General features: G+C 67.8%; 55 protein-coding genes and 2 tRNA genes (2 of these 57 cut by a window edge). 38 read left to right on the top strand and 19 right to left on the bottom strand.

Going from position 1 to position 57,305, the window contains the following annotated elements; genetic code table 11:
• Positions 1 to 326 carry the 3' portion of a ribose-5-phosphate isomerase gene (locus OG921_RS06410; protein ID WP_266111508.1) on the top strand. 148 nt of this gene lie to the left of the window's left edge, so the window shows 326 of its 474 coding nt (coding positions 149–474); the start codon falls outside the window, past its left edge; its stop codon occupies positions 324 to 326.
• Between the two features lie 6 nt (positions 327 to 332).
• Complete coding sequence (locus tag OG921_RS06405) at positions 333 to 1,130, top strand: Fpg/Nei family DNA glycosylase (RefSeq protein ID WP_266111507.1); 798 nt, start codon at positions 333 to 335, stop codon at positions 1,128 to 1,130.
• A gap of 19 nt (positions 1,131 to 1,149) precedes the next feature.
• On the opposite strand, the gene OG921_RS06400 is transcribed toward OG921_RS06405, so the two are convergent.
• Positions 1,150 to 1,953 carry a DUF1542 domain-containing protein gene (locus tag OG921_RS06400; protein WP_266111506.1) on the bottom strand — a complete coding sequence of 268 codons (804 nt, stop codon included), beginning with the start codon at positions 1,951 to 1,953 and terminating at the stop codon, positions 1,150 to 1,152.
• A gap of 116 nt (positions 1,954 to 2,069) precedes the next feature.
• Positions 2,070 to 2,143: transfer RNA gene (locus OG921_RS06395), tRNA-Gly, on the bottom strand.
• Between the two features lie 126 nt (positions 2,144 to 2,269).
• Between OG921_RS06395 and OG921_RS06390 the strand changes: the two genes are divergently transcribed.
• The 5 genes from OG921_RS06390 (at position 2,270) to clpX (ending at position 7,023) form a co-directional block, all read left to right on the top strand.
• A tRNA-Pro gene (locus tag OG921_RS06390) sits at positions 2,270 to 2,346 on the top strand.
• Positions 2,347 to 2,435: 89 nt separating this feature from the next.
• On the top strand, positions 2,436 to 3,884 hold the full coding sequence (tig, locus tag OG921_RS06385; protein ID WP_266111505.1) for a trigger factor: 1,449 nt from the start codon (positions 2,436 to 2,438) through the stop codon (positions 3,882 to 3,884).
• Between the two features lie 219 nt (positions 3,885 to 4,103).
• Positions 4,104 to 4,691: an ATP-dependent Clp protease proteolytic subunit gene (locus OG921_RS06380; RefSeq protein WP_266111648.1), complete on the top strand. Its 588-nt coding sequence runs from the start codon at positions 4,104 to 4,106 to the stop codon at positions 4,689 to 4,691.
• A 61-nt stretch (positions 4,692 to 4,752) separates the two neighbouring features.
• Positions 4,753 to 5,421 (top strand): ATP-dependent Clp protease proteolytic subunit, encoded by a 669-nt coding sequence (locus tag OG921_RS06375; RefSeq protein WP_266111504.1) that lies wholly within the window; start codon positions 4,753 to 4,755, stop codon positions 5,419 to 5,421.
• Positions 5,422 to 5,742: 321 nt separating this feature from the next.
• Positions 5,743 to 7,023: an ATP-dependent Clp protease ATP-binding subunit ClpX gene (gene clpX / locus OG921_RS06370; RefSeq protein ID WP_266111503.1), complete on the top strand. Its 1,281-nt coding sequence runs from the start codon at positions 5,743 to 5,745 to the stop codon at positions 7,021 to 7,023.
• Positions 7,024 to 7,148: 125 nt separating this feature from the next.
• Here the strand turns inward: clpX and fdhD are convergent, their stop codons facing one another.
• The gene (gene fdhD, locus OG921_RS06365; protein WP_266111502.1) at positions 7,149 to 7,970 is read right to left on the bottom strand and encodes a formate dehydrogenase accessory sulfurtransferase FdhD; all 822 of its coding nucleotides are present in this window, start codon (positions 7,968 to 7,970) and stop codon (positions 7,149 to 7,151) included.
• Positions 7,971 to 8,049: 79 nt separating this feature from the next.
• On the opposite strand from fdhD, the gene OG921_RS06360 reads away from it, so the two are divergent.
• A complete protein-coding gene (locus OG921_RS06360; protein WP_266111501.1) occupies positions 8,050 to 8,658 on the top strand; it encodes a GNAT family N-acetyltransferase in 609 nt (202 codons plus the stop codon).
• A gap of 9 nt (positions 8,659 to 8,667) precedes the next feature.
• Here OG921_RS06360 and OG921_RS06355 read toward each other — a convergent pair whose 3' ends face one another.
• Positions 8,668 to 9,684 (bottom strand): aldo/keto reductase, encoded by a 1,017-nt coding sequence (locus OG921_RS06355; RefSeq protein WP_266111500.1) that lies wholly within the window; start codon positions 9,682 to 9,684, stop codon positions 8,668 to 8,670.
• A gap of 301 nt (positions 9,685 to 9,985) precedes the next feature.
• On the opposite strand from OG921_RS06355, the gene OG921_RS06350 reads away from it, so the two are divergent.
• From OG921_RS06350 to OG921_RS06330, 5 genes are all read left to right on the top strand, one after another.
• On the top strand, positions 9,986 to 12,679 hold the full coding sequence (locus OG921_RS06350; protein ID WP_266111499.1) for a valine--tRNA ligase: 2,694 nt from the start codon (positions 9,986 to 9,988) through the stop codon (positions 12,677 to 12,679).
• Entirely contained in the window at positions 12,676 to 14,121 is a 1,446-nt protein-coding gene (locus OG921_RS06345; RefSeq protein WP_266111498.1) for a folylpolyglutamate synthase/dihydrofolate synthase family protein, read from the top strand. The genes OG921_RS06350 and OG921_RS06345 overlap by 4 nt, the downstream gene beginning before the upstream one ends.
• A 50-nt stretch (positions 14,122 to 14,171) precedes the next feature.
• Positions 14,172 to 14,522, top strand: coding sequence for a DUF4233 domain-containing protein (locus tag OG921_RS06340; RefSeq protein WP_266111647.1), 351 nt, complete (start codon positions 14,172 to 14,174; stop codon positions 14,520 to 14,522).
• A 47-nt stretch (positions 14,523 to 14,569) separates the two neighbouring features.
• Positions 14,570 to 14,986, top strand: a complete 417-nt coding sequence (gene ndk / locus OG921_RS06335; protein WP_266111497.1) for a nucleoside-diphosphate kinase — start codon at positions 14,570 to 14,572, stop codon at positions 14,984 to 14,986.
• Positions 14,987 to 15,403: 417 nt separating this feature from the next.
• Positions 15,404 to 18,577: a translation initiation factor IF-2 N-terminal domain-containing protein gene (locus OG921_RS06330; RefSeq protein ID WP_266111496.1), complete on the top strand. Its 3,174-nt coding sequence runs from the start codon at positions 15,404 to 15,406 to the stop codon at positions 18,575 to 18,577.
• A gap of 152 nt (positions 18,578 to 18,729) precedes the next feature.
• Here OG921_RS06330 and OG921_RS06325 read toward each other — a convergent pair whose 3' ends face one another.
• The gene (locus OG921_RS06325; RefSeq protein ID WP_266111495.1) at positions 18,730 to 19,131 is read right to left on the bottom strand and encodes a hypothetical protein; all 402 of its coding nucleotides are present in this window, start codon (positions 19,129 to 19,131) and stop codon (positions 18,730 to 18,732) included.
• A gap of 273 nt (positions 19,132 to 19,404) precedes the next feature.
• Here OG921_RS06325 and rplU point away from each other — a divergent pair, with 273 nt between their 5' ends.
• The 4 genes from rplU (at position 19,405) to proB (ending at position 22,791) form a co-directional block, all read left to right on the top strand.
• Entirely contained in the window at positions 19,405 to 19,716 is a 312-nt protein-coding gene (gene rplU / locus OG921_RS06320) for a 50S ribosomal protein L21 (RefSeq protein ID WP_266111494.1), read from the top strand.
• A 34-nt stretch (positions 19,717 to 19,750) separates the two neighbouring features.
• Positions 19,751 to 20,011: a 50S ribosomal protein L27 gene (gene rpmA / locus OG921_RS06315; protein WP_266111493.1), complete on the top strand. Its 261-nt coding sequence runs from the start codon at positions 19,751 to 19,753 to the stop codon at positions 20,009 to 20,011.
• A 189-nt stretch (positions 20,012 to 20,200) separates the two neighbouring features.
• Positions 20,201 to 21,664 (top strand): GTPase ObgE, encoded by a 1,464-nt coding sequence (gene obgE, locus OG921_RS06310; protein ID WP_266111492.1) that lies wholly within the window; start codon positions 20,201 to 20,203, stop codon positions 21,662 to 21,664.
• Entirely contained in the window at positions 21,661 to 22,791 is a 1,131-nt protein-coding gene (gene proB / locus OG921_RS06305; protein WP_266111491.1) for a glutamate 5-kinase, read from the top strand. Before obgE ends, proB begins: the two co-directional genes overlap by 4 nt.
• Here the strand turns inward: proB and OG921_RS06300 are convergent.
• The 5 genes from OG921_RS06300 to ectA all read right to left on the bottom strand — a co-directional run bounded on the left by OG921_RS06300 (position 22,788) and on the right by ectA (position 27,058).
• On the bottom strand, positions 22,788 to 23,588 hold the full coding sequence (locus OG921_RS06300) for an NAD-dependent protein deacetylase (RefSeq protein WP_266111646.1): 801 nt from the start codon (positions 23,586 to 23,588) through the stop codon (positions 22,788 to 22,790). The genes proB and OG921_RS06300 overlap by 4 nt on opposite strands.
• Before the next feature lie 134 nt (positions 23,589 to 23,722).
• Positions 23,723 to 24,673 (bottom strand): D-isomer specific 2-hydroxyacid dehydrogenase family protein, encoded by a 951-nt coding sequence (locus OG921_RS06295; RefSeq protein WP_266111645.1) that lies wholly within the window; start codon positions 24,671 to 24,673, stop codon positions 23,723 to 23,725.
• Positions 24,674 to 24,781: 108 nt separating this feature from the next.
• Positions 24,782 to 25,180: an ectoine synthase gene (locus tag OG921_RS06290; RefSeq protein ID WP_266111490.1), complete on the bottom strand. Its 399-nt coding sequence runs from the start codon at positions 25,178 to 25,180 to the stop codon at positions 24,782 to 24,784.
• A gap of 64 nt (positions 25,181 to 25,244) precedes the next feature.
• Positions 25,245 to 26,504, bottom strand: coding sequence for a diaminobutyrate--2-oxoglutarate transaminase (ectB, locus tag OG921_RS06285; RefSeq protein WP_266111489.1), 1,260 nt, complete (start codon positions 26,502 to 26,504; stop codon positions 25,245 to 25,247).
• Entirely contained in the window at positions 26,501 to 27,058 is a 558-nt protein-coding gene (ectA, locus tag OG921_RS06280) for a diaminobutyrate acetyltransferase (RefSeq protein WP_266111488.1), read from the bottom strand. The genes ectB and ectA overlap by 4 nt, the downstream gene beginning before the upstream one ends.
• Before the next feature lie 262 nt (positions 27,059 to 27,320).
• Between ectA and OG921_RS06275 the strand changes: the two genes are divergently transcribed.
• Positions 27,321 to 27,827 carry a ubiquinol-cytochrome c reductase iron-sulfur subunit gene (locus OG921_RS06275; protein WP_266111487.1) on the top strand — a complete coding sequence of 169 codons (507 nt, stop codon included), beginning with the start codon at positions 27,321 to 27,323 and terminating at the stop codon, positions 27,825 to 27,827.
• 15 nt (positions 27,828 to 27,842) lie between these two features.
• On the opposite strand, the gene OG921_RS06270 is transcribed toward OG921_RS06275, so the two are convergent.
• The gene (locus OG921_RS06270; protein WP_266111486.1) at positions 27,843 to 29,954 is read right to left on the bottom strand and encodes an ATP-dependent DNA helicase RecQ; all 2,112 of its coding nucleotides are present in this window, start codon (positions 29,952 to 29,954) and stop codon (positions 27,843 to 27,845) included.
• A gap of 86 nt (positions 29,955 to 30,040) precedes the next feature.
• On the opposite strand from OG921_RS06270, the gene OG921_RS06265 reads away from it, so the two are divergent.
• Complete coding sequence (locus OG921_RS06265; protein ID WP_266111485.1) at positions 30,041 to 30,487, top strand: nitroreductase family deazaflavin-dependent oxidoreductase; 447 nt, start codon at positions 30,041 to 30,043, stop codon at positions 30,485 to 30,487.
• On the opposite strand, the gene OG921_RS06260 is transcribed toward OG921_RS06265, so the two are convergent.
• Positions 30,413 to 31,357, bottom strand: a complete 945-nt coding sequence (locus OG921_RS06260) for a ribokinase (RefSeq protein WP_266111484.1) — start codon at positions 31,355 to 31,357, stop codon at positions 30,413 to 30,415. The genes OG921_RS06265 and OG921_RS06260 overlap by 75 nt on opposite strands.
• 102 nt (positions 31,358 to 31,459) lie before the next feature.
• On the opposite strand from OG921_RS06260, the gene OG921_RS06255 reads away from it, so the two are divergent.
• The 12 genes from OG921_RS06255 to holA all read left to right on the top strand — a co-directional run bounded on the left by OG921_RS06255 (position 31,460) and on the right by holA (position 43,948).
• On the top strand, positions 31,460 to 32,329 hold the full coding sequence (locus OG921_RS06255; RefSeq protein ID WP_266111483.1) for a hypothetical protein: 870 nt from the start codon (positions 31,460 to 31,462) through the stop codon (positions 32,327 to 32,329).
• Between the two features lie 54 nt (positions 32,330 to 32,383).
• Entirely contained in the window at positions 32,384 to 33,640 is a 1,257-nt protein-coding gene (locus OG921_RS06250) for a glutamate-5-semialdehyde dehydrogenase (protein ID WP_266111644.1), read from the top strand.
• A gap of 94 nt (positions 33,641 to 33,734) precedes the next feature.
• Positions 33,735 to 34,610 carry a MoxR family ATPase gene (locus tag OG921_RS06245; protein WP_266111482.1) on the top strand — a complete coding sequence of 292 codons (876 nt, stop codon included), beginning with the start codon at positions 33,735 to 33,737 and terminating at the stop codon, positions 34,608 to 34,610.
• Between the two features lie 2 nt (positions 34,611 to 34,612).
• Positions 34,613 to 36,004: a VWA domain-containing protein gene (locus tag OG921_RS06240; RefSeq protein WP_266111481.1), complete on the top strand. Its 1,392-nt coding sequence runs from the start codon at positions 34,613 to 34,615 to the stop codon at positions 36,002 to 36,004.
• Positions 36,005 to 36,039: 35 nt separating this feature from the next.
• Entirely contained in the window at positions 36,040 to 36,762 is a 723-nt protein-coding gene (nadD, locus tag OG921_RS06235) for a nicotinate-nucleotide adenylyltransferase (protein WP_266111480.1), read from the top strand.
• Between the two features lie 4 nt (positions 36,763 to 36,766).
• On the top strand, positions 36,767 to 37,156 hold the full coding sequence (gene rsfS / locus OG921_RS06230) for a ribosome silencing factor (RefSeq protein ID WP_266111479.1): 390 nt from the start codon (positions 36,767 to 36,769) through the stop codon (positions 37,154 to 37,156).
• Complete coding sequence (locus OG921_RS06225; RefSeq protein ID WP_266111478.1) at positions 37,149 to 37,787, top strand: histidine phosphatase family protein; 639 nt, start codon at positions 37,149 to 37,151, stop codon at positions 37,785 to 37,787. The genes rsfS and OG921_RS06225 overlap by 8 nt, the downstream gene beginning before the upstream one ends.
• On the top strand, positions 37,777 to 38,511 hold the full coding sequence (gene octT, locus OG921_RS06220) for a diglucosylglycerate octanoyltransferase (RefSeq protein ID WP_266111477.1): 735 nt from the start codon (positions 37,777 to 37,779) through the stop codon (positions 38,509 to 38,511). The genes OG921_RS06225 and octT overlap by 11 nt, the downstream gene beginning before the upstream one ends.
• Positions 38,511 to 39,371, top strand: a complete 861-nt coding sequence (locus OG921_RS06215) for a DegV family protein (protein WP_266111476.1) — start codon at positions 38,511 to 38,513, stop codon at positions 39,369 to 39,371. The genes octT and OG921_RS06215 overlap by 1 nt, the downstream gene beginning before the upstream one ends.
• Positions 39,372 to 39,466: 95 nt before the next feature.
• Positions 39,467 to 40,456: a ComEA family DNA-binding protein gene (locus OG921_RS06210; protein WP_266111475.1), complete on the top strand. Its 990-nt coding sequence runs from the start codon at positions 39,467 to 39,469 to the stop codon at positions 40,454 to 40,456.
• Between the two features lie 125 nt (positions 40,457 to 40,581).
• Positions 40,582 to 42,900 (top strand): ComEC/Rec2 family competence protein, encoded by a 2,319-nt coding sequence (locus OG921_RS06205; RefSeq protein ID WP_266111474.1) that lies wholly within the window; start codon positions 40,582 to 40,584, stop codon positions 42,898 to 42,900.
• Positions 42,901 to 42,970: 70 nt separating this feature from the next.
• The gene (gene holA / locus OG921_RS06200) at positions 42,971 to 43,948 is read left to right on the top strand and encodes a DNA polymerase III subunit delta (protein ID WP_266111473.1); all 978 of its coding nucleotides are present in this window, start codon (positions 42,971 to 42,973) and stop codon (positions 43,946 to 43,948) included.
• 7 nt (positions 43,949 to 43,955) lie between these two features.
• Here the strand turns inward: holA and OG921_RS06195 are convergent, their stop codons facing one another.
• From OG921_RS06195 to rpsT, 4 genes are all read right to left on the bottom strand, one after another.
• Positions 43,956 to 44,453 (bottom strand): DUF6764 family protein, encoded by a 498-nt coding sequence (locus OG921_RS06195; protein WP_266111472.1) that lies wholly within the window; start codon positions 44,451 to 44,453, stop codon positions 43,956 to 43,958.
• Positions 44,454 to 44,529: 76 nt separating this feature from the next.
• Entirely contained in the window at positions 44,530 to 46,068 is a 1,539-nt protein-coding gene (locus OG921_RS06190; protein ID WP_266111471.1) for an SDR family oxidoreductase, read from the bottom strand.
• A 165-nt stretch (positions 46,069 to 46,233) separates the two neighbouring features.
• Positions 46,234 to 47,109, bottom strand: coding sequence for a MerR family transcriptional regulator (locus tag OG921_RS06185; protein ID WP_266111470.1), 876 nt, complete (start codon positions 47,107 to 47,109; stop codon positions 46,234 to 46,236).
• A gap of 113 nt (positions 47,110 to 47,222) precedes the next feature.
• Positions 47,223 to 47,483, bottom strand: coding sequence for a 30S ribosomal protein S20 (gene rpsT / locus OG921_RS06180; protein ID WP_266111469.1), 261 nt, complete (start codon positions 47,481 to 47,483; stop codon positions 47,223 to 47,225).
• A gap of 339 nt (positions 47,484 to 47,822) precedes the next feature.
• Between rpsT and OG921_RS06175 the strand changes: the two genes are divergently transcribed.
• The 4 genes from OG921_RS06175 (at position 47,823) to OG921_RS06160 (ending at position 52,073) form a co-directional block, all read left to right on the top strand.
• A complete protein-coding gene (locus OG921_RS06175) occupies positions 47,823 to 49,376 on the top strand; it encodes a circularly permuted type 2 ATP-grasp protein (protein ID WP_266111643.1) in 1,554 nt (517 codons plus the stop codon).
• Entirely contained in the window at positions 49,376 to 50,362 is a 987-nt protein-coding gene (locus tag OG921_RS06170) for an alpha-E domain-containing protein (RefSeq protein WP_266111468.1), read from the top strand. Before OG921_RS06175 ends, OG921_RS06170 begins: the two co-directional genes overlap by 1 nt.
• An 8-nt stretch (positions 50,363 to 50,370) precedes the next feature.
• Entirely contained in the window at positions 50,371 to 51,204 is an 834-nt protein-coding gene (locus tag OG921_RS06165) for a transglutaminase family protein (protein WP_266111642.1), read from the top strand.
• A 98-nt stretch (positions 51,205 to 51,302) separates the two neighbouring features.
• Positions 51,303 to 52,073 carry an aquaporin gene (locus OG921_RS06160; RefSeq protein ID WP_266111467.1) on the top strand — a complete coding sequence of 257 codons (771 nt, stop codon included), beginning with the start codon at positions 51,303 to 51,305 and terminating at the stop codon, positions 52,071 to 52,073.
• On the opposite strand, the gene OG921_RS06155 is transcribed toward OG921_RS06160, so the two are convergent.
• The 3 genes from OG921_RS06155 to OG921_RS06145 are packed head-to-tail and all read right to left on the bottom strand — an operon-like array spanning position 52,070 to position 55,442.
• Positions 52,070 to 52,630, bottom strand: coding sequence for a type II toxin-antitoxin system PemK/MazF family toxin (locus tag OG921_RS06155; RefSeq protein WP_266111466.1), 561 nt, complete (start codon positions 52,628 to 52,630; stop codon positions 52,070 to 52,072). The two genes, OG921_RS06160 and OG921_RS06155, sit on opposite strands and share 4 nt — an antisense overlap.
• 53 nt (positions 52,631 to 52,683) lie before the next feature.
• On the bottom strand, positions 52,684 to 54,090 hold the full coding sequence (locus tag OG921_RS06150; RefSeq protein ID WP_266111465.1) for an acyl-CoA reductase: 1,407 nt from the start codon (positions 54,088 to 54,090) through the stop codon (positions 52,684 to 52,686).
• 2 nt (positions 54,091 to 54,092) lie between these two features.
• Positions 54,093 to 55,442 carry a hypothetical protein gene (locus OG921_RS06145; RefSeq protein ID WP_266111464.1) on the bottom strand — a complete coding sequence of 450 codons (1,350 nt, stop codon included), beginning with the start codon at positions 55,440 to 55,442 and terminating at the stop codon, positions 54,093 to 54,095.
• A gap of 101 nt (positions 55,443 to 55,543) precedes the next feature.
• Between OG921_RS06145 and OG921_RS06140 the strand changes: the two genes are divergently transcribed.
• The 3 genes from OG921_RS06140 to lepA all read left to right on the top strand — a co-directional run.
• Positions 55,544 to 56,191, top strand: a complete 648-nt coding sequence (locus OG921_RS06140; RefSeq protein WP_266111463.1) for a TetR/AcrR family transcriptional regulator — start codon at positions 55,544 to 55,546, stop codon at positions 56,189 to 56,191.
• Positions 56,192 to 56,207: 16 nt separating this feature from the next.
• On the top strand, positions 56,208 to 57,080 hold the full coding sequence (locus tag OG921_RS06135; protein ID WP_266111462.1) for an SDR family NAD(P)-dependent oxidoreductase: 873 nt from the start codon (positions 56,208 to 56,210) through the stop codon (positions 57,078 to 57,080).
• Between the two features lie 82 nt (positions 57,081 to 57,162).
• A protein-coding gene (gene lepA / locus OG921_RS06130) for a translation elongation factor 4 (protein WP_266111461.1) crosses the window boundary here: on the top strand, positions 57,163 to 57,305 show its start. 1,714 nt of this gene lie beyond the right edge of the window; the window shows 143 of its 1,857 coding nt (coding positions 1–143); it begins with the start codon at positions 57,163 to 57,165; the stop codon falls past the right edge of the window.

Genomic DNA, 57,305 nt, shown 5'->3' with positions numbered 1-57,305 from the left:
CCGCGCGCCGCGTGGTCGCCGATGAAGGCAGCCTCGGCATCGTGCTCGGCGGCAGCGGCAACGGTGAGCAGATCGCGGCCAACAAGGTCCCCGGTGCGCGGTGCGCGCTGGCCTGGAACGTCGAGATCGCCACGCTCGCCCGCCAGCACAACAATGCCCAGCTGATCGGCATCGGCGGGCGGATGCACTCGGTGGAGGAGGCGCTCGCCATCGTCGACGCCTTCCTCGAGACACCGTGGTCGGGGGAGGAGCGTCATCAGCGGCGCATCGACATCCTCTCCGAATACGAGCGCACAGGCACGCCGCCCGCGCTGCCGGCCGACTGACCGGCGGTGCCGGAGGGGCACACCCTGCACCGATTGGCCCGGCTGCATCAGCAGCGTTTCGCCGGCGCCCCGGTGCGGGTGTCGAGCCCGCAGGGCAAGTTCGCGGCGGGCGCGCTGATGGTCGACGGTCGCGTGCTGGTGAAGGCCGAGGCCTGGGGCAAACACCTACTGCACCATTACGACTCGGGGCAGACGGTGCACGTGCATCTCGGTTTGTACGGCGCGTTCACCGATTCGGAGCTGCCGATGGGGCCACCGGTCGGGCAGGTCAGGATGCGCATGGTCGGTCCGGATTTCGGCACCGACCTGCGCGGACCGACCGCCTGCGAGGTGCTCGGTCCGGACGAGGTGGCAGGGATCGAGGCACGGCTCGGGCCCGACCCGTTGCGTCGTCGAGCAGATCCCGAGCTCGCCTATCGGCGCATCGCGGCGTCGCGTCGTTCGGTTGCGGCGCTGCTGATGGATCAACGGGTGCTGGCCGGGGTCGGCAACGTGTATCGCGCGGAACTCCTTTTTCGCCACAGGGTTTCGCCGACGCGGCCGGGTGTGGCCGTCACGCCGGAGCAGTGGCTGGAGATGTGGACCGATTTGGTTGCGTTGATGCGCGTGGGACTACGACGAGGCAAGATCGTCACGGTTGCCCGCGAGCACGATCACGGTGAACCTTCGTATGCCCCGAACCGGCCGCGAACCTACGTCTACCGACGCGCCGGTGCGCCATGCCGTATCTGCGGCACAACGATCCTGCACAGTGTCCTGGAGGGGCGAAACCTGTTCTGGTGTCCGGTTTGTCAGCCGGATTAGCCAGGCGCGTTGAGCGGAGCTAGAAGCCGCCGAAATCGCCACCGCCGAAATCGCCACCGCCCCAATCGCCGCCACCGCCGCCGAAATCGCCGCCACCGGCGTCCCCACCGCCGAAATCGCCGCCACCGGCATCGCCGCCACCGCCGTCACCACCGGAGTTCAGGCCGTCCTGGTAGCCGTCGCCGTAGCCGTTCTCGAAAGCGGCGGCGTCGTAGCCGACCCCCGCCATGCCGGAGAACATCGCACTGAACAACAGCGCGGAACCGATACCCCACGCGCCGGCGACCAAGGCCGGCTTCCACCATGGCTCGGAATACCAGCCCGCCGGAATCGGCCGGCCCGCGACGCGGCCGCCGGGATAGTAGTTCGGCGTCTGCGCGGAGGGCTGTGGGGACGCGGCGATGGTGCGGCCCTCGAAATCGACCTCACGTTGCTCGGTGACCGCGCCCGCGGTGTTCTGTCCGTCGAGCTCGGCGATCGCCGGCCCCGCGTCCATCCCCATCGCGGTGCGGGCGGCGCGGATGTAATACAGACCTTCGAGCGCGGTCTGCTTCGCCAGCCGAGCCTGAGCGGGGGTGCGAGCCTGGTCGATCTGTGAACCGGCCGCGATATGACGCTCCGACGCGTCCGCGAGCGCCTGCTTCGAGGGCTCGTCGGTGCCGGTGAGGTTGTAGACCTGCCCGCCGAGTCGTTCGATCGCTTGCCGGGCGTCTGCCTTGGCGTCCTCCAGTGATGCAGCGCTGCGCTGTTGCTTCGACTTCTTCGCGTTCACGACCACGACGGCGACTACCGCAATGATGAGGACGATGAGCAGGATCTCCACCAGAGTTCCTTCGGACTGGGCAAAAGGGACATTCCCAGAGTACCGGCGGTGCGGTCGGGGCGATCGGGGCCAGGAGCGGCAAAACGCCCGCAACGGCGTGCGGACGTGCGAAGTTGTGGAGCCGATGACGGGAATCGAACCCGCGTGGCCAGTTTGGAAGACTGGGGCTCTACCATTGAGCTACATCGGCAGGCACACGACATCGATGGGATCGCCACGATGTCGTCTGCGTTGTGAGACTGTACCCAACCTCGCTTTGGAATTGGTAATCGGGTGACCGTAGGATTGCGTGCTGGTTCAGCACAGGTGTCGGGAACGGGGTGTGGCGCAGCTTGGTAGCGCATCCGCTTTGGGAGCGGAGGGTCGCAGGTTCAAATCCTGTCACCCCGACCAGCAGGATCCATCCGGCCGGGCGGTCGTTGCCGCGAGCCTGACCGATTCACAGCAATGGAACGACTGACGTTAGACAAAGGAGCATGTCCGTGAAGAGCACCGTCGAGCAGTTGAGCCCGACGCGCGTCCGGATCAACGTTGAGGTGCCCTTCGAGGAACTCAAGGGCGATTTCGACCGCGCATACAAGTCGCTGGCCCAGCAGATTCGCATCCCCGGCTTCCGCCCGGGCAAGGCGCCCGCCAAGCTGCTGGAGGCGCGAGTGGGCCGCGGCGCGATCCTCGAGCAGGTCGTCAACGACGCGCTGCCGGCCCGCTACAGCGAGGCCGTCTCCACCTCCGAGGTGAAGGTGCTCGGCCAGCCCGACATCGAGATCACCAAGCTCGAGGACGGCGATGAACTCACCTTCACCGCCGAGGTGGACGTGCGCCCCGAGATCACGCTGCCGGACTACTCCGAGATCGCCGTGACGGTCGACCCGATCGAGATCGCCGACGAGGACGTCGCCGAGCAGTTGCTCTCGCTGCGGCAGCGTTTCGGCACCCTCACCGGCGTCGAGCGCGCCGTGCAGGACGGCGACTTCGTCTCCATCGACCTGTCGGCGACCGTCGATGGTGCCGACGTGCCGGAGGCGCAGACCACCGGCCTGTCCCACGAGGTCGGCTCCGGCCAACTCATCGAGGGCCTCGACGAGGCGATCATCGGGCTGAGCGCCGGCGAATCCAAGGACTTCACTTCGAACCTCGTCGCGGGTGATCACGCTGGCAAGGAGGCGGTGATCACCGTGACCGTCGGTTCGGTCAAGGAGCGCGAGCTGCCCGAGGCCGACGACGAGTTCGCTCAGCTGGCCAGCGAGTTCGACACCATCGACGAGCTCGAGGCAGATCTGCGCGAGCGCGTGGCCCGGGTCAAGAAGGTCGAGCAGGCCGGTGTCATTCGCGACAAGGTGCTCGACGCGCTGCTCGAGTCGGTCGACGTACCGCTACCCGAGGCCGTCGTCAAGGCCGAGGTCGACTCCGTCGTGCACGACGCCGTGCACGAACTCGACCACGACGAGGACAAGTTCAACGCGCTGCTCGAGGAGCAGGGGTCCAGCCGCGAGGAGTTCGACAAGGACACCACCGAGTCCGCCGAGCGTTCGGTGAAGACTCAGCTGCTGCTCGACGCGATCGCCGAGGCCGAAGGCACCCAGGTCGGTCAGGAAGAGCTGACCGAACGGATCCTGTTCCAGGCGCAGCGCTACGGCATGTCGCCCGATCAGTTCATCCAGCAGATCCAGCAGGCCAACCAGCTCGGTGCCGTGTTCTCCGACGTGCGCCGCGGCAAGGCCCTCGCGGGTGTGGTCGAGCAGGCGACGGTCACCGACACCGCGGGCAACACGGTGGACACTTCGGAGCTGTTCGGCTCGAGTTCTGCAGACGATGACGACTCCGTCGTCGTGGGCGAGGACGACTCGCTCGTGGTGGACGCGGACGACGCCGTTGCGGAGGACGCGGCGGCCGAGACCGATGCGCCGGTCGAGGCAATCGACGAGAAGTAGTGGGCGGGCTTTTTCCGCTGTAAGCGAAGTAGGGCGGCACCGGGACTCCGGTGCCGCCCTCCTTCGTTAGTGTTTGTGTCGGAAGCGGACGAGTTCTCGATCGCACCGAGCTACGCTCGCCGATCGCATCGAGCAAGAATGAAGGCAGGTACCGTGACAATCGACAAGAAGGCGACCGAGCGTGTGGCGCCCCGGTCCTTCGGCCGTGACGCCAGCGCAATGACCTCCGCGACCGCGGGTCTGAACCTGAGCGACTCGGTGTTCGAACGGTTGCTTCGCGAGCGCATCATCTTCCTCGGCACGCAGGTGGACGACGACATCGCCAACAAGCTGTGCGCGCAGATTCTGCTGCTGACGGCAGAGGATCCGGTGCGCGACATCTCGCTCTACATCAATTCCCCTGGCGGTTCGGTCAGTGCCGGGCTCGCGATCTACGACACGATGCAATTCGCCGAGTGCGACGTCGCCACCTATGGCATGGGTCTGGCCGCGTCGATGGGGCAGTTCCTGCTGACGGCAGGCGCCAAGGGCAAGCGCTACGCCCTGCCGCACACGCGCGTGATGATGCATCAGCCCTCCGCCGGCATCGGCGGTAGCGCGGCCGACATCGCGATCATGGCCGAGCAGTTCACCTACACCAAGAAGGAACTCAACGAGCTGCAGGCCCTGCATACCGGCAAGTCGGTGGAGCAGGTCACCGCGGACGCGGATCGCGATCGCTGGTTCACCGCGCAGCAGGCGCTCGAGTACGGCTTCGTCGACCACGTGATCGCGCGTGCTCAGCAGGCCGGCGGCACGAGTAACTGACGCTGAGGCCGCCGCCTCGAGCGCGTCCGGCACCGCCACCCACAACTTCCTGGAGACGAAGATGGCCAACCTGTTCGACCCGAGCCGCATGCCGACGTCGGCACCGATCGCGACACCGCAGTCGCGTTATATCCTGCCGTCGTTCATCGAGCATTCGAGCTACGGCGTCAAAGAATCGAACCCCTACAACAAGCTGTTCGAGGAACGGATCATCTTCCTCGGTGTGCAGGTCGACGACGCGTCGGCGAACGACGTCATGGCGCAGTTGCTGGTGCTCGAGTCACTCGACCCCGACCGCGATATCACCATGTACATCAACTCGCCCGGTGGCTCGTTCACATCGCTGATGGCGATCTACGACACCATGCAGTACGTCCGCGCCGACGTCGCCACCGTGTGCCTCGGTCAGGCGGCCTCTGCGGCGGCGGTGCTGCTGGCGGCCGGCACACCGGGCAAGCGCGCCTGCCTGCCCAACGCCCGCGTCCTCATCCATCAGCCGTCCGTCGAAGGTGGCATCCAAGGTCAGGTTTCCGACCTCGAGATCCAGGCGGCCGAGATCGAGCGGATGCGCCGGCTGATGGAGACCACGCTGGCTCACCACACCGGCAAGGACGCGTCCGTCATTCGCAAGGACACCGATCGCGACAAGATCCTCACCGCCGAAGAGGCCAAGGAGTACGGGATCATCGACACGGTGTTCGAGTACCGGAAGCTCAGCGCACAGAAGTGATCGCGCCGGCCGGGCACCGAACGCTTCGGGTGCCCGGCCGCGCCGGTAGGGAATCGACCGACGTGCTGCCCAGCGACACGCCGAATCAGTCGATTTGCTGCGGACCCGGGTGAAGACCGGCGAGGCTGGGCCAGGTTCACGCAGTGCGGATAGCGGTTCGGCGAGTTGTGCGACGCGGGTAAGCGAATCGCCAGCGAGAAGTCGACCGCAATCACGGAGTGCGGGTACCGTCACAACAGAGCCAGCGTCGTGGTCGGCAGTATCGACCCGTGACTGTCGACGCAGGGTTCGCACCCGACAGACGAAAGTAGGGACTCGAGGATGGCACGCATTGGGGATGGCGGCGATCTGCTGAAGTGCTCTTTCTGCGGCAAGAGTCAGAAGCAGGTGAAGAAGCTCATCGCTGGTCCCGGCGTGTACATCTGCGACGAGTGCATCGACCTCTGCAACGAGATCATCGAGGAAGAGCTTGCAGAGTCGAGCGAGGTCAAACTCGACGATCTGCCGAAGCCGACCGAGATCCGCGACTTCCTGGAGAACTACGTCATCGGTCAGGACACTGCGAAGCGCACGCTCGCGGTGGCGGTCTACAACCACTACAAGCGGATCCAGGCCGGTGACAAGGGCCGCGACTCCCGCGGCGAAACGGTCGAGTTGGCGAAGTCCAACATCCTGATGCTCGGCCCGACCGGTTGCGGTAAGACCTATCTGGCGCAGACGCTGGCGAAGATGCTGAACGTGCCGTTCGCGATCGCGGACGCCACCGCGCTCACCGAGGCCGGCTACGTCGGCGAGGACGTCGAGAACATCCTGCTGAAGCTGATCCAGGCTGCAGATTACGACGTCAAGCGTGCCGAGACCGGCATCATCTACATCGACGAGGTCGACAAGATCGCCCGCAAGAGCGAGAACCCGTCGATCACCCGCGACGTCTCCGGTGAGGGCGTGCAGCAGGCGCTGCTGAAGATCCTGGAGGGCACTCAGGCCAGCGTGCCGCCGCAGGGCGGACGCAAGCACCCGCACCAGGAGTTCATCCAGATCGATACGACCAACGTGCTGTTCATCGTGGCGGGCGCGTTCGCTGGCCTGGAGAAGATCGTCTCCGAGCGAATCGGTAAGCGCGGCATTGGGTTCGGCGCCGAGGTGCACTCCAAGGCGGAGATCGACACGCGCGACCACTTCGCGGAGGTCATGCCGGAGGATCTGATCAAGTTCGGGCTCATCCCCGAGTTCATCGGCCGGTTGCCGGTCGTCGCTTCGGTGACGAACCTGGACAAGGAATCGCTGGTCAAGATCCTGTCGGAGCCGAAGAACGCGTTGGTCAAGCAGTACACCCGGCTGTTCGAGATGGACGGGGTCGAGCTCGAGTTCACCAACGACGCACTCGAGGCGATCGCCGATCAGGCGATCCTGCGCGGCACCGGCGCTCGCGGCCTGCGCGCGATCATGGAAGAAGTGCTGCTGCCGGTGATGTACGACATCCCCAGCCGCGACGATGTGGCGAAGGTCGTCGTCACCGAGGAGACCGTCGTCGACAACGTGCTGCCGACCATCGTGCCGCGTAAGCGCGGCCGCGAGGAACGTCGCGACAAGACCGCGTAAGCGCCGCACACCCCAGCCTGCTGCCGATCCGCAGGCTCCCATTGAACGGGATGAACGGAACCGTTCAGTCGATCAGATCGACTGAACGGTTCCGTTCAGTCGATAAGGGGAGTGGGTGCCGGCGACTACTCGATCCGCTCGGCGCAGGAGTAGATGTTCATCGACTCACCGCGCAGGAAGCCGACCAAGGTCGTTCCCGCCTCCTCGGCCAGGTCCACGGCCAGTGAGCTCGGCGCCGAGACCGCCCCGAGGACCGGGATGCCGGCCATCACCGATTTCTGCACCAGCTCGAACGAAGCGCGCCCGCTGACGATCAATACCAACTCGGTCGCCGGGATGCGGTTGTTGTCGACCGCCCAGCCGATCACCTTGTCGACGGCGTTGTGCCGTCCTACATCCTCGCGCAGCACCACCAATTCCCCGTCCGCAGTGAACAAGCCCGCGGCGTGCAGCCCGCCGGTCGCGGCAAACACTCGCTGATGTTCGCGCAGCGTCTCCGGCATGTCCGCGAGTACCCGAGTAGCGACCCGCAGCTCCGTGCCCGCCACGTCGAACCGTGACTTGGTGCGCACCTGATCGAGCGACGTCTTGCCGCAGACACCGCATGCGCTGGTGGTGAGGAAGCTGCGCGGATCTGCAGGCACCACCGAACCGGTGGCGTCGCGCAGGGTCACGTCGAGCACGTTGTAGGTATTCGCACCGTCCTCGTCCGCGCCGTCGCAGTAGCGGATGGTGTCGACGTCGGCGCGGTCGGCGATGATCGCTTCGGCGTGCAGAAAGCCGAGCACGAGCTCCACGTCGTTGCCAGGGGTACGCATCGTGATGGTCAGGTCGCTGCCGTCGATCCTGATCTGCATCGGCTCTTCCACGGCAAGTGTGTCCGGTCGTCGCACGGTGCCGGTCGCCGACCTGCGCACCACCGGACGTCGTGTCGTTACCCGACCCATCAGCCGAACACCCGATCTCGCTGCATGTCTCCATCTTGCTCCCCACCACGGACTGCCGCGCGCGGCTAGGGTCTGCGGTGTGGACGCCGACATTCGCTCCGGACGCCGGGGTGATCTTCGCGAGCTATCGCAGACGCTTGGCCGTGCCTTCCACGACGACCCGGTGATGAGTTGGATGTTGCCGGACCCGGGAACCCGCGCGGTCGGGTTGCCCCGCATGTTCGCCACCCTCGCCCGGCATCACCACCTGCACGAGGACGGCGGGGTGGAGGTGGCGCGATCCCGTGACCGCATCGTCGGTGTGACGTTGTGGGACCCGCCGGGACGATGGCGACCTTCCCGGTTCCGCGAGTTGCGGATGATGCCCGGCATGATCCGGGCCTTCGGTTCGCGCGCGTCGGCGGGTTCGGCGGTCGCCGACTACATGCGCAAACGCCATCCCGCCGAACCGCACTGGTATCTGGCGGCGATCGGGACCGACCCGTCCGCGCGCGGTGCCGGCCACGGTCGAGCTCTGCTCGATTCGCGCCTGGACAAGTGCGACGCCGAACAATGGCCGGCGTATCTGGAATCCAGCAAGGAAATCAACGTGCCGTACTACGAGAGGTTCGGTTTCGTTGTGCGGGAAGAGATCAGGATTCCCGACGGCGGCCCCGCGTTGTGGGCGATGTGGCGGGATCCGCGCTGATCGCGAAGATTACTCCCGGCCGGCCGATACCCAACTGGCGTCGGCCGAGCGGGCACCGGAAACCTGCGCGGCGATTGCGTCGAGCGCGGTGACGACGGTCTCGTCGAGGTGCACCGAGAGTGCCCCGAGGTTCTCGTCGATGCGTTCGGGCCGCCGCGTGCCTGGGATCGGCACGACCGGCAACCCCAACCGCTCGCCCTTGTCGATCAGCCACGCGAGGCACAACTGAGCCGGTGTCGCATCCGAGGTCCTGGCGAGCGCGGCAATGGTCTCGGTGAGGATCAGGTTTTCCTGCAGCGCGTCGTCGGCGAATCGGGGGAAGTGCCCGCGGATATCGCCGGATCCGATCGACGCCGCAGACACGGTGCCGGTCAGGAAGCCGCGGCCCAGCGGGGCGTAGGGGACGAAGCCGACACCGAGCTCGGCTGCTGCCGGCACCACGTGACGTTCCACGTCCCGGCTGAACAGGCTCCACTCGGACTGGACCGCGGCGATCGGGTGCACCGCGTTGGCCCGGCGCAGCTCGTCGGCCGTCACCTCGGAGAGCCCGAGATGGCGCACCTTGCCCGCCCGCACCAGCTCGGACATCGCCGACACGGTCTCCTCGATCGGCACGGCGGGATCGATACGGTGCAGGTAGTACAGGTCGATGACGTCGATGCCGAGCCGCGACAAGCTTTCGTCCGCGCACTGTGCGACGTAGGCCGCATCTCCCCGGCTGGCTCGGTCGCCGGTCGCGGGGTTGCCGGCGATACCGAACTTCGTGGCTACCGTCACCTCGGCGCGGCGATCGGCGAGCAGTCGGGCAATCAACTTCTCGTTCGCGCCGAGGCCGTAGACGTTGGCCGTATCGAGGAAGGTCACGCCCGCATCGACCGCGTGGGTCAGCGTGGCAAGCGCGGCGTCGGGCTCGATCCCGCCATACACGGGGGTGAGAGCCATGCCGCCGAAGCCGAGCGCACTCGTGGTCAGGCCGTCGCCGAGCGGGCGACGTGCCGTGGGGCTGCTCGGGTTTGCTGCCGACATCTCGCTCCTTCGCGTGCAGACCAGTTGTCGTCCGGGCAGGCCGCTTCGGCGCGAACTTCACATTCACTACGCCGGAACTGTGCGCCCGGAGCAACTCTAGAACCAGCCGCGGCCAGCGGAAAGCCATCGAATCAGTTCACGTCCGAGTGCAGATTTTCCCCGGTTGGGACGCTATTGTGGTCGCGAAGGACGGGGTGTTCGGTGTCCCTCATCTATCGAACATCCCGTCTTTCGTTGTGTGCGCGCCCATCGGCTCGAGCGCAGTGCAGTGCACCGCTTCGCGCCAACTAGAATTCTCCGGGTGACCAGCCCAGCACCTGACGAATCCCGTAATCGTGTGGACGCCCTTCCCAAAAGCTGGAACCCCAGCGAGGTAGAGGGACCGATGTACGAGGGCTGGGTGCGCGCCGGGTTTTTCGGTGCCGATCCGACGAGTGACAAGCCGCCGTTCTCGATGGTCCTGCCGCCACCGAACGTCACCGGCAGCCTGCACATGGGCCACGCGCTCGAACACGTGATCATGGATGCGCTCGCCCGTCGCAAGCGGATGCAGGGCTTCGATGTGTTGTGGCTGCCGGGTACCGACCATGCGGCGATCGCCACCGAGAAGATCGTCGAGACCCAACTGGCCGCCGACGGCATCACGAAGGACGACCTCGGTCGCGAGGGATTCCTGGCCAAGGTGTGGGATTGGAAGGACCGGTCCGGCGGCACCATCGGCAGCCAGATGCGTGCGATCGGCGACAGCGTCGACTGGGGACGGGACCGATTCACCATGGACGAGGGTCTCGCGCGCGCCGTGCAGACCGCGTTCAAACGGATGTACGACGACGGCTTGATCTACCGCGCCGAGCGGTTGGTGAACTGGTCGCCCGAGTTGCGCACGGCAATCTCCGATATCGAGGTGAAGTACGACGAGGTCGAGGGCGAACTCGTCTCGTTACGCTATGGCTCGCTCGATGACGACGAACCGCATGTCGTTGTCGCGACCACTCGCGTCGAAACGATGCTCGGCGACACAGCGGTCGCGGTCCATCCCGACGATGAGCGCTACCGGCACCTGATCGGCACCACGATCTACCACCCGATCACCGAGCGGCAGATTCCCGTGATCGCCGACGACTACGTCGATCCCGAGTTCGGTTCGGGCGCAGTCAAGATCACCCCGGCCCATGATCCGAACGACTTCGAGATGGGCCTTCGGCACAGCCTGCCGATGCCGAACATCATGGACGAGCAGGCCCGGATCATCGACACCGGAACCGAATTCGACGGGATGGACCGCTTCGAGGCGCGGGTCAAGGTGCGCGAGCGGCTCGCCGAGGAAGGCCGCGTCGTCGCGGAGAAGCGGCCCTATCTGCACAGCGTCGGTCATTCCGAGCGTTCCGGCGAGGCGATCGAGCCGCGGCTGAGCCTGCAGTGGTGGGTGAAGGTCGAGACGCTCGCGAAGGCGGCAGGCGACGCGGTTCGCAACGGCGACACGGTGGTTCACCCCGCGAGTCTGGAACCGCGCTGGTTCGGTTGGGTCGACAACATGCACGACTGGTGCATCTCGCGCCAGCTGTGGTGGGGCCATCGCATCCCGATCTGGTACGGACCCGACGGAGAGGTGCGCTGCCTCGGCCCCGACGAAACTGCGCCCGAGGGCTGGGTGCAGGACCCCGACGTGCTCGACACGTGGTTCTCCTCGGGGCTCTGGCCGTTCGCCACGATGGGCTGGCCGGACGCTTCGCGCGACCTCGACCGCTACTACCCGACGAGCGTCCTGGTCACGGGATACGACATCCTGTTCTTCTGGGTCGCGCGGATGATGATGTTCGGCACCTACGTTTCCGGCGACGCGGTCCTCGGCGGTGGCGAGGGCGGCGCCGGGACGGTGCCGTTCCGGGACCTGTTCCTGCACGGTCTGATTCGTGACCAGTTCGGCAAGAAGATGTCGAAGTCGCGCGGCAACGGGATCGACCCGCTCGACTGGGTGCAGGCCTACGGCGCGGACGCGCTGCGGTTCACGCTGGCGCGCGGTGCCCAGCCCGGCAGTGACCTGTCGATCGGGGAGTCGCATGCCGCGGCGTCGCGCAACTTCGTGACGAAGCTCTTCAATGCCACGAAGTTCGCGCTGATGAACGGTGCTACCGCCGATCCGGCATCCACACCGAGCCTCGACCGCGCTTCGCTCACCGCCGCCGACCGGTGGATCCTCGACCGGCTCGAACAGGTCCAACTCGAGGTCGATGCCGCATTCGACCGCTACGAATTCGGCAAGGCCTGCGAGGCGCTGTACCACTTCACCTGGGATGAAGTGTGCGACTGGTACCTCGAACTGGCGAAGGTGCAATTCAACTCCGGCGATGAGACGCTCGCCGAACGCACCCGTACCGTGCTCGGCAGCGTGCTCGAGGCCCTGCTGCGGCTGCTGCATCCGGTGATGCCGTTCGTGACCGAGTCGCTCTGGCAGGCGCTCACCGGCGGCGAGTCGGTGGTCATCGCAAACTGGCCGGAGTCCTCCGGCGTGGACACCGATACCACTGCAGCGCAGCGAATTACGGATACCCAGCGGCTTATCACCGAGATTCGCCGGTTCCGCAGCGACCAGGGGCTCAAGGACAAGCAGAAGGTCGCCGCCAGACTGGTCGGCCTGGACGAAGCGGGACTGGCAGCACAGCGCCCGGCGATCGCCAGCCTGGCCCAATTGACCGCTCCCGATGCGGATTTCCGCGCCACGGCCGCCCTGGAGGTGCGCCTGACCGCCGAGACGGTGACGGTGGAGCTCGACACCTCGGGCGCGGTCGACCTGGAGGCCGAGCGTCGTCGGCTGGAGAAGGACCTCGCCGCGGCCGAGAAGGAATTGGCCGGCACCACAGCGAAGTTGGGTAACGAGGCCTTCCTGGCCAAGGCGCCCGAGGCCGTTGTCGACAAGATCCGCGCGCGCAAGGAATTCGCCGCCGACGAGGTCGCCCGATTGCGGGCCAGGCTAGCGACGATGGGGGCCGAGTGACGTCGGGCGACGCTGCCGACCGGGAGCCGGAGCGTCTCGACGCCGCTCCGTCTCCGGTCGATCTGGCGGAACTGGCGTTGGTCGAGGCTGAACTCGACAAGCGTTGGCCCGAAACGAAAATCGAGCCGTCTACGGCCCGGATCGCCGCGCTGATGGACCTTTTGGGCTCGCCGCAGCACAGCTATCCCGCGATCCACGTCGCAGGCACGAACGGCAAGACGTCCGTCGTCCGGATGATCGACTCGCTGCTGCGCAGCCTGCATCGGCGCACCGGCCGGACCACGAGTCCGCATCTGCAGATCGCGACCGAACGGATCGGAATCGACGGTGAACCGATCAGTCCGCGCCGCTACGTGGACACCTACCGCGAGATCCTGCCGTACGTCGAGATGATCGACGCGCAGTCCGCAGCGGCCGGCGGCCCGGCGATGAGCAAGTTCGAGGTGCTCACGGCGATGGCGTTCGCGTCCTTCGCCGAAGCGCCTGTCGACGTGGCGGTGGTGGAGGTCGGCCTCGGTGGTCGTTGGGACGCAACGAATGTGATCGACGCGCAAGTCGCGGTGATCACACCGATCGGTCTGGACCACATGGATTATCTCGGCTCCGATCTCGCCACGATCGCGGGCGAGAAGGCCGGCATCATCAAACGCGCTCCCGAGCAACTGATTCCGCTCGACACCGTGGCGGTGATCGCGGAGCAACAGCCCGAAGCGATGGACGCAGTGCTGCGCGGCGCCGTCGAGGCGGACGCCGCAGTCGCGCGGGCGGGCTCGGAGTTCGCGTTGCTCGGCAGGCGAATCGCGGTCGGCGGACAGCAAATCGAACTGCGCGGGCTCGGCGGCGTCTATGACGAGATCTTCCTGCCGCTGCACGGTGAGCATCAGGCGCACAACGCCGCGCTCGCGCTCGCTGCCGTCGAGGCGTTCTTCGGCGCCGGTGCCGACCGGCAACTCGACATCGACGCGGTGCGCGCCGGGTTCGCCGAGGTGAGCAGCCCGGGTCGGCTCGAACGGGTGCGCAGCGCCCCGACGATCTTCCTCGACGCGGCGCACAACCCGGCCGGGGCCAAGGCGCTCGCCGCGGCGCTGGCCGACGAGTTCGATTTCCGCAAGTTGGTCGGTGTGCTCGCGGTGATGGGGGACAAGGACGTGTCCGGAATCCTCGCCGCGCTCGAACCTGTGCTCGACGAGGTGGTGGTCACCACCAACGGGTCGCCTCGGTCGATGGATCCCGATGAACTCGCCGATCTCGCGGTGCAGCGGTTCGGTGACGAGCGTGTGGTGACGGCTGCGACGCTCGCCGACGCGCTGGAAATCGCCGTCGGGATGGCCGAGGACGTCGCCGACCCGGGGGAATCGGTGTCCGGGGCCGGAGTTGTGGTCACCGGCTCCGTGGTCACGGCAGGTGCTGCGCGCACCCTGTTCGGAAAGGACCCCGCGTGAGCACTCCGGAGGGCGGCTTCAACCCACCGACGAACGACCCGTGGAAGGGCATGCGCGGGGTGATGGCGGGCACGCTGGTGCTGGAGGCGATCGTCGTCCTGCTCGCGCTTCCGGTCGTCGGCACCGTCGGTGACGGGCTGACGCCGGTGTCGGTGGGGTATCTCGTCGGCCTCGCGGTGCTGATGATCGTCGCGTCCGGGCTGCAGCGTCGCCCCTTTGCGATTGGGCTCAACCTGGTTTTGCAGGTCGCGCTGATCGCCGGGTTCTTCATTCATCCATCGATCGGCGCAATGGGCATCATCTTCGCGTTCGTCTGGGGATACATCTTGTATTTGCGCTGGGATATCGGACAGCGGATGGAAAAAGGACTGTTACCCGGTCAGCGCGACGCTCGCGGCTAAGCTACCCGCGAGTAACAATTGCTGGTCCCCCTGCTATCCTCGTCGCCGTGACTGAGCGGACTCTCGTACTGATCAAGCCCGATGGCGTGGCACGTGGATTCATCGGCGAAATTCTCGGCCGAATCGAGCGCAAGGGGCTGAAGATCGTCGCCCTCGAGCTCAAGAACGTCTCGGACGACCTCGCCGGCGCGCACTACGCCGAGCACGCGGAGAAGCCGTTCTTCGGATCGCTCAAGGAATTCATCACCTCCGGCCCGGTCGTCGCGGCCATCCTGGAAGGACCGCGAGCGATCGCTGCGTTCCGTCAGCTCGCCGGCGGCACCGATCCGGTGGAGAAGGCGGTGCCCGGCAGCATCCGCGGCGACTTCGCGCTCGAGACCCAGGAGAACCTGGTTCACGGATCCGACTCGCCCGAGTCGGCCGCGCGCGAGATCGCGCTCTGGTTCCCCGCGCTCGGCGCCTGACGACCCCCTACTCGAGCCCGCGTCCTGGCACTGCCACGGCGCGGGCTCGGGCGATTGTGCGGGTTCGGCCGGGGGTGTGGGATACTGACGATGGTTGTATTCGCAATTTGTGCTTTTCCGCGAGTTCGACCGGATGACGCCTCGGCACGATGCCGATCATCGCTGCTGTTGGTTGCGGATACCCCGCTCGACCAACGCACGCTGGATGATCAGCGCTCGAACCGTGGAGCACAGCCATCCAGCCAGGCACCGCGTGCCGGCGAGCCAGACGAGTGAAAGTGTTACCCGGCGATCCGACCACGCGGAGCGAGACCACTTGATCCCGCGCTCTACCGCGTGGGAGCCGGACATTGCCCGCCGCGTGGCCGCGTGACACCCAACCGGGTGGTACGCGCCCGGAGGGCCTAGGAGAAATACGTGGCCGATCGAGAGCCGCCGGAGACCTTCGAACAGCCGAGCGAATCGGCCGAGCGCACCGCCCCATCGCCCTCCCCAACCGAAGAACGGCCTCCGTTGCCGGAACGCATCAGGGTGCATGCCCTCGCGAAGCTGCTGGGTGTGACCAGCAAGCGGGTGCTCGCCCACCTCACCGAAATCGGCTCCGAAGCGCGCAGTGCGCAGTCGAGCCTCAACCGAGACGTGGCCGAATCGGTCCGTGACTCGTTCACCGAGTCGACGGCAACCGAGTCTGCTCCGGCGCCCGACGGGCCGGTCGCAGCCACCGCGGCGTCGGCCGAGCCCGAGCAGGCCGCCGAACCTGGATCGAACGCCGGGCCACAGCTGTTCAGCCGCACCCTCACGGTCGAAACCGACACGACGGTGGCGGGCGTTCCCGCTCCGGCGTACGACGTGCAGGCACCGCTGTTCCTGCCGCCCGCCCCGCCCGAGCCGGTGCGGCGGACCCGTAAGGCTTCGGCGAAGGCCGAAGTGCCCTCCTCGACGAAGGCCGACGAGGCCGAACGCGCCGACGAGGACAAAGCCCCGGCCGACGAGACCGCAGCGGACCAGACCGACATCTCCGCGTCGGACAGCGACGACGACGACGGCGAGTCGGGTCAGCAGCGCCGCCGCCGCCGTGGCCGCCGTGGCCGCGGTCGTGGCCGCGGCGAGCAGTCGGGCGCCGATGGCGAAGCCGGCGACGACACCGAGGCGACGCCGTCCGACGAGAAATCCGAGGACGGCGGGGGTAAGCCGGACACCGGCGAGCAGGACACCGGTAGGCAAGCCGCCAAGGCCAAGCAGGACACCAAGGCGAAGGCCGACCGCGACGCCGCCAAATCGGGTCAGGACGCAGCGGAATCCGGCGACGGCGAGGCGGCCGAATCCGAGCAGGGCGAGGACGACTCCGCCGGTGACAGTTCGAGTCGCCGCCGTCGGCGTCGACGTCGTCGTAAGGTCGGTGGCGAGGGCACCTCGGAGACGAACGAGTCCGAGGACGACCCGCCGAACACCGTGGTGCACGAGCGCGAGCCACGCAGCAAGGGCAAAAAGGACGAGGTCCAGGGCATCAGCGGCTCGACCCGCCTGGAAGCCAAGCGACAGCGGCGACGCGACGGCCGCGACGCCGGACGTCGTCGCCCGCCGATCCTGAGCGAGTCGGAATTCCTGGCCCGCCGCGAATCCGTCGACCGCGTGATGGTGGTGCGGGAGAAGACCTTCGACTCCGAGGGTGGACCGGCGGCGCCGGTCATCCAGGTGGGCGTGCTCGAGGACGACATCCTCGTCGAGCATTTCGTCACCACCACGAGTTCCGCGTCGATGGTGGGCAACGTCTACCGCGGCCGCGTCCAGAACGTGTTGCCGAGCATGGAGGCAGCGTTCGTCGACATCGGCCGCGGCCGCAACGGCGTGCTCTACGCGGGCGAGGTGAACTGGGAGGCTGCCGGACTCGGCGGCAAGGAACGCAAGATCGAACAGGCGCTCAAGCCCGGTGACCAGGTACTCGTCCAGGTGAGCAAGGACCCGGTCGGGCACAAGGGCGCCCGGCTGACCACCCAGATCAGCCTGGCCGGCCGATTCCTGGTCTACGTTCCCGGCGGCAGTTCGACCGGGATCAGTCGCAAGCTGCCGGACACCGAGCGCAAGCGGCTCAAGGAAATCCTGCGCGACATCGTTCCCTCCGACGCCGGGGTGATCATCCGCACCGCTTCCGAGGGCGTCAGCGCCGATGAACTCGCGCGCGACGTCGAGCGGTTGCAGTCGCAGTGGCAGCGCATCGAAGAACTGGCCGCAGGCGCGGCCAAGGGCAATCCGCAGGCGCTCTACGAGGAGCCGGATCTGCTGGTGAAGGTCGTGCGTGACCTTTTCAACGAGGACTTCTCGAAGCTGGTCATCGAGGGCGAGGACGCCTGGAACACGATCGAGACCTATGTGCGCACGGTTGCTCCCGACATGCTCGGGCGCGTGCAGCGCTACGCGGGCGAGGGCGTGGACGTTTTCACCGCGCATCGGATCGACGAGCAATTGGCCAAGGCGCTCGAGCGCAAGGTGTGGCTGCCGTCCGGCGGCACCCTGGTTATCGACCGCACCGAGGCGATGACCGTGGTGGACGTCAACACCGGCAAGTTCACCGGTGCCGGCGGCAACCTCGAGGAAACCGTCACGCGCAACAACCTGGAAGCAGCCGAGGAGATCGTGCGGCAGATGCGCTTGCGCGACATCGGCGGCATGATCGTGGTCGACTTCATCGACATGGTGCTCGAATCCAACCGTGACCTCGTGTTGCGTCGGCTCACCGAGGCACTCGGGCGCGACCGCACCCGGCACCAGGTCTCCGAGGTCACATCGCTCGGCCTGGTGCAGATGACGCGCAAGAAGATGGGCACCGGTCTGGTCGAGGCGTTCTCGACGACGTGCGAGCACTGCCACGGTCGCGGGCTCGTCGTGCACACCTACCCGGTGGAGATCGGCGGCGGCGACGAAGGTGGCTCGCGTAGCGGTGGCCGCGGCGAATCGTCGCGGCGCCGGCGCGGCAAGGACAAGGCTGCCGACACGAACGGTGCGAGCGAGCAGGCCCCGAGCGGTGACAAGGACCACCAGCCCGACGCGTCGACCAAGCGCGCACACCCGGCGGCGTTGGCGATGGCGGCGCACCACGCGCACGACCACGACGAGACCGGCGCTGCCGACTCCGTTTCCGATGTCGGCGCTGCCGAGGAGGCGGCGGTGGCGGCCGAGGTCGTGTCCGTCGAGACCGCGACGGCCGACGACCTGGCGGCCGCATCGGCCGATTCCGGTGATGCGACGACAGCCGAACCGGCCGTGGCCGAGTCGGTGCCGGAACCGACCGCGTCGCCCGCAGTCGCACAGTCGACGTCGGCAGACAGCACCACAGCGCCCGAGCCGACTCGGCCCGATGCCGCGGCGGTGCGGAAGCCGACGCGCCGGCGGGTGTCCCGCGCGGCCTCCTCGCCGGCAGCCGATTCGGCTGGAACGGTTTTCGTGATCCCCGTCGAAGCGGCGGAGGAAGCGACGCACGAGCCCACCGGGGTTGCGGAAGCTCTGCGCAGCGCCCCCGTGGCCGCACCGCGGGAGCGGCGCCGTCGCGCAGCCGGGCGACCGGCCGGGCCGCCGGTGGACGTCGACGCCTAGTTCTCGAGCGCCCGACGCGCGGCCTCAGCTCGCGCGTCGGGAACGCCTCGCCGACAACACCGGATCGGGGACGAGTTCGCGCGGTATCACCAGCTGCCCGCGCGCACCGCGACGCTGGATCGCTACACCGCGGAAGTGGGGCACCACCCTCGTCACATGGCGAAGTCGACGCTGAACTGAACTCCCGGCCCGCTGAACGCGTATGCGGTGGCCGTGTAGCCCGCATAGAGCACGGTGCCGGCTTCGGCGTAGCCGAGCCGGCGCATCGCGAAACGCCCGCGAGCGGCACCGAGCAGGTAGCTGGGGATAAAGGAGAGGAAAACCACCGCGGCGTATATCCCGAGCATTATGCCGAACACGCGCGGCTCATCGAAGTTCCACAGGGCGATGCCACCGAGCGCTGCACCCGGCACCCCGAACCGGATGCTCGCGCCGAGCGGGCTGGTCGCATCGGCCCACATATCGGCACGATGCAGGTCGTAGCGGGTGGCCCGGTCGCAGGTGAACGCCATAGTCAATGGAATCAGCGTGGCGGCGGACGGTGGTGTGCTCAACGTGGTCGCTCCCCCGGATCGTGACCAGTTTTCGCCTGCGACACTAGCGTTCGGGCGCATCGATGCCGGCGACCGAGCCGGTTTGACCAGCGGCGCGCCGATCCCGTAACCTTGAACGGTCGCCGCCTGGCGACATCGCTTCGCCGCGCCCGCCTTGGACCATGTGCAATTCGGAACCGGGCGAGTGGCGCAGGCAGCCAACAGGCCAGTCGTGAGGTTGAGCGCCTTGCGAGCGTTTTCGAGTGTGACCAGGAAGATAGGGGTAGCCGTCCGATGGCAACGTACGCGATCGTCAAGACCGGCGGAAAGCAGTACAAGGTCGCGGTCGGTGACCTGGTGAAGGTCGAGAAGATCGAAGCCAAGCCCGGTGATGCTGTGGAGTTGACGCCGGTTCTCGTCGTCAACGGCGCCGAGCTCACCACCGACGCCGACAAGCTGGCCGGCATTTCGGTCACCGGCGAGGTCGTCGAGCAGACCAAGGGCCCGAAGATCCGGATCCACAAGTTCAAGAACAAGACCGGCTACCACAAGCGCCAAGGTCACCGTCAGAAGCTGACGGTCCTCAAGGTCACCGGCATCAAGTAATTCGAGCTTTCACGAACCCTGGAGGGTCGCAGACATGGCACATAAGAAGGGTGCATCCAGCTCGCGCAACGGTCGCGATTCGAATGCCCAGCGGCTCGGCGTCAAGCGCTTCGGTGGTCAGAGCGTCAACGCCGGCGAGATCTTGGTCCGCCAGCGTGGCACGCACTTCCACCCCGGCGTGAACGTCGGCCGTGGCGGCGACGACACGCTGTTCGCGCTCAGCGCGGGTGCGGTCGAGTTCGGCAACAAGCGTGGTCGCAAGACCGTCAACATCGTTCCGGCGCAGCAGGCCTAGGTCAGCCGCGCAAGAGCCTTCGAAAAGGGCGGGCCAGGGTCGTAAGAACCCGGCCCGCCCTTTTCGTTCGTACGGCCCACGCCGGTGATCACGAGCAATGGTCGCCGACAGGCCGGTTTTGGGGCCATAGGCTCGTGATCATTGCCGAGATGCCGGAGCCGACCGGCATCGTGAAGGAGAATCGAAACCATGTCCCGCTTCGTCGACCGCGTCGTGCTGCATGTCACCGCGGGCAAGGGCGGCAATGGCTGCGCCTCCGTGCACCGCGAGAAGTTCAAACCGCTCGGCGGCCCGGACGGCGGTAACGGCGGACGCGGCGGCAGTATCGTGCTCGAGGTCGACCCCGGCGTGCACACCCTGCTCGACTTCCACTTCCACCCGCACGCCAGGGCCGGTAGCGGCACGCAGGGCATGGGCGGCAACCGCGACGGCGCCACCGGCGACGACCTGGTGCTGAAGGTTCCGGACGGCACGGTCGTCCTCGATGGCGACGGGCGCATCCTCGTCGACCTGGTCGGTATCGGTGCCCGATACGAGGCCGCGGCAGGCGGACGCGGCGGCCTCGGCAACGCGTCACTGGCGTCGCGAGCGCGGAAGGCACCGGGGTTTGCGCTGCTCGGCGAGCCCGGCGACGAGCGCGAACTCGTCCTCGAGCTGAAGTCGGTCGCCGATGTCGGTCTCGTCGGATTCCCGTCCGCGGGCAAGTCGTCGCTGGTCTCGGCGCTGTCTGCGGCCAAGCCCAAGATCGCGGACTATCCGTTCACCACGCTCGTGCCGAACCTCGGCGTCGTCTCCATCGGTGACACGACCTTCACCATTGCCGACGTGCCCGGCCTGATTCCCGGCGCCAGCAAGGGCAAGGGGCTCGGCCTCGACTTCCTGCGCCACCTCGAGCGGTGCGCCGTGCTCGCCCATGTCGTCGACTGCGCGACGCTCGAGCCCGGCCGTGACCCGGTATCCGACGTGGATGCGCTCGAGGCCGAACTCGCCGCCTACCGGCCCGCCCTGTCGGCGGATGCGGGACTCGGCGATCTCGCCGACCGCCCGCGCGTGGTGATCCTCAACAAGGTCGATGTGCCGGATGCGGACGAACTCGCCGAGATGGTGACTCCGGACTTCGTCGAGCGCGGTTGGCCGGTGTTCAGCATCTCCGCGGTCAGCCACGAGGGCTTGCGCCAGTTGTCGTTTGCGCTCGCCGAGCTGGTCGAGCAGTACCGACGCGATCGCCCGGCGCCGGAGCGCAAGCGGCCGGTGATCAGGCCGATCGCCATCGACGAGACCGGTTTCACGGTCATCGCGGATCCCGAGATCGACGGCGGCTTCATCGTCCGAGGCGTGCGGCCCGAACGCTGGGTGCGCCAGACCCAGTTCGACAACGACGAGGCGGTCGGGTACCTCGCCGATCGGCTCGCTCGCCTCGGCGTGGAGGACGAACTTATGCGCCTCGGTGCGAAACCGGGGGCACCGGTGACAATCGGTGACGTCTCGTTCGACTGGGAGCCGCAGACCGCCGCCGGTGTGGACGTCGTGCGCACCGGCCGTGGCACGGACCCCCGGTTGGACCAGGTCGAGCGGATCGGTGCGGCGGAGCGCAAGCATGCGCGCCGGGTTCGGCGCGGCCTGGAGTCGGACAGCGACGGAACGGACGAGTGAGCAGCGCGGAGCCACCGGTCATCACCGAGAGCCCGGCGCGCCAGGCCATCGCATCTGCCCGCCGACTGGTGGTGAAGATCGGCTCGTCGGCCATCACCAGCCTGGTCGGTGGTCTCGATGTCAGCCGGCTCGACCTGCTGGCCGATGCCGTGGAGGCGCGGGTGCGGGCGGGCACGGATGTCGTGGTCGTATCGTCCGGTGCGGTCGGTGCGGGGCTGGCTCCGCTCGGGCTCACCAAGCGACCCACCGACCTCGCGACCAAGCAGGCCGCGGCCAGCGTCGGTCAGCTCGCACTGGCGCACGCCTGGGGCACCTCGTTCGCGCGGCACGGCCGCACGGTCGGGCAGGTGTTGTTGTCCGCCGACGATTTCGGCCGGCGCGAAAGTCACCGCAACGCGCAACGCACCCTGGACCGGTTGCGTTCGCTCGGTGCGATTCCCGTTGTGAACGAGAACGATACGGTCGCGACGGCGGAAATCCGGTTCGGCGACAACGACCGCCTGGCGGCACTCGTTGCGCATCTCGTCGGCGCCGACGCCCTGGTTCTGCTGTCCGACGTGGACGGGCTCTACGACGGGGACCCGCGCCGGAACCGGTCCACCCTCATTACCGAGGTGCGCACGCGCAGCGACCTGGACGGCGTGATCGCGGGAACCGGGGGAGTGCTGGGCACCGGTGGGATGGCGTCCAAGCTCTCGGCCGCTCGGCTCGCCGCCGATGCGGGAGTTCCGGTGCTGCTGGCCGCGGCGAGTGCCGCGGACGAGGCACTCGGCGCGGGACTGGTCGGTACGGCGTTCGCGGCCCGGCCGATCCGTTTGTCGGCGCGGCGTTTCTGGGTGCGCCACGCCGCCGATAGCAAGGGGTCGATTCGGCTCGACGCGGGTGCGGTGGCCGCGGTTGCCAAACGCAGGCGCTCCCTGCTGGCCGCCGGAATCACTGCGGTGCATGGGCATTACTACGCCGGTGACGTGGTCGACATCAACGATCCCGAGGGGAAGCTGGTCGCGCGTGGCATCGTCGCCTACGACAGCACCGAACTCGCGACCATGCTCGGTCAGTCGACGAACGAACTGCCACCGGATATGCAGCGGCCGGTCGTGCACGCCGACGATCTGGTCCCGGTCTAGGACCCGGTCCCGGCAAAGCCCCCGTCGCTCAATGCGGCGAGCACCGGCGAGCAACCCGCCTCGATCTTGAGCGCCGCGAGTGCGTCGCCTCGGGTGACACCGCGATTGACGATGACGATCGGGATGCCGATTTTCGCGGCGCGGCGCACGAACCGCAGCCCCGACATCACGGTGAGTGACGATCCGGCGACGAGCAGCAGTTCGGCGGCGTCGACGAGGGCGAACGCGGCGTCGACGCGGCCCCGGGGAACCGACTCGCCGAAGTAGACGATGTCGGGTTTGAGCATGCCGCCGCAGCCTGCACAGCCGACCGGCCGGAAGTGCGCGGTCCGTGCGATCACGGCGTCCGCGTCGGGTGCGACTTCGATTGCCCCGCTGTGGGACTCGGCAAAACCGGGATTGGCCTGTTCGAGTCTGGTGGCCAGCCCGTGCCGGGACACCCGGGCGCCGCAGTCCAGGCAGATCACCTGCGCATAGGTGCCGTGCAGGTCGATGACACTGCGACTGCCTGCCTTCGTATGCAGCAGGTCGACGTTCTGGGTGATGATCGCGTGCACTGTGCCGCTGCGCTCGAGTCGCGCCAGCGCACGATGACCGGTGTTGGGCGTGGTGGCGTCCATGTGCCGCCAACCGAGATGGTTGCGCGCCCAGTAGTGGCGGCGGAAGTCGGCGTCGCCGACGAACTGCTGATAGGTCATCGGCGTGCGCGGCGGCGAATCCGGGCTGCGGTAGTCGGGGATGCCGGAGTCCGTCGAGATGCCGGCGCCGGTGAGCACGACCGTGCGCCTGCCGTGCATGAGTTCACCGAGCCGGCGAGCGCCTTCGACGGCGTCACGGACGACGACGGGGGAGACGTCGGTCGTCAGAGTGTCGGTCACTTCTCCAGTAAACCGACGTCCGAGCGGTCGCGCACCCGAAAGTGACGGCCGGATCAGTAGCCGCGGGTCGTGTCGATGACGCCGATCAGTTCCTGACCGGCGACGAAACGGGCGACATTCGCGGCGACTCGCTCCGCGAATGCCGGTACCCGACGCTGCGGAGGATTGGAATCGTGCGGCGTGATGATCACATTGGGCAGCGACCAGAGCGGGTGTCCGTCGGGTAGTGGTTCCGGGTCGGTGACGTCGAGACCGACCCCGCCGATCGTGCCGGCGCGCAGCGCGTCGACGGCTGCGTCGGTGTCGAGCAGGTCACCGCGGGCGACGTTGACGACCCACGAGTGCGGTTTGAGTGCGGCGAGCGCGGACCGCTCCACGAGGTGTTTGGTCGCGGGGGTGGCCGGTGCTGCGATGACGAGGTGATCGGTGTGCTCCCACACTTCGCTCACCTGCGCGACGGCAACGGTTTCCATCGCCCCCGGCACCGGTGTGCCGGTGCGGTTGACCGCGATGACGTGCGCGCCGAGAGGCGTGAGCATGGGAATCAGGGCTCGGCCGATGCCGCCGGCGCCGAGGATGGTCACCGTAGCGTCGCGCAGCGTGCCGATCCGCGGCGCCAGTTCGGCGGGCCGCCAGCTGTCTGCGCGCAGGTGCTCGGGTAGCTGGCGCACCCCGGCGAGCAGCAGCATCAGCGCGTGCTCGGCGACGCTGGCGGCGAACGCCCCCACCGCCGAGGTGAACACGACGTGCGGGTTCTGCTGGAAAACGTCTGTGGCGAACCAGTGTTCGACGCCGGCGGAGTTGAGCTGCACCCACCGGACGTGATCGGGCAGTACCGGGAAGTCGGCCGTGCCGCCGTCCCAGACGAGCGCGCGGGCGACGGCGAGATCCGTGAGCGTGGCGCCGCCGCTGCCGATCGCATCGGACAGCAGCCGGTCCCCATTCGGCCCGAGGGCGATGGGGACCGGCTGCTGAGTCCGAGCTGTCGAGGTCGGGTCCGGCATGTCGGCGTGTGTGGCTGCGGACATGGCCGACCTCCCCGTCGTTCGACTACCGTCGGCGCACACAGTCAGGGCCTGTGTGGCGCACTCGAGCAGACGATAGCGGAAGCGCTACGCGGGAACTTCGACGAGTGGGTACACGCCGTTCTCGTCGTGCACCTCGCGGCCGGTGACCGGCGGGTTGAAGACGCAGAACATCCGCATCTGGGTGCGCGGCTCGACTCGGTGGCGCTCGTGGCCGTTGAGCAGGTACATGGAACCGGGACCGAGTTCGTAGGTCTCGTTGTTGGTGAGATCGGTCAGCGTGCCTTCACCCTCGACGACCCACACCGCCTCGATGTGGTTGGCGTAGTGGAAGTTGTTCACCGAACCGGCCTTGATGGTGGTCTCGTGGAACGAGAACCCGACCCCGTCACCGCCGAGGACGATGCGCTTGCTGGTCCAATTGCCATCCTCGCTGGCGACATCGCGGTCGGTACCGGTGATCTCAGCGGTCGTGCGGACAATCATGTCGATCCTCAATTCTGTACTGCGGTAAGGCGGTACTGCCGAAAGTGGAAATGTGTCGGGGAGATCAGGACATGACCACGTCGGTCGCCTCGGTGAGGATCCGCATGCCGTGATCCAGTTCGTCCTCGGTGAGGGTGAGCGGCGGCAGCAGCTTGACCACTTCGTCGGACGGGCCGGAGGTCTCCGCGAGCAGGCCCTTGTCGAACGCGTACCGGCACACCTTCGCTGCGTGGTCGGGCTCGGTGAACTTGAGACCCTGCACCATGCCGCGGCCCCGCGAGCTGACGCCGTCGTGGCGCTGCGCCAGTTCGTCGAAGGCGGCGCGAATCCTGGCGCCCTTCGCCAAGGTGGCCTGCTCGAATGCCGGGTCGGACCAGAAGTGCTCGAGCGCGACGCGCGAGGTCACGAACGCCGGGTTGTTGCCGCGGAAGGTGCCGTTGTGCTCGCCCGGCGACCACTGATCGAGTTCCGACTTGAACAGCGTGAGGGCCATCGGGAGGCCGTAGCCGCTGATCGACTTGGAGAGCGTGACGATGTCGGGCGTGATGCCGGCGATCTCGAACGAGAAGAACGGCCCGGTGCGGCCGCAGCCCATCTGCACGTCGTCGACGATCAGCAGGATGTCGCGCTTGGCGCACAGGTCGGCGAGCGCGCGCAGCCATTCCGGTCGCGCGACGTTGATGCCGCCCTCGCCCTGCACCGTCTCGACGATCACCGCGGCCGGGCGGTTGAGGCCCGAACCGGAGTCGTCGAGCACGCGCTCGAACCAGTGGAAGTCCTCGGTGACACCGTCGAAGTAGTTGTCGAACGGCATCGGCGTGGCGTGCACGAGCGGGATGCCCGCACCGGCGCGCTTCATCGAGTTGCCCGTCACCGACAGCGCACCGAGCGTCATGCCGTGGAAGGCGTTGGTGAAGCTGACGATCGACTCGCGTCCGGTCACCTTGCGAGCGAGCTTGAGCGCCGCCTCGACGGTGTTCGCGCCGGTCGGGCCGGGGAACTGCACCTTGTAGTCGAGGCCGCGGGGCTCGAGGATGGTGCGCTGGAACGTCTCGAGGAAGTCGCGCTTGGCCACCGTCGACATGTCGAGGCCGTGCGTAATGCCGTCGCTCATCAGGTAGTCGATCAGCGCGTGCTTGAGCACCGGATTGTTATGCCCGTAATTCAGCGCGCCGGCACCGGCGAAGAAATCGAGGTATTCTTTTCCATTTTCGTCTCGCAACCAGGCGCCCTTGGCAGATTCGAACACGGTTGGCCAGTTGCGGCAGTAGCTACGCACCTCGGACTCGAGGGTTTCGAAAACATTGGTCTGCGCAGTGGTCATTTTGTTCTGCTTTCCTTCCGGTTCTCCTGTGGACCGACGACGTAGAGCTCTTCGGCTTCATGGCTGTCGGGGAAGTGCTCAGGGGTGAACAGGTTGTATTTGGTGATATCGGTGCCGCGACGCCGCGCCAGCGATGTGAACATCGCTATGGAGGCGGGATTGTCGGGGCTAACGGTGGTTTCGAGTCTCGTAACCGACCGTGGTGCAACGTCTTCGAGTAGTTGGTCGAGCATGGCTACGCCAACTCCCTTGCCGCGCTGGGATTCGTCTACCGCAACCTGCCAGACGAACAGCGTGTCCGGGGCGTCTTGGCGGATGTAGCCGGTGACGAATCCGACGACTCGTCCGTCGTCTTCGGCCACAATGGAGGTGCTCGCGAAGTCGCGGCACCACAGCACATAGGAGTAGCTGGAGTTGACGTCGAGTACGCGAGAATCCGCAGCGATTTTCCACAGCCGCGAACCATCGTTTATTTCCGGCCGACGAAGTCTGACAGGGGACGTTGCACGCTCATTCTCAGCGTGTTTCGGGGTCGCGCTCTTTGTCTGGGTCATCGGTTGGTCGAACGTAACAATCGATAGCTGCAATTTCACCAACCCTCTCGAAATTTCCGACGGAAGCGGTATACCCATGCAGGTGAGCGGGTACCTGTGACCTTCGCCACGCGGATGCCTCTCGGGGTGCTACCCGGAGGGGTCTGCCATCCTGCCTTCGTCACTGCGCGCGACGCCTGCCGACGGGATCGCGGAAACGGTGAACCTGCAGCGTGGGGCGGGCGTAAACCTAGTGATGAGAGCCCACGAAAGGGGTACAGCCATGTCCGTGGAAGGCGTCCGGATTGATCGGCGCAGGGCAGTCACCGGAATCGGGGTCGCGGCGGCCGCCGTCGCGGTCGGCGGGACGATCGCCCGGAAATTGCCCGCGGCATCCGCGGCTCCGGCGGCGCACGCACCGGGGACCGTGGATTGCGCGGCGACTGCCACGGAAGTGGCCAAGGCCGCGGACGTTCCGGTCGGTGGCGGCGTGATACTCGGCGACCTCGTGCTGACCCAGCCGAACCCGGGAGAGTTCCGCGCCTTCTGCGCGACCTGCACGCACCTGGGCTGCCACCTCTCGACGGTGCGCGACGGCACCGTCAACTGCCGCTGTCACGGCAGCAAGTTCCATTTCGACGGCACGGTGGCGAAGGGCCCGGCTTTCCTGCCGCTATTCCCGCGCACGGTGCGCGTCGCAGGTGACGCACTCATGCTCGAACCGATCGTCGAAGGTCTCGACCTGCCGTGCCTGCCGAGCATTCCACCCGAACAGTTCCCGAAATTCTGAGCCGCGTGGGCTGGGCTACTTCGGTGTCGCCAGGGCCAGGGGCAGTACCGCGGCCGCGCCGGCGAGTCGCAGGGTTCGGGCGGCGAGGGTAAGGGTCCAGCCGGTGTCGGTGAGGGCGTCGACAAGCAGAATCGGCCCGTCGGCCCCGGAGAGGTCCGGTGGCTCCCAGGAGTCCACCAGCCCGGCGACCCGGTAGGCGGAATTCGCCGCAGACGCCGGTGGATGGCCCGGGCGCCGGGCAAGCGTGCCGAGGTCGCGTAGCCTCCCGACCTCGGCGAGGCGGGCCGCGACCGACGCGACGAGCCGCGGATGATCGTGCGATTCGAGGGCGAGGACGGCGGTCGGTCGTTGCGCCCAATCCCATTCCTTCAGCACCGCGACGCAGGCCGAGAAGACCGCGTCGGGCACCGGCTCGTCCGGCCCGTCGAGCAGCGCACGCAGCCGCTGCCCCCAGCCGAGATCGGATAGCCGGCCGAGCACCCGGCCCGTTTCCGGTCCGTCGGTGATCTTTCCGGACAGCGGCACCCCCAGCTTCGACATGCCCGTCGGCCACTGTTTGCGCGGCGGCAGATCGATGCCGGGCCGATCCAGCCGCGTTCGGGTCCGGGTGAGCGTCTCGGCGTCGACGGCAGTGCTCCGGCGTGTGCCCGTGCAGTTGTCGCATCGCCCACACGGCGCCGGATCGGAACCGAGATCCGGATCGTCGAGTTGGCGGCGCAGAAACTCCATCCGGCACTCGCTGGTCTGCTGGTATTCGAGCATCGCCTGCTGCTCGGCGCGGCGTGCCTCGTCGAGACGTTCGTAGCGTGGGGCGTCGTACTCCCAAGGCGCACCGGTCGCGATCCAGCCGCCGCGGACCCGATGTACGGCACCATCCACATCGAGCACCTTGAGCACCATCTCGAGTCGGGTCCGATTCAGCTCCACCAGCGGTTCCAATGCGGCCGTCGACTGCGGTTTCACCTCATCGAGCACCTCGATCACGCGGCGCACCACGTGCTCGCGCGGAAACGCGACCGACGCGAACCAGCTCCAGATGCGCTGATCCTCGGGACCGGGGAGCAGGATGACCTCGGCGCGATCGGTCGAGCGCCCGGCGCGACCCACCTGCTGGTAGTAGGCGATCGGCGACGACGGCGCCCCGAGATGCACAACGAAACCGAGGTCCGGCTTGTCGAAGCCCATCCCCAGCGCCGATGTCGCCACCAGTGCCTTCACCTCGTTGTTCAGCAACGCCGATTCCAGTGCCTCGCGTTCGGCAGGGTCGGTCTGTCCGGTGTAGGCGGCCACGCGGTGCCCCTGATCGGCGAGCAGGTCGGCGAGATCGCGCGCCGCCCCGACCGTGAGCGCATAGACGATGCCGGCGCCGGGCAGGTTGTGCAGTTCACGCCCGAGCCACGCCGCCCGCTCCGCGGCATCGGGAATGTCGACCACGGCCAAGTGCAGCGACTCCCGATCGAGCCCGCCCCGCAGCACGAGCGCATCACCGTCGGTGACGCCGAGTTGGGCCGCGACGTCCGCGACGACCCGATCGTTCGCCGTCGCAGTCGTGGCCAGCACCGGCACGTCGGTGCCGAGATCGGCGACGAGGGTGCGGATCCGCCGATAGTCCGGCCGGAAGTCATGCCCCCAGTCGGACACGCAATGAGCTTCGTCGACCACGACCAGTCCGGCGTCGGCCGCGAGCGAGGGCAGCACCTGATCGCGAAAGTCCGGGTTGTTCAGCCGCTCCGGGCTCACCAGCAGCACGTCGACCGTGCCCGCGGCGACCTGCTGGTGGATCTCGTCCCACTCGGTGACATTGCCCGAATTGATCGTCGCCGCCCGCACCCCGGCCCGCTCGGCGGCCGCGACCTGGTTGCGCATCAGCGCGAGCAGGGGGGACACGATGACCGTCGGTCCGCGGCCCTGGGCGCGCATCAGTTTCGCGGCGATGAAGTACACCGCCGACTTCCCCCAGCCCGTGCGTTGCACGACCAGGGCACGTCGCCGGTCGACGACCAGCGACGAGATCGCCGTCCATTGATCTTCGCGCAGGCGTGCGTTCGGCCCGGCGAGGTCGCGCAGCAGGGCTTCCGCGTGGTCGCGCAGTTCGGCGGCGGTCTCGGTCGCGGTCATGTAGGCCATGCTGCCGCACGGGTCCGACAGCCGGGTGGCGACGCGAGGTTCCGAATCACCGGCGGGAAGCGGGGGTAGCGCGCGACCATCGTTTCATGGGCGAACCCAAGACCTTCCGGATGACCGCACCGCGCCGAATCGGCGATCGAATCATGCAGGTCCCGGTCCGATTCGGGTTGATCCCGCACACGTACCTGATCACAACCCGCGGGCGGCGCACCGGGAAGGACCGAACTCACCCGGTGACGTTGGTCGAGCGGGACGGTGCGCGGTGGCTGGTCGCGCCGTACGGCCCCGTCGGGTGGGTGCACAACGCGCGGGCAGCTGGTCGGGTGCGGCTGCGTCGCCGCGGCGAGGACCGGGAATGGTCGGTGCGCGAGGTCGGCCCACAGGAGGCTGCGCCGGTGTTGAAGGACTATCTGAAGATCTCCGGCCCGCCGCGGGCCTACTTTCACGCCGGGCCGGACTCACCGGTCGCCGAGTTCGTCGCCGAGGCGCCCGGGCACCCGGTCTTCGAACTGGTTGCGGCCGCACCGAAGTAGCGCCTCGATCTCGGCGCGTTGTGGCAGAGCGGCAACAGCGCCGGATCTGGTGGTGGCCAGCGCGCCCGCGACGCACGCAGCGCGCAGCGCCGGCTCGGGGCCACCGGGCCAGAAGGTGGCGAGTGCGCCGGCGAAGGCATCGCCCGCCCCGGTCGTGTCCACGACGTCCACCTCGACCGCCGACACCTCGATCGATCCGTCCTGGCCGCGGTACCGCGCGCCGTGGGCGCCGAGGGTCGTCACGACTTGCGGGATTCGAGCGAGAATTTCCGCGCCGACTTGTGCGGACTCACCGGCGTTGAGCACGAGCACGTCGACCGCGGCGACAAGATCGTCGGGCAACGCCTGCACCGGCGAGCAGTTCAGCATCGTGGTCGTGCGGCTGCGACGCGCGTGCTGCAGGCATGCGATGACGACCGACAAGGGCAGTTCGAGCTGACACATCACAATGTCGGCCGCGGCGATGTAGTGGAGGTCGGCATCGGTGAGTTCGGTCAGGGTCGTGTTCGCGTTGCCGGCGACCACGATGGTGTTCTCGCCCGCCGAGTCGACGGTGATCAATGCGACCCCGCTCGGCCCGCCCACCTCGCGCAGACCCGAGGTGCCCACCTCGTCATCGACAAGGGTCTGCCGCAGGTCGAGCGCGAAGGTGTCGTCGCCGACCGCGCCGATGAACTCCACCTGCGCTCCGGCGCGCGCGGCAGCGATCGCCTGGTTGGCGCCCTTGCCGCCCGGGGTCGCCGCGAAGCCGGTGCCGAGCAGCGTCTCGCCCGGAGCCGGAAACTTCGAGACCGTGGCGACCAGGTCCATATTCACACTGCCGACCACGGTAATTGCGGGACCGACCGGATCTCCCGACGCGATGGTCATGGCCAGAGGTTAGCCGCGCGGAGCGGCGTGTGTCGGTGATGCTCGGTACCGTCGTTATCGACGCATGTCTTCCGCTGCGTCGAGAGTCGAGGTACTACGGATATGGCATCGAACCTGGGCAAGGCGCTCGCGGTCGTCGGCGTTGTCGGGGCAGTGGCTGCGGTGGTATCGGCAGGGCAGTCGGCGGAACGGAAACGACCGGCGCCGGCGAAGCCCAGGAACGATTCGTTCACCGCGCGGCACGCGATGGGCACGGGTGTCCTTGGCACGGTCGTCTTCGCCGTGATCGGCGCAGGCGGCGTGGCGTTCGCGTGGATGTTGGGTTTTGTCGCGCTCGCGTTCGTCCTGGCGATGGTTTCGCCGACGGGCAAGTCCATGCCGAAGCCACCGGCGGTGAAGGCTGCGAAGTCGAAGCAGGCGAAGTCGCGGCCGGTGGCGAAGCAGCCCGCCCCGCCAGCCAAGCCCGCGCCCACCAAGCCCGCGCAAACCTGGGCGGACGCCATGGCCGATCTCGCGCTCGTCGAGGGCGATCTGCTCGCCTACGAACTCGATATCGAGGCCCTCTACCTGCGCAAGCCGCTCCTGCAGGACTCGACCTGGCCACCGGCCGAGAAGTTCTATCTCGCGCTGGCCCGTGCTCGCGACTATGCCGACCGGTACCCGGATGGCCGCGGTGACTCAGCGCGGCTCGCCAGGCTCGCGGACCTGGCGGGAAAGGCCTGGGATACCGCCAACGTTCGCGCTGCCGAGCAGGGCAGCAACGGGTATTCCACCGAGCAGCGTGCGGCACTGCGGCGCATCGCCCGGTGTGTCGACCTGCTGCTCGACGGCACCGGCGGTCCGCACGAGGCACTCGAGGCCAAGTCCGTTCTGGAGCGTCTGTTGTCCACGCTGCCCGGGATCACCGTGCCGACCCCGCTGCGCGATCAGCTTGCTTTGCCCGCGTCGACGGCGACGGGGACGGCGAGCTGAACCGTTTTCGCGCTGGTTAGGCTGTAACACATGACGGCTACCACGTCCGCGCAGGTGACTGCGGAAACGACCGATACCCGAACTGCGGTGCACGACGCCGCGCGGCGCGCGCGGGTCGCCGCGCGCGTGCTGGCGCAGCTGACGACCGCTCAGAAGGATGCGGCTTTGCACGCCGCAGCCGACGCGCTGCTGGCCGCCGCGGATGTCGTGCTCGCCGCCAACGAGGCCGATCTCGACACGGCTCGCGCATCGGGCACGGAGGAGTCGCTGCTCGACCGGCTGCGGCTGACCAGCGCTCGGGTCGACGGAATCGCGTCCGGGCTACGGCAGGTTGCCGGGCTGCCCGATCCGGTCGGCGGCGTGCTGCGCGGATCGACGTTGCCCAACGGTCTGGAGATCCGCCAGGTCCGGGTTCCGCTGGGCGTCGTCGGAATGGTGTACGAGGCCCGCCCCAATGTCACCGTCGATGCGTTCGGGCTCGCGTTGAAGTCGGGAAATGCGGCGCTGCTTCGTGGTTCGTCGTCGGCAGCCAAGTCGAACGCCGCGTTGGTCACGGTGCTGCGCGCCGCGCTGGCCGAGCAGGGGCTCCCCGAGGACGCGGTGCAGCTGCTGCCCAGCGAGGACCGGTCCAGCGTTACGCATCTCATTCAGGCGCGCGGCCTGGTCGACGTGGTGATCCCGCGCGGCGGCGCCGGATTGATCAACGCGGTAGTGCAGGACGCCAAGGTGCCGACCATCGAGACCGGTACCGGCAACTGCCATGTGTACGTCCATTCGGCTGCCGATCTGGACATGGCCGAGCAAATCCTGATCAACTCCAAGACTCGCCGGCCCAGCGTGTGCAACACCGCCGAGACGGTCCTGGTGGACGAGGCCATCGCGACCGTGGCGGTGCCGAAGCTCGTCGAGGCGTTGGAGCGTTACGGCGTGACCATCCACGGCGATCTGCCGGGACTGGTGCCGGCCAAAGACGAGGACTGGGGCGACGAATACCTCTCGCTGGACATCGCACTCAAAGTCGTTGCCGGTATCGACGAGGCAGTCGAGCACATCGACCGCTGGGGCACGGGGCACACCGAGGCGATCGTGACCGCCGACCTCGCCGCCGCCCGCGAGTTCACCTCGCGCGTGGATGCCGCCGCGGTGATGGTCAACGCATCGACCGCGTTCACCGACGGCGAGCAGTTCGGCTTCGGCGCCGAGATCGGCATCTCCACGCAGAAGTTGCACGCCCGCGGCCCGATGGGCTTGCCCGAGCTGACCTCGACCAAGTGGATCGTCTGGGGTGACGGTCAGACCCGCCCGGTCTAGCTGCCACCCCCCGCTGATCGACTGAACGGAACCGTTCAGTCGATCAGATCGACTGAACGGTTCCGTTCATCCCGCCGAGCAAAGGACGCTCCGAATGGTTTCACCCGTCGCCGAACCGATCTTCGGCTCGGTCGAGGACGTCATGACCCGGCTCGCCGAGACCGGCTACCTCTGCGACAAGGCCACCGCGACCACGGTGTACCTCGCCGATCGGCTCGGCAAGCCGTTGCTGATCGAGGGCCCGGCCGGGGTCGGTAAGACCGAGCTGTCGCGCGCGGTCGCGCAGACCGCCGGCGCGGAACTGGTGCGACTGCAGTGCTACGAAGGTGTCGACGAATCGCGCGCGCTCTACGAGTGGAACCACGCCAAGCAGATCCTGCGGATCCAGGCGTCGAGCGAAAACAGCTGGGAAGAGACGAAGCAGGATGTGTTTTCCGAGGAGTTCCTGCTCACGCGCCCGCTGCTGACCGCGATCCGGCGCACCGAACCGACCGTGCTGCTGATCGACGAGACCGACAAGGCCGACATCGAGATCGAGGGCCTGCTGCTCGAGGTGCTGTCCGACTTCGCGGTCACCGTGCCCGAACTCGGCACGATCGTGGCCACGCGCAAGCCGTTCGTGGTGCTCACCTCGAACGCCACCCGCGAGCTGTCCGAGGCGCTCAAACGACGCTGTCTCTACCTGCACCTCGACTTCCCCGACGAGGAACTCGAGCGTCGCATCCTGGCCAGTCGCGTGCCGGAACTGCCCGAGGCGATCGCGGAACAGATGGTTCGTGTCGTGCATGTGCTGCGCGGCATGCAACTCAAGAAGCTGCCCTCGGTCGCGGAGACCATCGACTGGGGTCGCACGCTGCTCGCACTCGGGTTGGACACACTCGACGATGCGGCGGTGCAGGCGACGCTGGGCGTGGTGCTCAAACACCGGTCCGATCACGAGCGCGCCACCGCCGAGCTGAAACTGGGCTAGCGATGACCGCGCTTGCTCCGCACGGGTTACCCGGCCACCTGGTCGGTTTCGTCGAGGCGCTGCGTGCCCGCGGAATCCCGGTCGGACCGTCCGAGACTGTCGATGCCGGGCACGTGCTCGCCGCGCTCGACCTGCTCGACCGCGACGTCGTGCGGGCCGGCCTGGCCAGCGCGCTGCTGCGCCGTCCGACGCACCGGCCGACCTTCGACGCGATGTTCGACCTGTGGTTCCCGGTGGCGATCGGGGAACGGTCCGAGGCCGCCGAGCTCGAGTTGCCTCGCAAGGATGACGGCGCCGTCGATATTGCAGCGCTGCGGGCGATGCTCGCCGATCTGCTCGCCGCCGACGACACAGCGCAACTGGAAGCGCTCGCGGCGCAGCTCGTCGAAGGGCTTGGACGCTACGAATCTGCAAGCGGCCCATCCTTTTCGGCGTACCAGGCGTTGCGCGAGGTCGCGCCCGACTCGCTGCTCGCCCGGATCATCGCGGGCTTGCGCAACGGCGTGCCCGACGACGATTTCGCCACCGAGGTGGCGCGCCGGACCGCCCGCGAACGCGTCACCAACTTCCGCCGCACCGTGGAAGCGGAGACGCGCCGCCGGTCGGCCGAGCGTCTGGGTCGCGAGCGGGTGAGCAACTACGGCGTGCCCCGCCAGGCCGACGAGGTCGACTTTCTGCGGGCCTCGGAAACCGAACTCGTGCAGCTGCGTCGCAGCGTCCATGCGCTGGCCAGGCTGCTCGCCAGCCGACTCGCGAGCCGGCGTCGACGGGCGCGGGCCGGCGAGATCGACCTGCGCAAGACGTTGCGCAAGTCGATGTCGACCGGTGGCGTGCCGATCGATCTGGTGCACCGCAAACCTCGACCGTCGCGGCCCGAGTTGGTGATCCTGTGCGACGTGTCCGGTTCGGTCGCCGGGTTCAGCCAATTCACGTTGCTCCTGGTGAATGCGTTGCGCGAGCAGTTCGCCAAGGTGCGCATCTTCGCCTTCATCGATGCCACCGACGAAGTGACCGACCTGTTCGACCCGCACACCGACGTGTCCACCGCCATGACGCGGATGATGGCCGAGGCCGATCTGGTGCACTACGACGGTCATTCCGACTATGGCAATGCGCTGTCGACCTTCGCCGAGCAGTGGAGTCATGTGGTCACGGCGCGCAGCTCGCTGCTCGTGCTCGGCGACGCACGCAGCAACTATCGCGATCCCAACCTGGACACGCTGCGCGGATTCGTCGATATCGCCAAGCACGCCTACTGGCTCAACCCGGAGCAGCGCAATCAGTGGGGCAGCGGCGACTCGGCCGCCGATGACTACGAGCAGGTGATCGAGATGCGTGAATGCCGCAACGCCAAGCAGCTCACCGCGGTGGTCGCGGGCATCCTCCCGATCTGAGCTCGCGTCCCGCTCGCACCGTAAGCTCGGATTCCGTGCAGCACGAGCAGGGCAACCCCGGCGCCGGTGACAGCGCAGCCGCGCGCCGGATCGGGGTCATGGGTGGAACGTTCGACCCGATCCACCATGGCCACCTGGTTGCGGCGAGCGAAGTCGCGAATCGGTTCGAACTCGACGAGGTGATCTTCGTTCCGACCGGCCAGCCCTGGCAGAAGGGCGAGAAGCTGGTCTCTCCCGCCGAGGACCGTTACCTGATGACCGTCATCGCCACCGCGTCCAACCCGCGGTTCTCGGTGAGCCGCGTCGATGTGGACCGCGACAAGATGACCTACACGGTCGATACCCTGCGTGACCTGCGCGCACAGCTGCCGGATGCACGGCTGTACTTCATCACCGGAGCCGACGCGCTGGCGAGCATCCTCACGTGGCAGAACTGGGAAGAGCTGTTCTCGCTTGCCAACTTCGTGGGGGTGTCCCGCCCCGGATACCATCTCGGCATCGAACATCTCGAGGAGTACCTGGGCGATCATCCGCCCGAGGCGCTCACGCTGATCGAGATACCGGCGCTGGCGATCTCGTCGACCGACTGCCGGGCGCGCGCCCGGGACGGGCGTCCGGTCTGGTACCTGGTGCCGGACGGCGTCGTGCAGTACATCTCCAAGCGGCAGCTGTACCGCGCGGAGGGGCAGCAGTCGGCGCACGAGACCGCCACGGCGGCGCCGGTCGCGATGCCCGCGAACAAGGGAAATGGAAGGTAGCCAGGTGACTGCAACAACCGAGGCAATCGAGATGGCGACCGTCGCCGCGCTTGCCGCCGACGAGAAACTGGCGGTCGACGTCGTGGTCCTCGACGTGTCCGAACAGCTCGTGATCACCGACTGCTTCGTGATCGCCTCGGCTCCGAACGAGCGCCAGGTGAACGCCATCGTGGACAACGTCGAGGAGAAGCTGCGCGTCGCCGGGCACAAGCCGGTGCGGCGTGAGGGAACCCGCGAGGGCCGGTGGACGCTGCTCGACTACGTCGACGTCGTCGTGCACATCCAGCACAGCGAGGAGCGTGATTTCTACGCGCTCGATCGGTTGTGGAAGGACTGCCCGGCAGTGCCTGTCGACGGCCTGGGCCGGCATCCGGCCGAGAGCGCCGGTGAGTAGCGCCACCCGCCACCGGCGGCTGATCTTGCTTCGGCACGGCCAGACCGAGTGGAACGCCGACAACCGGATGCAGGGTCAACTCGATACGCAGCTCACCGAGCTCGGCCGCAGTCAGGCCAAGGACGCCGCGCAGGCGCTGGCGGACCTGCCGATCACCGCGATCGTCTCGTCGGACCTGCATCGCGCGTACGACACCGCCACCGCCCTCGGGGACGTCACCGGTGTGCCGGTTCGCACCGACGTCCGGTTGCGCGAAACCCATCTCGGCGAGTGGCAGGGGCTGGTGCACACCCAGGTCGATGAGCGCTATCCGGGCCAGCGCGAGACCTGGCGCGGCGATGCACGATTCGCGCCGCCGGGCGGGGAGAGTCGCGTCGAGGTCGCGGCGCGCTCCATTCAGGTCGTGCGCGAACTGCTCGACACCGACTACGACGGCGTCGCGGTCCTGGTGGCACACGGTGGCCTGATTGCGGCGCTCAGCGCGGCGCTGCTCGACCTCCCGGTGGACCGGTGGCCGGTGCTCGGCGGTCTCGACAACACAAGCTGGGTGCAGCTCACCGAACACGAGACAATCGGTTGGCGGCTCAATGTGTGGAACTCCTCGGCGCGGGTGGCCGGCGATGTCCTCTGAGCGTCCGGTTCTGCTCGTCGTCGCAGACTCGCTGGCCTACTACGGCCCGAAGGGTGGTCTGCCGTCGAACCACCCACGGATCTGGCCGAACCTGGTCGGCGAACAGCTCGGCTGGGACGTCGAACTAATCGCCCGGATCGGCTGGACCTGCCGGGACGGCTACTGGGCCCTGATTCAGGATCCGCGAGCGTGGTCGGTGGTGCCCCGCGCTGCCGCCGTGGTGTTCGCGGTGGGTGGCATGGACACCTTGCCGTCGCCGCTGCCGACCGCGCTCCGCGAGCAGATCCGCTATGTGCGACCGCCCACGCTGCGCCGCTACGTCCGATCCGGGTACCAGTGGCTGCAGCCGCGCCTGTCGCATCTGGGCCGCCCGGTTGCTTTGCCGCCGCGGCTGTCCGTGGATTACCTGGAGAAGTCCCGGGCGGCCCTGGCGCACCTGCGACCGGACCTGCCGGTGATCGCGACCCTGCCTGCGGTGCACGACTGCGAGGCGTACGGCCGGGTGCACGCCGGACGCGAGCCTGCGGTCCGCGCGCTACGGGCGTGGGGCGCCGAACGTGACGTCCCGCTCGTCGATCTCGGTGCCGCGGTGCGGGACAACATCTTTTCCGCCGACGCCAACCCCGACGGAATCCACTGGGGTTGGGAGGGGCATACCGCGGTGGCCGCTGCCATGGTCGAGACCATCAAGGGCGCAGTCGATCTCGGCCGGGGGGTTGGGTAGTGCCGGTTGTGGTCGTCACAGATTCGTCGGCGTCCGTTGACCGATCGCTCGCCGCGGAACTCGGACTGCGCGTCGTGCCGTTGCATGTTCTCGTCGGCGACGCCCAACTCGACGAGGGCGTCGACGAGATGCCCGCCGAGTTGACGGCGAAGTCGATCACGACATCGGCTGCGTCGCCGGGCGAGCTGCACGCCGCGTACACGGCCGCGCTTGCGGAGAGCGGTGGCGATGGTGTTGTTGCCGTGCATATTTCGCGAAGCCTGTCCGCGACGTGGAACGCCGCGACCACCGCCGCGGAGGAGTTCGACGGCGGTGTGCGAGTGGTCGACTCGTGCAGCGCGGGACTCGGCACCGGTTTCGCCGCGCTCGCAGCCGCGCGCGCGGTCCGGGCGGGCGGCGACATCGAGGACGCGTACCAGGCGGCGGTGTCTGTCGCCGCGCGATCGCGCTGCTTCATCGCCGTGGACAAACTCGACGCGCTGCGTCGTGGCGGCCGGATCAGTACCACGACCGCCCTACTCGGCACCGCGCTCGTCACCAAACCGCTGCTGCACGTGGTGGACGGCAAGCTTGCGCTGAAGGAGAAGGTGCGCACGTCATCGAAGGCGCTGCGCAAGCTCGTCGATGCCGCGGTGGCCGCGGCCGACGGGTCCGCGGCGGCGATCGCGGTGCAGCACTTCGGCGCGGCCGATCGTGCCGCGCAGGTGGTCGCCGAACTGCGCGAACGGGTGCCGCAGATGGCGGAGCTGATCGAAGCCGAACTGGTGCCGACGCTCGCGATTCACGTCGGGTCCGGGGCGGTCGGGGTGGTCGTCGTGCCGGGAGGGCTGACCACACACGCGGGCTCGCCCCCCGCCTAGCAGAGTTATCCACAACACCGAATCCGTCCACAGGGTGACCGCCGCACACGGGCGATGAGCCGATGTGTGCGCAGCTCCGGGATAGCTTGCCGGACATGGCACGTGAGGACGATCGAGAGCGCACCCGCAGCCGACTCGGGGCGCTGGCCCGTGCATACGAGCCACCGAGCGACGACGACCCCGACCGCGCTCGTCCGCGCGACGGTGACGTACACGACCACGAGTACGAACCGGACGCCGGTCTCGCCGCCATGGCGGGCGGGTCGGACGACAGCTCGGCGGGGGCCGATGCACCGCCGAGCTGGCTGGTCGAACTGCCACCGGGTCCAGCCCGGCGGCTGATACCCGCGTCGCTGTCCGGCGCGCGAATCGGACTCTCCCGTGGCGGGATCGCCGCACTGCTGCTCGTGGGTCTGTTCGCGGCGGCGGGTGCCGGGGTATTCGCGGTGCGGGAGCGTCCGGTCGCGCAGCCGGTTCCAGCACTGGCACCGGCGGGTGTGGAAGCTGCGGCACTCTCGCATGCCGCTGCGCCGGTGGAGGTGGCAGCGCCGGGTGGCACCGCGCCGCCGCGGGGGACTTCGGCGAATCCGGCGGCTGCGCCGGGCGCGGACGGTGAACTCGTCGTCAGCGTCGTCGGCCTGGTCCACGTCAATGGCTTGGTTCGGCTTCCCGCCGGGTCGCGAATCGCCGACGCGATCGCCGCGGCGGGCGGTGCCAAGGAGGGTGCGGACCTGTTGAGCCTCAACATGGCTGCGCGAGTCGCGGATGGCGATCAGATCCTCGTCGGGGTTGCGGACCCCAACGGCGGCGCGCCCGTGCTCGGCAGTGCAGCGATCGGCCCCGGCCGGGGCAGCGCGGCCGGTGCCGGGGGCACCGCTCCCCAGGGTTCGACCGGGAAAGTGAATCTGAATACCGCCACCGAGGCGCAGTTGGACGAACTACCGGGAGTCGGCCCGGTGACTGCCGCGGCGATCGTGGGGTGGCGCAACGCGAATGGACCATTCAGCGATGTGGAGCAGCTCGGCGAGGTAGACGGGATCGGTCCGGCTCGGCTGGCGAAGCTTCGCGATCTGGTCGCGGTATGACGATGGCGACTGCGCTGCAACGGTGGTGGCAGGGCGCGGGCTCGCGTGGCGCCCAGCATCGCAGGATCGACCTCCGACTGCTTGGTTCGGCCGTAAGCTGTTGGGCAGCAACGATCATCCCGATCATGGCCGGCTGGCGTGTCGGGGCCGCCCTGGCGGCGACCGGCGCCGTTGTCGCCGGTGCCGCGCTGTGGCTCCCGGCCCGAACGCGGGTCGGCCGCGCGCTCGCGCTGCGAGCCGGGTCGGCGGACCGGCGGCGCGAGATTGCGGGTGCCTGCGCCGCGGCCGCAGCGATCGGGTGCTGCTTCGCCACATCGGCATCGGTGCACGCATACTCGACTGCGCTCTCGCCCCTGGCGGGGTTGGCCGAGGGCAGGTCCGTCGCCGTGACTGCCGCACTGACCGCCGATCCACAACCGCTCGCGTCGAGCGGATTCGGCCCGGATCGCGTCCTGGTGCGGGCAACGCTGCGCGAGGTGCGAATCGGGCGGGACCGCATCGTGACCGGCGGTGCGATCGTCATTCTGGCACCGGCCCAGCACTGGTCGGGCCTGCTGCCGGGACAGCGGGTGAAGGTGCGCGGCGAGGTGTCACCGCCAACGCGGCACGACCTGACCGTTGCTGTGTTGCGCACCAACTCCGCGCCCATCTCGGTGTCGGCGCCGTCGACGCTGCAAGCCGTCGCTGGAACGGTCCGCGCCCGTTTTGCCGATGCCGCGGCGCGGGCACTGCCAGACGATGCCGCGGGGCTGCTGCCTGCGCTCGTCGTCGGTGACACCTCACGATTACCCCAGTCGGTGCGCAGCGACTTCACCACCGCCGGGCTGGCACACCTCACCGCCGTCTCCGGCACAAACGTATCGATCCTGCTCGGTGCCGTCCTGCTCATGGTGCGTGCCGCTGCATTGGGCCCGCGTGCCGGAGCCGCCGTCGGGGCGCTCGTGCTGGCCTTGTTCGTCGTGCTGGCGCGACCGTCCCCCAGTGTGTTGCGCGCGGCGGCGATGGGCGCGATCGGGCTGCTCGCGCTGCTGACCGGGCGCCGGAAGCAGGCAATGCCGGCGCTCGCGGCCGCAGTCATCGTGCTTATCGGGCTTCGCCCCAACCTCGCCGTCGACTTTGGTTTCGCGTTGTCGGTGGCGGCTACGGCGGCACTGATCGTCCTCGTACCCGGCTGGACCGACCGGTTGTGCGCACGGGGGGTGCCGCTTCCGCTCGCGCAGGCCATCGCGGTTGCCACGGCCGCGTTCGTCGCCACGGCACCGATCGTGGCGGCGATGTCCGGCACGGTCAGCCCGGTCGCGATCGCGGCGAATCTGCTTGTCTCGGTGTCGGTTCTGCCGATCACCGTGCTCGGCGCGCTTGCCGCGGCGGGTGCCGCCATCTGGCTCCCGCTCGGTGTCCTGGTCGCGCACACGGCCGGTCCGCCACTGTGGTGGCTATTGCTCGTCGCCCGGTTGGCCGCACGGATGCCGGGTGCGACCCTCCCTGTTCCCGGCGGGCTCGTCGGCGCCGTGCTCGGCATCGTCGGGGTCGTCGCTGTGGCGGCGATCCTGCGCTCACGCGGCGCGCGGGCGGTGATGGGCGCGGTACTGGTCGGCGCCGCAGTGGTTCTCGTGCCGTTGCGCATGCACCCGCTCGGCTGGCCCCCGCCGGGCTGGATCGTCGTCGCGTGCGATGTCGGCCAGGGCGACGGATTGGTTTTGCGCGCAGGTGGTTCCGTGGTCGTCGTCGACGTGGGGCCGGCCGGCCACGCGATGGCGCAGTGCCTGAATCGGCTGCGGGTGCGCCGCATCGAGCTGGTCGTGTTGAGCCATCTGCACGCCGACCATATCGGCGCGATCGCGGACGTCCTGCATGCCAAACCGGTGGCGGCCGTCGCGATCGGCCCGATGCGCTATCCCGCGGACGGGTTCGCCGCGGTGCAGGCCGCAGCGTCGGCGTCGGGGACGCCGATCGTCGAGCTGACCGCGGGCGACCACGTCCCAGCGGGGAATCTCGTGCTGCGCGTCCTGGGTCCGATGCTCCCGGCTCCGGCGGATCCCGGCGACGGCGACGAGGCCGCGAACAACCAGTCCCTCGTGCTCGCCGTCGACGGCCCGGCCGGCCGAATCCTGCTGCCCGGCGATGCCGAGACCGCGGCACTGGACGCGCTGCGGCGATCGGGTGTCGAGCTGCGCGCCGATGTGCTCAAGGTGCCGCATCACGGTTCCCGGACCACGCCCGCGACTTTCCTCGATGCCGTCCGCCCGCGCATCGGGTTGGTCAGCGTCGGCGCGGACAACACGTTCGGGCATCCCGCGCCGTCGATCGTCGACCGGCTGCACGCGACCGGAACGGTGGTCGCGCGGACCGACCGCAGCGGCGATATCGCGGTAGTCGCCGACCGGCGCGGCTTGTCCGTGGTCGCGCGCGGTGACCCGGTGGCGGTGGGGAGCAGCGATTGAGCATTGGACGACGGTGCGATGAGCGAGCGCGGGGAGTTCGATGTCATTATCCGACCGTAGGATCGCGGGCGTGACCGACAACCCCGCGCAATTGCATCTCGTGCTCGGTGAGGACGAACTGCTCATCGAACGTGCGGTCGCCGAGATCGTCGCGCAGGTGCGTGCGGTGGTCTCGAATCCGCATGAACTTCCGGTCAACCGGTTGCGCGCCGGTGACACGAGTGCGGTGGAATTGGTCGAACTACTGAGCCCGTCGCTGTTCGCCGAGGACCGGGTCGTGGTGCTCGAGGCGGCGGCCGAGGCCGGCAAGGATGCCGTGGCGCTGGTGCAGGACGCTGCCGGGGCGCCCCCGCCGGGTGTGGTGCTGGTCGTGCTGCACAGTGGCGGCGGGCGAACGCCCGCCGCAAAGGCGCTCGCCGGTGCGTTGCAGAAGCTCGGCGCACAGGTGCACGCCTGCGCGAAGCTCAAGGCCGCCGAGCGGGTGGAGTTCGTGCGCGGTGAATTCCGCGCCGCCGGGGTCCGGGTGCCGACGGAGGTCGTGGAAACCGTGCTGGAAGCAATCGGCTCGGATCTGCGTGAGCTCGCCGCGGCCTGCGCGCAGTTGGCGTCCGACACCGGCGGACGGGTGGACGTGGCGGCAGTGCGCCGCTACTACTCGGGCAAGGCAGAGGTCACCGGTTTCGATGTCGCCGATCTGGCCGTATTGGGAGACCGGGCCGCGGCGATGGAGGCGCTGCGCTGGGCGACCGACCGTGGCGTGCCGGCGGTGTTGCTCGCGGACGCGCTGGCGGACTCGGTCAACACCATCGCGCGGGTAGGGTCCGCCGGGCGTGGTGATCCGTTCCGGCTCGCGTCCCAGCTCGGTATGCCGCCGTGGAAGGTGAAGAAGGCGCAGGCGCAGGCTCGGGGCTGGTCGGCGGCGAGCGTTGGTGTCGCCATGCAGGTGGTCGCAGCGCTGAACGCCGACGTCAAGGGCGCCGCCGTGAGCGCCGAATACGCGCTGGAACGCGCGGTCGACCGGGTGATCGCGCTACGCGGGCGACGGTAGCTCCCGGTCAGCCGTTCGACATGCACCCGGTCAGGGTGAGCAGGTCGCCCGCGAATGCGGCACCGCCGCTGCATGTGGCCGCTCCGGGACCGCTGAAGTCGATCGTCGCGCCGGGTCCGGCGATTGCGATGGCCAGTCCGGGTTGTGTCTTGGACATGGTGACTTTCGCGCCCGGTCCAAGAGCAATCGCGGCAGGACCGGCGAGGTTTGCCGCGGTGCTGGTCGCGGTGCCGCCGTTCTGTGCGATCGCCAGTGCGAGACCCTGGTCCTGCGCAATCGCTCCGGAACGGCCGCCGAATCCGAATGCCGCTGCTGCCGAGCCCATTTCACTTTTCACCGCGCAGCCCGAGTCGTCCGAGACCGCCACCGATTCCCGTTCACCGGGCGCGAGGCACTGCACGGGAGCCGCGCTCGCGGTCGGGGCGGCGAGCAGCGTGATGGCCGCGGCCGATCCGGCCGCGGCACAGAGTGTGGCGATCTGACGACGCTGTCGAGTGGTGAACATCGAAACTCCTGAGGGTGGGTGTGCGTGAAGCGGTCTGTTGGCAGTACCCGCTATCGGGCGATTCAAAAACGCGGCACTACGATGCAGCGGCGGCCTCCTGGGTACCGTTCGCCTCGATCCGTTCGGCCTTGCTGGTGATGTTCTCCAACATCCCGCCGAAAACCACTGCGTGAAAAGGCAGCACGGAGTACCAGTAGAGCCGTCCGGCGAGTCCGTGCGGGAAGAAGATCGCACGCTGGTCGAGGCGTGCCCGTTCGCGACCCACCGGCGTCACCCGTAGCTCGAGCCACGCACCGCCGGGAACTTTCATCTCGGCGCGCAGGCGCAGCACCCGGCCGCGCTCGACGTGTTCGACGCGCCAGAAGTCGAGCGCTTCACCGGTCTGCACGCGGTGCGGGTCGCGCCGCCCGCGGCTCAGTCCGACGCCACCGGCGCACCGATCGATCCAGCCGCGGACCGACCATGCCAACGGGAATGAGTACCAACCATTTTCGCCGCCGATGCTCTCCACGACCTCCCACACCGTTTTCGGGTGCGCGGCACATTCGCGCGAGCGCATATCGGTGTAGACGGTCTCGCCTGCCCAGTCCGGATCCGACGGGAGCGGATCGGACGGAATGGACGGCACGGTGGCGTTGACCCAGTGCGTCTCGATCTCGCCGTTGGCGGTGCGCCGCAGGGCAAGTCGCACCGCATCCCGATAGCTGGTGAGTCCCGCGGGCGGCGGCGGGATGAGCGCGTCGATATCGCGTTCGTACGCGATCGCCTCGCACTGCACCGATTCGATCAGCGGCATCGCGAGCCGTGGCGGCAGTGGCGTCACCAGTCCGACCCACAGGCTGGCCAGCTTCGGTGTGAGCACGGGCAGTACGAGTACCCGGCGTCGTCGCAACTCGGCGACCTCGGCATACACGTTCATCATGTCCACGTATGTCGAAACCTCGGGCCCGCCGATGTCGTAGCTGCGGTTGGGCGAGTAGTCGAGCGTCGCGCAGGCGAGCAGGTAGTGCAGGACGTCGCGGATCGCGATCGGCTGAATCCGGTTGCGCACCCATTTCGGGGTTGTCATCACGGGTAGGCGATTGGTCAGGTGGCGAATCATCTCGAACGACGCGGATCCCGAACCGATTACCGGTCCGGCCTGCAGCACCATCGTCGGTACGTCCGAGTCGAGCAGGATCCGACCGACCTCGGCCCGCGACGCGAGGTGTGGCGACAGCTCACCCGATCCCGGATGCAGGCCGCCGAGGTAGACGATCCGGCCGACCTTCGCCTCGTACGCTGCGGTCGCGAGGTTCTCGGCGCTGCGGCGTTCGGTCTCGGCGAAGGTGTCCGCGGCATCGCTGCTCATCGAATGCACCAGGTAGTACACGACATCGACGTCGCGGCAGGCCGCGCGCAACGAATCGAGGTCGTTGAGATCACCGCGGACTATCTCGACGTCGGCGGACCAGGGTACGTCGTGGAGTTTCTCGGGCGTTCTGGCCAGCACGCGCACGGTGTGCCCGGCCGCAACGAGGCGCGGGGCCAGTCGTCCGCCGATATATCCGGTGCCGCCCGTCACCAGACATCTGACACGTGAATTCTGTTCTGGTGCAGAATTATTCGTTCGCATGGACATGATCTGCAGTGCCCCCGGACAGTGGGAGGCCGATGCGCGGATCGAACCGGCCCGAACTCGACACTACCGAAATAAGTTCCACTTTGCATCGGATATGCATCGAATTGGACGGATGCGGAGACATACGTCGAGCGTCCGGTTCCGCAAAATCGGTGGGGATCAGCAGAGGATGTCGAGCGCCGCGTCCAGCGATTCGGCGAACCGCACGGCGATCGGGAGTTCGGTGATTTCCCAGCCGGGACCGCCCGCCACAGCGACGACCTCGGCCCGAAGCGCGGCACGGAAGGCGGCGGTCTTTGCGGTCTCGGTCCGCTGCGCCCACAGCACCACCGCGCGTGGCGGATCGATTCGGTGGATCGCGGCGGACAGTGCGCCGGGTGGTACGGCGCCGCCGATCATGATCGTGGCAAGTCCGAGTTCGGCGAGCGCGGCCCGCAACGCCTCCAACGCGAGGGTGTGTGTCTCGTTGCTGGTGCAGGCGAGTAGCACCGGCGGCCGGTTGTCGGTCCGTGCCCGGCGCACCTGCTGCAGCGCGGCGGCGGTTGCGTTGGAGAGCAGATGCTCGACGTCGATGCACTGATCGGTATCGGTGCGGCGATCGAGAACGGCCGCGAACAGCGGCCGGCACAAATCGGTCCACGTCGTACGCACGCCGTCGCGCACGAGTCGGGCGACCACGATCGATCGCACGGTTTCACCGTCGAGACGGAACGCGGCGTCGAGCACGCTGTCGAAGTCATCGGGGGCGGGGAGCGGCTCGACGGGGATTTCTGCTGCGGAAGCGCGTGCCGCGCTCTGTGGAGTGGCTCCCGCGCGGATCAGTTGCAGCATGTGCACCAGCCGGTCGATATCGGCCTCGGTGTAGTGGCGGTGTTGGCCCGGTCGATGGCCGTTCGGGCCTATCCCGTATCGGCGATTCCAGCTGCGCAGGGTGGGGGTGGCGATGCCGAGACGCTCGGCTACCGCCTGAACGGTGTATCCGACCTCTGCGTTGCTGTGCATGGCCCGAACCACTCCGACTCCCACTGTCTTCACCGACCCCAACTATAAAACCATGCCGGATGGTTTTCTTTCGTAGGACGTCGGAGTATTGCAGACAGCAAAACCGCCGTGGTCTCGCGCAGACCACGGCGGCGTCTCGTCATAGATCAGAGCTTGTTGAACGCCAGGGAGAGTGCCGACTTCTTGTTCGCGGCCTGGTTGGCGTGAATCACGCCCTTGCTCGCAGCCTTGTCCAGCTTGCGGCTCGCGGCAACGAGCGCCGTGCCGGCCTTGTCCTTGTCGCCCGCGTCTGCGGCCTCACGGAACGACCGGATGGCGGTACGCAGCGACGAGCGCACCGACTGGTTGCGCTGACGAGCTGCCTCGTTGGTACGAATGCGCTTCACCTGGGACTTGATGTTGGCCACGCGAAAAATCCTCTGTTTCGGCTTGTGGGTGGTCGAGCAAGCTTTTGGGCGCTTTGGCGCCGACATTCGAGGATACCAGCAGCGGGACCTGCTCCCAAACCGGTGTGGAACGGCTCACCCGAAATCAGGGGGGCGGCTCCGCAGGCTGCGCGCCCGACGCAAGAAATTTACGTCCCTGGCCGAGCAGTTGGGCGGACGATATAGCACCATGACCGAATGACCCCCCAACTGTCGACGAAGCCGGCTGGCAAATCTGCCCGCGGAGGCCGAACCAACGGCGTATCGCGTCCCGTCTTCGATAGCTACGAGGCCAACGGCTTTGGCCCGGCATTCGACGAGATGTTTGACGAGAAGGGCGTGCGGACGCCCTACAAGGGCATCTACGAGGCACTCGCCCCCGTCGCACCGGCCGATCTCGCGGACCGCTCCGACGCGCTCGGCCGCGCGTTCATCGACCAGGGCGTGACCTTCTCCCTGTCCGGTCAGGAGCGGCCCTTCCCGCTCGACCTCGTGCCGCGAGTGATTGCCGCCGCTGAATGGAACAAGCTCGAGCGCGGCATCAAACAACGCGTGCGGGCGCTCGAGATGTTCCTGGCCGACATCTACGGTGAGCAGCAGATCCTGCGCGACATGGTGATCCCCAAGCGGTTGATCACCTCCTGTGAGCACTTCCATCGCGAGGCCGCCGGAGTGACACCGCCCAACGGCGTGCGTATCCACGTGGCCGGCATCGACCTCGTCCGCGACGAGGCCGGGCAGTTTCGAGTGCTGGAGGACAACCTGCGTTCGCCGTCCGGCGTGTCCTACGTGATGGAGAACCGCCGCACGATGGCGCGGGTTTTCCCCGACCTGTTCGCATCCAACCGGGTCCGCGCGGTCGGCGACTACGCGACGCACTTGCTGCGCGCCCTTCGGGCGTCCGCGGCACTCAATGAAGCCGATCCGACCGTGGTCGTCTTGACGCCGGGAGTGGCGAATTCCGCATACTTCGAGCACTCGCTGCTCGCTCGGCTGATGGGTGTCGAGCTCGTCGAGGGCCGCGACCTGTTCTGTCGCGACAACATCGTCTATATGCGCACCACCGAGGGCGAGCGGCAGGTCGACGTCATCTATCGCCGCATCGACGACACCTACCTCGACCCGACCCAGTTCCGTCCGGATTCGGTGCTCGGCGTGGCCGGTGTCCTGAATGCGGCGCGCGCGGGCAACGTCGTCATTTCCAGCGCGGTCGGCAACGGGGTCGGGGACGACAAGCTCGTCTACACCTACGTGCCGACGATCATCGAGTACTACCTCGGTGAGAAGCCGCTGCTGCCGAACGTGGACACGATGCGCTGTTGGCTTGCGGACGAATGCGACGAGGTCCTCGACCGGATCGACGAGCTGGTCGTGAAGCCGGTCGAAGGCTCGGGTGGCTACGGCATCGTGTTCGGTCCGGATGCAACCCCGAAGGAACTCGATACCCTGCGGCGCAAGATCAAGGCCGACACGCGCGGCTGGATCGCGCAACCGGTCGTTCAACTGTCGACCGTGCCGACCAAGATCGGCGATCAGCTTGTGCCGCGACACGTGGATCTGCGGCCGTTCGCCGTGAACGACGGCGACGACGTGTGGGTCCTGCCCGGCGGGCTCACCCGGGTCGCGCTGACCGAAGGATCGCTGTTGGTCAATTCCAGCCAGGGCGGCGGCAGCAAGGACACCTGGGTCCTCGCCAGCCGTACCTCGGCCGCCGAACGAGAGCTGGCGGGTGACGAACTGGTCGCCGAACCGGACGAGATGACGCAGCCGGAAATGGGCCCCGAGCTCACGATGCAGCAGTCCCAGCAACAGCAACAGCAACAGCAACAGCAGTCGAGCGGCACCGCGGGTGTCGCCGGTGGAGGGATGGGTTGATGCTCGCCCGCAACGCGGAATCGTTGTACTGGATCGGCCGTTATGTCGAGCGCGCGGATGACACCGCTCGCATCCTCGACGTCGCGGTGCATCAACTGCTCGAGGACTCGACCGCCGATCCGGAGCGAACGTCTCGGTTGCTGCTGCGCGCCCTCGGCATCGAGATGCCCGAAGATCTCGAGGGAGAGCTCGACGTCAAGTCCGTGATCGAGGTGATCGCGTTCGACCGAAACCATGGGCTCTCCATCGTCGATTCCATCTCCCAGGCTCGCGAGAACGCCCGGGGTGCCCGAGAGGTCACCTCCAGCGAAATGTGGGAATGCCTCAACACCACCTACAACGGTCTCGCCGAGCGCGAACGAGCGTCGCGGCGCCTCGGTCCGCACGAGTTCTTCCGCTACATCAAGGACCGCGGCGCAATGTTCGCCGGGCTCGCCGATTCGACTCTGAGCCGCGACGACGGGTACAGCTTCCTGCTGCTCGGGCGTTCGCTCGAGCGCATCGACATGATGGTGCGGCTGCTGTTGTCCCGTGCCGGTGACCGCACCTCCTCACCGGCCTGGGTGACCGTGCTGCGGTCGGCCGGCGCGCACGACACCTACCTGCGGACCTACCGCGGCGCGCTCGACGCCACACTCGTCGTCGAGTTCATCCTGCTCGACCGGCTGTTTCCGCGGTCGATCTTCCACGCCGTGCGCGAAGCGGAACGGTGTTTGCAGGAGCTCGACCAGCGTCCGAACAGCCGGGTCGGTGCGCGGCACGAGGCGCAGCGGCTGCTCGGCAGCGCGCGCAGCGAACTCGAGTTCATGCCGCCGGCGCAGGTGCTCGAAGACCTGCAACCGCGGCTGAAGTCGCTGCAGGACATCTGCAGGGCCACCAGCGAGGCGATCGCGCTGCAGTACTTCCACGCGGCGCCGTGGGTGGCGTGGACCGACGCGGGTACTCGCGCCGATGGGTTCGAAGCGGAAGTGGAGGGAGAGCTGTGACCTGGCGTATGCGCGTCGTACACACCACCGGCTACGCCTACGACGGTCCGGTGACGTCGTCGTACAACGAGGCCAGGCTCACGCCGAGGGCCGACCACCGGCAGAACGTCATCCTGAACCGGGTCGAGACGGTGCCTGCGACACGGTCCTACCGCTACACCGACTACTGGGGTAGCGCGGTGACGGCATTCGACCTGCACGCTCCGCATACGGAGCTGGAGGTGAGCGGATCCTCCGTCGTCGAGACCGAGCCGTTCGCCCCGCCCACCGAGGAAGAGTGGAGCTGGGAGGACTTGCGTGCCGAACCGCTCGCCGACCAGTACGACGAACTGCTCGCCCCGACCGCCTACGTTCCGCGCGACCGCAAACTCGCCTCCGTCGCGCGACAGCTGGCCAAGGGCGTTACGCCCGGTGAGGCTGTTGCGCGCGCCGTCGAATGGGTGCACGAGGAGATGTCCTATATCGCCGGTACGACCGACGTGCACACCTCCGCGGTGCAGGCGTGGGACGAGCGCAAAGGCGTCTGCCAGGACTACGCGCACCTGACGCTGTTGTTGTTGCGCAGCATGGGGATCCCGAGCCGCTACGTGTCGGGGTATCTGCATCCCAATGCGAAGGCGGCCATCGGAGAAACTGTCGAGGGCGAGAGTCACGCGTGGATCGAAGCGTGGGTCGGCGGCTGGTGGGGTTACGACCCGACCAACGCGATCCACGTTGGCGAACAGCACGTCTCGGTGGGCGTCGGACGCGATTATGCGGACGTGCCTCCCCTGAAGGGTGTTTACTCGGGCGGAGGATCGACGGCACTCGAAGTTGTTGTAGAGATCACACGACTCGCCTAGCGTGACGCGCGAGGGTATCGGGCAACGGCGCCCACGTCGAAATCGGTAGGCCGCGCCGCGAACGTTGCAGCATGGCCGCACATGTGAAGGCGGGTCCCATGTCAACAGCGCAGGAGTACGTCGAAGCGAAACCCATTCCTACCTGGATGAAGTACGTCGCGGAGGGTATCGGCACCTTCGTGCTCGTGATCGGCGGTGTCGGTACAGCAGTCATCGCAGGCGACAAGGTGGGCCCACTCGGCGTGGCACTCGCGTTCGGCCTGAGCCTGCTGCTGCTCGTGTACACGATCGGCCCGATTTCGGGATGTCATGTCAATCCCGCGGTCACGCTCGGCCAGCTACTCATGGGCCGACTGTCCCCGGTCACGGCGGCGATCTACATGGGCGCGCAGGTGGTCGGCGGGCTCGTCGCCGGACTCGTCCTGTTCGCGATCGCGAACGGGCTACCCACTTATGACCGCGAGGTGAACGGGCTCGGCGCCAACGGTTTCGGGGCGCACAGCCCGTCCGCGGTGACCGGCCCGCTCGGCGCCGTCACGCTGCACGGCTATGGGATTTGGGCGTCGATCGCCATCGAGATCATCCTCACCGGGCTGCTCGTGTTCGTGGTTCTCGCGTCCACCGACAAGGTCTCCGAGGTGCCGTTCGCCGGCCTCGCGATCGGATTCACGCTCGCCACGATCCACCTGATCTCCATCCCGATCGACAACACGTCGGTGAATCCGGCCCGCAGTATCGCGGTCGCGCCCTACCAGGTCGGCGCGATGGGCCAGCTCTGGGTGTACATCGTGTTCCCGCTGGTCGGCGGCGCGCTCGGAGCGGTCGGGTACGCATCCGCCTTCGGTCGGCAGCGCGGCATTCAGGGCTAGCGCCAACCGAACTCCGTGCACAGCCGCGCGGCCACCAGATCGAACGTGCGGCGCTCCAGGATCGCGCCCTCCCGGCGAATCCCCGCTTCGGGAACATCGAGGACCCGGTCGAGCCGCAGCCAGCTCGGCCGGCCCTCGCTGTCCCAGGGGCCCGCCCCGATGCCGAGCCAGTTGCGGTCGTCCGAGCGGTCGGCGTTCGACGACAGCATCAGGCCGAGCAGGGTCTTCCCGTCCCGGCCGACGACCAGCACCGGCCGGTCCTTGCCGCGCGTGGGGTCCTCCTCGTAGGTAACCCAGGTCCACACGATTTCACCGGGGTCGGCGCGGCCATCGAGGCTGGGGGAGTAGACGACGCGGCGGGCGCGCTGCGCGGTCGGTGCCCCCGTCGAGGCGACCGGCCGGACTGGGATGGCCGGTTGCTTGGCGGGTCGATTCAACAGGCCGGAGCGAAGCACCTGGTCGAGCAGGCGGGGACCCTGGGTCCGAACGATTTTCGGACCCTGCTCCTTGGCGATCGTGCCGAGTTGCCTGCCAATGCTGCTCCAACTTGGGGCCATGCTGCGAGCTTAATCAACAACGGCGGGCACGACCGGGGTGGCGCTCGCGGCGGCTACTCCTCGCCCCCATCTTCGTGTGCCATCCAGTGCACGAAGCGGTGCAGCGGGTACATCGCGTCATGCGGGTTGCCGATGGTGCTCGGTCCCGCATCACCGAGGCGGACGATGCGCTGGGCGCCACCGCTGGCGAGGCGGTCACGGTAGTCGGGCATGCGCTCGAACGGAAAGAAGCCGATCGTTTGGGTGGCGACGTTGACGAAGCGGACGGCATCGTCGAGCGAGTCCACGCGTACCAGGTTCGCCGTCTTGTTGATGGGGTGGAAATCCACCGGTTCGTCGGAGCGGATGACCAAGCCCTTGCCGTCGGTGCGTCCCCAGACCCGGAAATCGTCGTCGAGCAGTGCGAGCATGTCGACCTGTTCGCGTAGTTCCGGATCGAGTGGGCGGGCGTCGCCGGCGGCGGCCGCCTTGGCCACGATGTGTGCGTGCAGTCGCGCGGCGAACCGGTCCGCGTCCGCCGGATTGCCCTCGACGTAGACGAACCGGCTTGCGACGCACGCCTCTTGGTTGAGGATCATCACATCGGTGGCAGCGAGTTCGGCCGCACGTTCGAGTTCGGTGTCGGAGGCGAATGCTTCCCGCCCCACCATCGAGATAGACGTCTTCGGATCGAAGGAGACCAGCTGAAATCCGGGACCCAGATACTTGATCACGTTGTCGATCGCGTCGCCGCCGCCCCAGGCCACGATCTTGTCGAAGTACTGGGGGCGGTACAGCACCCGCTCGACCGCCTCGTCGCCACCGCGCCAGTAGACCGCCGACATCGATTTCACGATGGGGTGCTCCGGCTCGATATCGGCCATCGTGCGCAGCACGGCGACCGTGGTGAACGGATCGCTCGACGACATCTTGAATAGGTTGACCGCCTTCACCATCGCGCCCTGCGCTATCGACTTCACCGCGACCCCGGGGGAGTTGCCCGGCAGCACGTGGATCAGCCGCGGCGCGAACGCGCGCACGAAGCTCTCGCGACCGGTGAAGTCCCGCTTCGGGATCCACTCGTCGAGCGCTCGGGGATCGGGAAAGTTCTGTTCGACGACCGCGTGCAGCAATCGGCGGTCGAGGTATGCGGCGGCACCGGCGACCTGCGCTTCGAGCACGGGGCGCGGCAGTACGTGTGTCGACGACATCCGGTCGATGCAGTCGCCGACGAAGGGATTGTCCCGATCACGCAGTCGCTCACCGGTTTCGACGAGAAAGTCGATGATCTCGGCGAGCGGCACGTTCAGCAGCGGCGGCACCTCGGCGCGCGGATGCACCGCGCGGTCGAGGGCCAGCTCCGGTGTCGTGAACGAGACGCCCAGATCGCGGGAGCGGTGCGTGACGGCGTTGCCCTCGACGAGTTCGCCGCGCAGGAAGAATGGGGCGCCGACGGCGGTCTCGGTGCGGGGGCCGGTCATGGTCATGAGAGTCCTCGCACGTAGGCGTCGACGGTGCCCGCACAGCCAATCTTGTCGTCGTTATTCAGGTCCGCGTATCGGGCTATGTCGTTGCGCACCGACGGACCGGCTGCGCCGCATGCGCAGGGATCGAAGTCGAGCGCGATCCTGTCGCCGGTGATGACGCCGCCCCAGCGGCCGTCCAGCGACAGGTCGAAGAATGCCGCCCGTCCCTCGACCTCGCCGTGATCGTGCCGCAACAGCGCATCGCCCTGCTCATCCAGCACCAACGGGACCAGCCACGGTGGCACGTGATAGCGATCGCCCTTCCGGCACTTGGGCATTCCGGAATTGAGCTCCTGCATCGAGTAGTTCTGGAAATCGCGTTCGGGCGGAACGTTGAACGTCTGGTGGACGAATTCCTGGTAGTCGGCGGGTAATTGGGCGCGCTTGAGTCCGCCGCCGACGTAGAGGCAGTTGTCCGGATGGAAATCGTTGGGCGAGTAGCCCATGTCCCGTACCAGAACCGCGGTTTGGTGGAGCGCGTTCCACATACCCGAGATAAAGAGCTTGTCCGCCCGGTGTTCGACCAGTGCCTCGGCCGCCGCGACCAGGGCGCGGTCGAGCGATTCCTGCCTTGCCGCAGAGGTCTTCTCGAAGTCGGCCAGTTCATCCGGTCGCGCGGTTCCCTCGGCGATCTTCTTGCGCAACAAGATCATCGTGGTCAGTGAGCCGACCGTGATCGGCGGAATCGGCAGCCGAAACCGTTCTTTGCCCGGATCGCCGAACGCGGCTTGCTGGGCCGCACCGATCACCAGGTTTTTCGGCACCGCCGCAGTGGGCGCGATGCCGATCATCCGGCGGTCCTGTGCCGGCTTGACACCCGAACCCCAGGCGAAAACGTTGACCGTGTCCCTGCGCGACCAGTCCATGTCGCGCTGCGACGCGGGCAGCATCGCCGACTTGCCGGTGGTGCCGCTCGAACACGAAACATAGTGGCCCGCGCCCTGTAGTCGGTCGATCCAGTCGTCGATATCGGCGACCTCGGCGGTATCGATCGACGTGATCGGATGCGACGAGATGGTGCCCAGCCACTTGCCGAGCCGATCCCATTTTTCATCGATGAGGAAGCTTTCGGGATAGCTCTTGTAGACGGTGTGCGGGAACAGCAGCGCCACCATGTCCTCGCGGCTGTCGATCTCGGTGACGCCGGCGTCGGTCGCCCTGCGGTCGAGCAGCTTTATTCGCCGCCTGCGCTCCTGGAACCGCTCGTTCATCGCCGCCAATTGCGTTTCACGCAACTCGGCATGCGAATACTCGAAGCGGTCGGGCGCATCGACCAGACGGGTAAGTCGTTCCAGAGCAGTTCTCACCGGTTTGTCCCTCCGAGACTCGTCGCCAAAATGGCAACTCATGCGTATCATTATTGGAACAGCGATGGCCGCAGTGCAAGAGGCAATTTCGGGAGGTGCTCGTGACTCGATCGGGTCCGTCGGTGCGTCCCGGCTCGGGACGGCCGACACGCGAGCAGGCTGCCGCGCGGCAAGCGGAGTTGCTCGACACCGCGCTCGACCTATTCCTCGAGCATGGCTTCGAACTGGTGACGTTGGATCAGATCGCCGAACGGGTCGCCATGACGAAGCGGACCATCTATGCCAAACACGCCGACAAGGCGGCGCTGTTTCGCGCCGCGGTCCAGCGGGCCATCGAACGGCAGATCGTGCCGCGGCAGGAGCTCGACGACCTCGATCGCGGCGATCTCCGGGAGACATTGGAGGCGATCGGCCGGTTGCGGATTCGACAGGTGATGACGCCGAATGGTCTTCGGCTGCAACGCATCATCAACGCCGAGAGCTACCGTTTTCCGGATATCTTCGCCGCCAACCTGGAACAGAGCACCATCCCGGTGATCGATTTCGTCACCCGACTGCTCGACCGCGCCGTGGCCACGGGTGAGATCGCGCCGACCAACACTGCGCTTGCCGCGTCGTCGTTCATGAGCATGGTCGTCGGCGGCCAGGTCCGTCCGATCGTGGCGGGCCGGATGCCGTCCACACGAACGCTGGACAAGAAGGTCCGCTTCACCGTCGCGTTGCTGCTCGATGGACTGCGACCGCGCTGATCGAAGGAGAACTGTCGTGACATTCGAGACGACCCGACCGGTGGTGGTCGTGACCGGAGCCAGCTCGGGGATCGGGCGGGCCACCGCTGGTGAGCTGGTGGCCCGCGGCGGGCAGGTGATCGGCGTCGGTCGCGATCCGGGGCGCTGCGCCGCTGCGGCGGCCGAGATTGTCGCTGCAGCCGCCGACGGGGGCCGGTTCGTCATGCTGCGCGGCGATTTCGCCCTGATGGCCGACGTTGCCCGGGTGGCCGGTGAGATTCGCGAGCGGACCGGCCGGCTCGACGTCGTCGTGAACAACGCCGGCGGCGTACGCGATCGGCAGCTGATCACCGCGGAGGGCCTGGAGGCGACGTTCGCGACGAACCATCTGGCGCCGTTTCTGCTCACTCGGGAACTTATGCCGCTGCTCACCGCCACGGCGGCGGATGCGCCCGGGACGGTGCGGGTGATCGCGGTGTCGTCGAGCGCGCACCGGGCGAGCCGCGGCCTGCGGTGGGACGACCTGCAGAGCCTGCGCAATTTCCACCCTTCGGGGGCGTACTGCCAGGCGAAACTGGCGAACCTCTTGTTCACGCGCGAACTCGCCGTCCGGGCGGCCGGGGACGGCGTCGTCGCCTTGGCGATGCACCCCGGTGCCGTCGCGAGCAACTTCGCCTCCCACGGCGACGAACAGATGCAAGCCCACATGGCCGCGATCGACACGGTGCCACCCGAGGAGCCGGCTCGGACCCTGGTATGGCTCGCCACCGATCCCGAACCGGGCCGAGCCGGCGGACGCTACTTCCACCGCATGGCGGTGGAGGAACCCGCACCGCAGGCCTGCGACCCCGACGCCGCGGCGCGGCTGTGGACCGAGAGCGAGAAGCTGCTGGCCGAGGTCGGTTACTAGGCCGCGCTGCCCTGGCAACGAGGGATGGCCCGTTCCGTGGGATCATGAGGTCTGCCGAGAGCCGCGTGATACCAGGAGTCCAGTGCCGAGTTTTGCCGACCAGACCTTTACTGATCCGTCCCGGATCAGGAATTTCTGCATCATCGCTCATATCGACCACGGCAAGTCCACGCTGGCCGACCGGATGCTGCAGCTCACCGGTGTGGTCGAGGAGCGGCAGATGCG

Origin of the sequence: Aldersonia sp. NBC_00410, from assembly GCF_026342035.1 — a bacterium.
Lineage (GTDB): Bacteria > Actinomycetota > Actinomycetes > Mycobacteriales > Mycobacteriaceae > Aldersonia.
This window is presented reverse-complemented; position numbering and strand designations above follow the sequence as displayed.

Bases quoted from the DNA above. Each gene is read 5' to 3' on its own strand.
- OG921_RS06380 (WP_266111648.1), top strand. From the start codon at position 4,104: ATGACCTCCGCGACCGCGGGTCTGAACCTGAGCGACTCGGTGTTCGAA.
- OG921_RS06375 (WP_266111504.1), top strand. From the start codon at position 4,753: ATGGCCAACCTGTTCGACCCGAGCCGCATGCCGACGTCGGCACCGATC.
- clpX (WP_266111503.1), top strand. From the start codon at position 5,743: ATGGCACGCATTGGGGATGGCGGCGATCTGCTGAAGTGCTCTTTCTGC.
- fdhD (WP_266111502.1), bottom strand. From the start codon at position 7,970: ATGGGTCGGGTAACGACACGACGTCCGGTGGTGCGCAGGTCGGCGACC.
- OG921_RS06355 (WP_266111500.1), bottom strand. From the start codon at position 9,684: ATGTCGGCAGCAAACCCGAGCAGCCCCACGGCACGTCGCCCGCTCGGC.
- OG921_RS06340 (WP_266111647.1), top strand. From the start codon at position 14,172: ATGCGCGGGGTGATGGCGGGCACGCTGGTGCTGGAGGCGATCGTCGTC.
- rplU (WP_266111494.1), top strand. From the start codon at position 19,405: ATGGCAACGTACGCGATCGTCAAGACCGGCGGAAAGCAGTACAAGGTC.
- rpmA (WP_266111493.1), top strand. From the start codon at position 19,751: ATGGCACATAAGAAGGGTGCATCCAGCTCGCGCAACGGTCGCGATTCG.
- obgE (WP_266111492.1), top strand. From the start codon at position 20,201: ATGTCCCGCTTCGTCGACCGCGTCGTGCTGCATGTCACCGCGGGCAAG.
- OG921_RS06300 (WP_266111646.1), bottom strand. From the start codon at position 23,588: ATGCACGGCAGGCGCACGGTCGTGCTCACCGGCGCCGGCATCTCGACG.
- OG921_RS06295 (WP_266111645.1), bottom strand. From the start codon at position 24,673: ATGCCGGACCCGACCTCGACAGCTCGGACTCAGCAGCCGGTCCCCATC.
- OG921_RS06290 (WP_266111490.1), bottom strand. From the start codon at position 25,180: ATGATTGTCCGCACGACCGCTGAGATCACCGGTACCGACCGCGATGTC.
- ectB (WP_266111489.1), bottom strand. From the start codon at position 26,504: ATGACCACTGCGCAGACCAATGTTTTCGAAACCCTCGAGTCCGAGGTG.
- ectA (WP_266111488.1), bottom strand. From the start codon at position 27,058: ATGACCCAGACAAAGAGCGCGACCCCGAAACACGCTGAGAATGAGCGT.
- OG921_RS06275 (WP_266111487.1), top strand. From the start codon at position 27,321: ATGTCCGTGGAAGGCGTCCGGATTGATCGGCGCAGGGCAGTCACCGGA.
- OG921_RS06270 (WP_266111486.1), bottom strand. From the start codon at position 29,954: ATGGCCTACATGACCGCGACCGAGACCGCCGCCGAACTGCGCGACCAC.
- OG921_RS06265 (WP_266111485.1), top strand. From the start codon at position 30,041: ATGGGCGAACCCAAGACCTTCCGGATGACCGCACCGCGCCGAATCGGC.
- OG921_RS06260 (WP_266111484.1), bottom strand. From the start codon at position 31,357: ATGACCATCGCGTCGGGAGATCCGGTCGGTCCCGCAATTACCGTGGTC.
- OG921_RS06255 (WP_266111483.1), top strand. From the start codon at position 31,460: ATGGCATCGAACCTGGGCAAGGCGCTCGCGGTCGTCGGCGTTGTCGGG.
- OG921_RS06245 (WP_266111482.1), top strand. From the start codon at position 33,735: ATGGTTTCACCCGTCGCCGAACCGATCTTCGGCTCGGTCGAGGACGTC.
- OG921_RS06240 (WP_266111481.1), top strand. From the start codon at position 34,613: ATGACCGCGCTTGCTCCGCACGGGTTACCCGGCCACCTGGTCGGTTTC.
- octT (WP_266111477.1), top strand. From the start codon at position 37,777: ATGTCCTCTGAGCGTCCGGTTCTGCTCGTCGTCGCAGACTCGCTGGCC.
- OG921_RS06210 (WP_266111475.1), top strand. From the start codon at position 39,467: ATGGCACGTGAGGACGATCGAGAGCGCACCCGCAGCCGACTCGGGGCG.
- OG921_RS06205 (WP_266111474.1), top strand. From the start codon at position 40,582: ATGGCCGGCTGGCGTGTCGGGGCCGCCCTGGCGGCGACCGGCGCCGTT.
- OG921_RS06195 (WP_266111472.1), bottom strand. From the start codon at position 44,453: ATGTTCACCACTCGACAGCGTCGTCAGATCGCCACACTCTGTGCCGCG.
- OG921_RS06190 (WP_266111471.1), bottom strand. From the start codon at position 46,068: ATGCGAACGAATAATTCTGCACCAGAACAGAATTCACGTGTCAGATGT.
- OG921_RS06175 (WP_266111643.1), top strand. From the start codon at position 47,823: ATGTTTGACGAGAAGGGCGTGCGGACGCCCTACAAGGGCATCTACGAG.
- OG921_RS06170 (WP_266111468.1), top strand. From the start codon at position 49,376: ATGCTCGCCCGCAACGCGGAATCGTTGTACTGGATCGGCCGTTATGTC.
- OG921_RS06165 (WP_266111642.1), top strand. From the start codon at position 50,371: ATGCGCGTCGTACACACCACCGGCTACGCCTACGACGGTCCGGTGACG.
- OG921_RS06160 (WP_266111467.1), top strand. From the start codon at position 51,303: ATGTCAACAGCGCAGGAGTACGTCGAAGCGAAACCCATTCCTACCTGG.
- OG921_RS06155 (WP_266111466.1), bottom strand. From the start codon at position 52,630: ATGGCCCCAAGTTGGAGCAGCATTGGCAGGCAACTCGGCACGATCGCC.
- OG921_RS06150 (WP_266111465.1), bottom strand. From the start codon at position 54,090: ATGACCGGCCCCCGCACCGAGACCGCCGTCGGCGCCCCATTCTTCCTG.